41 protein-coding genes and 2 tRNA genes are annotated in these 46463 nt (G+C 48.2%); 17 read left to right on the top strand and 26 right to left on the bottom strand.

Annotated elements, in window-relative coordinates:
• Nucleotides 1-291: 291 nt before the first annotated feature.
• The gene (locus AC5JLB_RS26130; RefSeq protein WP_495876759.1) at nucleotides 292-1029 is read right to left on the bottom strand and encodes a hypothetical protein; all 738 of its coding nucleotides are present in this window, start codon (nucleotides 1027-1029) and stop codon (nucleotides 292-294) included.
• A gap of 143 nt (nucleotides 1030-1172) precedes the next feature.
• Here AC5JLB_RS26130 and AC5JLB_RS26135 point away from each other — a divergent pair, with 143 nt between their 5' ends.
• The gene (locus AC5JLB_RS26135) at nucleotides 1173-1622 is read left to right on the top strand and encodes a hypothetical protein (RefSeq protein ID WP_495876760.1); all 450 of its coding nucleotides are present in this window, start codon (nucleotides 1173-1175) and stop codon (nucleotides 1620-1622) included.
• A gap of 78 nt (nucleotides 1623-1700) precedes the next feature.
• Here AC5JLB_RS26135 and AC5JLB_RS26140 read toward each other — a convergent pair whose 3' ends face one another.
• The 15 genes from AC5JLB_RS26140 to patD all read right to left on the bottom strand — a co-directional run bounded on the left by AC5JLB_RS26140 (nucleotide 1701) and on the right by patD (nucleotide 16067).
• On the bottom strand, nucleotides 1701-2156 hold the full coding sequence (locus tag AC5JLB_RS26140; protein ID WP_495876761.1) for a hypothetical protein: 456 nt from the start codon (nucleotides 2154-2156) through the stop codon (nucleotides 1701-1703).
• Between the two features lie 184 nt (nucleotides 2157-2340).
• Nucleotides 2341-2411 (bottom strand) — tRNA-Cys (locus AC5JLB_RS26145).
• 22 nt (nucleotides 2412-2433) lie between these two features.
• Nucleotides 2434-3069, bottom strand: a complete 636-nt coding sequence (gene upp, locus AC5JLB_RS26150) for a uracil phosphoribosyltransferase (protein WP_495876762.1) — start codon at nucleotides 3067-3069, stop codon at nucleotides 2434-2436.
• 64 nt (nucleotides 3070-3133) lie between these two features.
• The gene (locus AC5JLB_RS26155) at nucleotides 3134-4390 is read right to left on the bottom strand and encodes a URC4/urg3 family protein (RefSeq protein WP_495876763.1); all 1257 of its coding nucleotides are present in this window, start codon (nucleotides 4388-4390) and stop codon (nucleotides 3134-3136) included.
• An 8-nt stretch (nucleotides 4391-4398) separates the two neighbouring features.
• On the bottom strand, nucleotides 4399-5658 hold the full coding sequence (locus tag AC5JLB_RS26160) for a GTP cyclohydrolase II (protein ID WP_495876764.1): 1260 nt from the start codon (nucleotides 5656-5658) through the stop codon (nucleotides 4399-4401).
• A gap of 70 nt (nucleotides 5659-5728) precedes the next feature.
• Nucleotides 5729-6898 carry an A/G-specific adenine glycosylase gene (gene mutY, locus AC5JLB_RS26165; protein ID WP_495876765.1) on the bottom strand — a complete coding sequence of 390 codons (1170 nt, stop codon included), beginning with the start codon at nucleotides 6896-6898 and terminating at the stop codon, nucleotides 5729-5731.
• Between the two features lie 51 nt (nucleotides 6899-6949).
• Nucleotides 6950-7276 carry a DUF760 domain-containing protein gene (locus tag AC5JLB_RS26170; protein WP_495876766.1) on the bottom strand — a complete coding sequence of 109 codons (327 nt, stop codon included), beginning with the start codon at nucleotides 7274-7276 and terminating at the stop codon, nucleotides 6950-6952.
• A 134-nt stretch (nucleotides 7277-7410) separates the two neighbouring features.
• Nucleotides 7411-8364, bottom strand: a complete 954-nt coding sequence (locus tag AC5JLB_RS26175) for an RNA polymerase sigma factor, RpoD/SigA family (protein ID WP_495876767.1) — start codon at nucleotides 8362-8364, stop codon at nucleotides 7411-7413.
• A gap of 877 nt (nucleotides 8365-9241) precedes the next feature.
• A complete protein-coding gene (locus tag AC5JLB_RS26180) occupies nucleotides 9242-9958 on the bottom strand; it encodes a biliverdin-producing heme oxygenase (RefSeq protein WP_495876768.1) in 717 nt (238 codons plus the stop codon).
• 157 nt (nucleotides 9959-10115) lie between these two features.
• On the bottom strand, nucleotides 10116-10844 hold the full coding sequence (locus tag AC5JLB_RS26185) for a VanW family protein (protein WP_495876769.1): 729 nt from the start codon (nucleotides 10842-10844) through the stop codon (nucleotides 10116-10118).
• A gap of 104 nt (nucleotides 10845-10948) precedes the next feature.
• Nucleotides 10949-12259 carry a glutamate-5-semialdehyde dehydrogenase gene (locus tag AC5JLB_RS26190; RefSeq protein ID WP_495876770.1) on the bottom strand — a complete coding sequence of 437 codons (1311 nt, stop codon included), beginning with the start codon at nucleotides 12257-12259 and terminating at the stop codon, nucleotides 10949-10951.
• Between the two features lie 182 nt (nucleotides 12260-12441).
• Nucleotides 12442-13128 (bottom strand): glycoside hydrolase family 24 protein, encoded by a 687-nt coding sequence (locus AC5JLB_RS26195; RefSeq protein ID WP_495876771.1) that lies wholly within the window; start codon nucleotides 13126-13128, stop codon nucleotides 12442-12444.
• 87 nt (nucleotides 13129-13215) lie between these two features.
• On the bottom strand, nucleotides 13216-14832 hold the full coding sequence (locus AC5JLB_RS26200) for a dipeptide ABC transporter ATP-binding protein (RefSeq protein ID WP_495876772.1): 1617 nt from the start codon (nucleotides 14830-14832) through the stop codon (nucleotides 13216-13218).
• Nucleotides 14833-14981: 149 nt separating this feature from the next.
• The gene (locus AC5JLB_RS26205; protein ID WP_495876773.1) at nucleotides 14982-15617 is read right to left on the bottom strand and encodes a TFIIB-type zinc ribbon-containing protein; all 636 of its coding nucleotides are present in this window, start codon (nucleotides 15615-15617) and stop codon (nucleotides 14982-14984) included.
• Between the two features lie 63 nt (nucleotides 15618-15680).
• Nucleotides 15681-16067, bottom strand: coding sequence for a heterocyst frequency control protein PatD (gene patD, locus AC5JLB_RS26210; RefSeq protein ID WP_495876774.1), 387 nt, complete (start codon nucleotides 16065-16067; stop codon nucleotides 15681-15683).
• Between the two features lie 549 nt (nucleotides 16068-16616).
• Between patD and AC5JLB_RS26215 the strand changes: the two genes are divergently transcribed.
• From AC5JLB_RS26215 to AC5JLB_RS26230, 4 genes are all read left to right on the top strand, one after another.
• Nucleotides 16617-18890, top strand: a complete 2274-nt coding sequence (locus AC5JLB_RS26215; RefSeq protein ID WP_495876775.1) for a RelA/SpoT family protein — start codon at nucleotides 16617-16619, stop codon at nucleotides 18888-18890.
• Nucleotides 18891-19376: 486 nt separating this feature from the next.
• Nucleotides 19377-20627, top strand: coding sequence for a Sll1247 family protein (locus AC5JLB_RS26220; protein ID WP_495876776.1), 1251 nt, complete (start codon nucleotides 19377-19379; stop codon nucleotides 20625-20627).
• A 252-nt stretch (nucleotides 20628-20879) separates the two neighbouring features.
• On the top strand, nucleotides 20880-21449 hold the full coding sequence (locus AC5JLB_RS26225; protein WP_495876777.1) for an adenylate kinase: 570 nt from the start codon (nucleotides 20880-20882) through the stop codon (nucleotides 21447-21449).
• A 310-nt stretch (nucleotides 21450-21759) separates the two neighbouring features.
• Complete coding sequence (locus tag AC5JLB_RS26230; protein ID WP_495876778.1) at nucleotides 21760-22641, top strand: 2OG-Fe(II) oxygenase; 882 nt, start codon at nucleotides 21760-21762, stop codon at nucleotides 22639-22641.
• Nucleotides 22642-23724: 1083 nt separating this feature from the next.
• Here the strand turns inward: AC5JLB_RS26230 and AC5JLB_RS26235 are convergent.
• Nucleotides 23725-24369, bottom strand: coding sequence for a hypothetical protein (locus AC5JLB_RS26235; RefSeq protein ID WP_495876779.1), 645 nt, complete (start codon nucleotides 24367-24369; stop codon nucleotides 23725-23727).
• 384 nt (nucleotides 24370-24753) lie between these two features.
• Between AC5JLB_RS26235 and rph the strand changes: the two genes are divergently transcribed.
• The 5 genes from rph to AC5JLB_RS26260 all read left to right on the top strand — a co-directional run bounded on the left by rph (nucleotide 24754) and on the right by AC5JLB_RS26260 (nucleotide 31858).
• A complete protein-coding gene (rph, locus tag AC5JLB_RS26240; RefSeq protein WP_495876780.1) occupies nucleotides 24754-25476 on the top strand; it encodes a ribonuclease PH in 723 nt (240 codons plus the stop codon).
• Nucleotides 25477-25638: 162 nt separating this feature from the next.
• On the top strand, nucleotides 25639-26106 hold the full coding sequence (locus AC5JLB_RS26245; RefSeq protein WP_495876781.1) for an ATP-binding protein: 468 nt from the start codon (nucleotides 25639-25641) through the stop codon (nucleotides 26104-26106).
• A 132-nt stretch (nucleotides 26107-26238) separates the two neighbouring features.
• Nucleotides 26239-28128, top strand: coding sequence for an ATP-dependent zinc metalloprotease FtsH (gene ftsH / locus AC5JLB_RS26250; RefSeq protein ID WP_495876782.1), 1890 nt, complete (start codon nucleotides 26239-26241; stop codon nucleotides 28126-28128).
• Nucleotides 28129-28315: 187 nt separating this feature from the next.
• The gene (locus tag AC5JLB_RS26255) at nucleotides 28316-30934 is read left to right on the top strand and encodes a chloride channel protein (protein ID WP_495876783.1); all 2619 of its coding nucleotides are present in this window, start codon (nucleotides 28316-28318) and stop codon (nucleotides 30932-30934) included.
• A gap of 96 nt (nucleotides 30935-31030) precedes the next feature.
• Nucleotides 31031-31858: an SDR family NAD(P)-dependent oxidoreductase gene (locus tag AC5JLB_RS26260; protein WP_495876784.1), complete on the top strand. Its 828-nt coding sequence runs from the start codon at nucleotides 31031-31033 to the stop codon at nucleotides 31856-31858.
• A 107-nt stretch (nucleotides 31859-31965) separates the two neighbouring features.
• Here the strand turns inward: AC5JLB_RS26260 and AC5JLB_RS26265 are convergent, their stop codons facing one another.
• Nucleotides 31966-32349 (bottom strand): DUF1499 domain-containing protein, encoded by a 384-nt coding sequence (locus AC5JLB_RS26265; protein WP_495876785.1) that lies wholly within the window; start codon nucleotides 32347-32349, stop codon nucleotides 31966-31968.
• 341 nt (nucleotides 32350-32690) lie between these two features.
• Between AC5JLB_RS26265 and proS the strand changes: the two genes are divergently transcribed.
• The 4 genes from proS (at nucleotide 32691) to AC5JLB_RS26285 (ending at nucleotide 36749) form a co-directional block, all read left to right on the top strand.
• Nucleotides 32691-34493 carry a proline--tRNA ligase gene (proS, locus tag AC5JLB_RS26270; RefSeq protein ID WP_495876786.1) on the top strand — a complete coding sequence of 601 codons (1803 nt, stop codon included), beginning with the start codon at nucleotides 32691-32693 and terminating at the stop codon, nucleotides 34491-34493.
• Entirely contained in the window at nucleotides 34490-35149 is a 660-nt protein-coding gene (locus AC5JLB_RS26275; RefSeq protein ID WP_495876787.1) for a glutathione S-transferase family protein, read from the top strand. The genes proS and AC5JLB_RS26275 overlap by 4 nt, the downstream gene beginning before the upstream one ends.
• A 46-nt stretch (nucleotides 35150-35195) precedes the next feature.
• A complete protein-coding gene (locus tag AC5JLB_RS26280) occupies nucleotides 35196-35939 on the top strand; it encodes an LmeA family phospholipid-binding protein (RefSeq protein ID WP_495876788.1) in 744 nt (247 codons plus the stop codon).
• Nucleotides 35940-36080: 141 nt separating this feature from the next.
• On the top strand, nucleotides 36081-36749 hold the full coding sequence (locus AC5JLB_RS26285) for a GerMN domain-containing protein (RefSeq protein ID WP_495876789.1): 669 nt from the start codon (nucleotides 36081-36083) through the stop codon (nucleotides 36747-36749).
• 21 nt (nucleotides 36750-36770) lie between these two features.
• Here the strand turns inward: AC5JLB_RS26285 and AC5JLB_RS26290 are convergent, their stop codons facing one another.
• Entirely contained in the window at nucleotides 36771-37136 is a 366-nt protein-coding gene (locus tag AC5JLB_RS26290; RefSeq protein ID WP_495694062.1) for an ArsR/SmtB family transcription factor, read from the bottom strand.
• A gap of 536 nt (nucleotides 37137-37672) precedes the next feature.
• Between AC5JLB_RS26290 and AC5JLB_RS26295 the strand changes: the two genes are divergently transcribed.
• Nucleotides 37673-38740, top strand: coding sequence for a Gfo/Idh/MocA family oxidoreductase (locus tag AC5JLB_RS26295; RefSeq protein WP_495876790.1), 1068 nt, complete (start codon nucleotides 37673-37675; stop codon nucleotides 38738-38740).
• 103 nt (nucleotides 38741-38843) lie between these two features.
• On the opposite strand, the gene AC5JLB_RS26300 is transcribed toward AC5JLB_RS26295, so the two are convergent.
• The 6 genes from AC5JLB_RS26300 to AC5JLB_RS26325 all read right to left on the bottom strand — a co-directional run bounded on the left by AC5JLB_RS26300 (nucleotide 38844) and on the right by AC5JLB_RS26325 (nucleotide 43734).
• Nucleotides 38844-39365, bottom strand: coding sequence for a CAP domain-containing protein (locus tag AC5JLB_RS26300; protein WP_495876791.1), 522 nt, complete (start codon nucleotides 39363-39365; stop codon nucleotides 38844-38846).
• Between the two features lie 435 nt (nucleotides 39366-39800).
• On the bottom strand, nucleotides 39801-40460 hold the full coding sequence (locus AC5JLB_RS26305) for a hypothetical protein (RefSeq protein ID WP_495876792.1): 660 nt from the start codon (nucleotides 40458-40460) through the stop codon (nucleotides 39801-39803).
• A 30-nt stretch (nucleotides 40461-40490) separates the two neighbouring features.
• Nucleotides 40491-41201: an HAD family hydrolase gene (locus tag AC5JLB_RS26310; RefSeq protein WP_495876793.1), complete on the bottom strand. Its 711-nt coding sequence runs from the start codon at nucleotides 41199-41201 to the stop codon at nucleotides 40491-40493.
• A gap of 245 nt (nucleotides 41202-41446) precedes the next feature.
• The gene (locus AC5JLB_RS26315) at nucleotides 41447-42304 is read right to left on the bottom strand and encodes a class I SAM-dependent methyltransferase (protein ID WP_495876794.1); all 858 of its coding nucleotides are present in this window, start codon (nucleotides 42302-42304) and stop codon (nucleotides 41447-41449) included.
• A gap of 123 nt (nucleotides 42305-42427) precedes the next feature.
• Entirely contained in the window at nucleotides 42428-43120 is a 693-nt protein-coding gene (locus AC5JLB_RS26320; protein ID WP_495876795.1) for a TIGR04283 family arsenosugar biosynthesis glycosyltransferase, read from the bottom strand.
• 11 nt (nucleotides 43121-43131) lie between these two features.
• A complete protein-coding gene (locus tag AC5JLB_RS26325) occupies nucleotides 43132-43734 on the bottom strand; it encodes a TIGR04282 family arsenosugar biosynthesis glycosyltransferase (RefSeq protein WP_495876796.1) in 603 nt (200 codons plus the stop codon).
• Between the two features lie 246 nt (nucleotides 43735-43980).
• On the opposite strand from AC5JLB_RS26325, the gene AC5JLB_RS26330 reads away from it, so the two are divergent.
• Nucleotides 43981-45639, top strand: a complete 1659-nt coding sequence (locus AC5JLB_RS26330; RefSeq protein WP_495876797.1) for a DUF1565 domain-containing protein — start codon at nucleotides 43981-43983, stop codon at nucleotides 45637-45639.
• A 205-nt stretch (nucleotides 45640-45844) separates the two neighbouring features.
• Here AC5JLB_RS26330 and AC5JLB_RS26335 read toward each other — a convergent pair whose 3' ends face one another.
• Complete coding sequence (locus AC5JLB_RS26335; RefSeq protein WP_495876798.1) at nucleotides 45845-46114, bottom strand: DUF3493 domain-containing protein; 270 nt, start codon at nucleotides 46112-46114, stop codon at nucleotides 45845-45847.
• 122 nt (nucleotides 46115-46236) lie between these two features.
• On the opposite strand from AC5JLB_RS26335, the gene AC5JLB_RS26340 reads away from it, so the two are divergent.
• Nucleotides 46237-46308 (top strand) — tRNA-Thr (locus tag AC5JLB_RS26340).
• Nucleotides 46309-46463 lie beyond the last annotated feature (155 nt).

A 46463-nucleotide genomic window follows, 5' to 3' on the forward strand; every position in this document is an offset into this window, starting at 1 on the left:
TGGGAGGGTTGCCTCCTGTCAAAATAGCGCATCGCCAGGGTGTTATTACGCATAAGCTGAGAAGCGCCGAAAGCACTTGAGAGGTGTCTTCGGCGCTTCTGGGTTTGGGGCAAAACTCGTCCGCTATATCCAACTACATCTAGGTAGTGAGATTGACCTCACTCGTTGCGTTGAAGATAGGATAGTTGCTCTGGAAGTGAATTACAACTGTCCATGTTTTTGCACCAGAAATTCCATCAATTGCATCAACATTCGTGCACGGAATTATTGTCAAATCTGGTGTATTTGGCATTAAGCCGCAGCTTTTTGATCGCGCTGTCGTTGCCCTTGTTCTTGTTGCTGGCGCTCATGTTCCAATTCATGATGCTGAATAAAGATGTCACGCTTACTCAGTTCCAGGGAGTATTGGTAACTCTGATATTGATAGTTCCGTTTTGCATTCTCCAACTTGGCTTCTGCCAGTCGTAATTCTGCCTGTGCCTGCTGCACTTCAATGTCTCGTTGCTTCAGCTTCTCTTGCTCATGAGCCACCACAATCACCGGGACTTCATTCGGTGGCAAGGTGGATAGGGCGTCGATCTTGAGCTGCTGGTTGTCGCGATCGCGCTCTACCTTTTCAAGATGCAGTTTTGCTTGGGCGATCGCAGCTTGTTCCTCATCAAAGGCATCAATGGGTAAGGGTGCAATGTCGGGGATTCGCCGCAAGGATAACGGGGCAGGGATCGGTTGCTTCAAGCGTTGAATCTGAATGTCAAGCTGTTGCTTTTGTGCCTCTAAGGGCTGTCGTTCACGGGTGCGATCTCTCAGGACTTGATTCACCACCACAATGTCGCTCTCTTTCACCTTTAAGTCTTCCAGTGCTGAGAGCGTCAGTCTCAACGTGAACTGCTGCGATGCTCGACCAGACGGAGCCAAGGAAGATTGCGAGATGGGCGCGACCATTGGCAAAGGAGCCGGTTGTGAGTTTTCTGCTTGCGCGGTGCAGCCCGCCATCAGTAGAAGAACAGCAATCAGTTTGAATCGCCTCATAACGGACAGGGGCAATAAGCATCAGGGTTAGTGTGCCCGTACGTAATGGTTTCGATCTGTGAAGCCAATAACATCAGACTCCGGAAACCGGATGAAAGCGAATGGATCTCAACTTACAAAGAGCTTCATTGCCAACTTGAGCTATGAATGAGCACTCCGAAACTGATCATCCTGAAGACCCTCCACAAGACCCTTTCTTCCAGGTTCAGCCTCAGAAGTACACCGTTGACATTCCTGCTTCCCAAAGCTACCCCGTCGTCGAAACACTTCCTTCTGGTCTAGCTCCCATGCAGCGGATTGCGCTCGAAGGTCGAGCTTACCGGTCAATTGGCAGGGGAAGAATGCCGTGGTGGATTATCATCTCTAGCTGGTTGGTGTTTGCAATTCCAGCGGTATCGTGGGCTTCTATCCTCCTGTCCGAGGCACTTCCTCCGATTCTCACCAGCATCAGCCAACCGAACGCAATTGACTGGTCTAAGCTCCTTTCAGCAATGTTGGTTTTACTGCTGCACCTCGCCTTTCCAACGCTGATTCTTTATGTGGTGAGCAAAGGAACAATCGCCAAATTGAGGACGACTCGGCATTACCAATAGCCCACAAATCCATCTCCCGTCCACCCAGGTTTGCCCCAAACTTGCTCTGCTTATTCTCACCCAGTCATTGCCGTACCCTCATTGAGGACGCGGGGCAATGATTTTTGCGGTGAGTGTGCCCGTGCAATATTGCTCAGCCAGGTGTTGCAAGGTCAATTCGAGGGGATGAAAGGTCGGCGTGATTGTTTTATCAGCTAACTTTGCCGTTTGAAATTGGTTTGCAATAATCGGGACCCGAATATTTTTAGGCAGGTCTACCGCTAATGAACCACTGAGGAGAATCAAAGCATTGGGCTGTGTGGCGGCGAGTTCACTCAACTTCGGTGTGATTTCTTCATCGGTGAAGGTAATGGTTGTAAGCTGCGTTGTGGCAGAATTACCGAGACTAGCAGACATCCGCTCGATCAGAATTTGTTGTTCACTCTTGTAGACTCCGCCCTTGTTATCGCTCAGGATGAACGACTTTCCCTCATTGGCAAGGATGAAGTATTTGCCATCAGCGCGAGTGCGATCGCTCGTCCAAATACCCCGCACAGCCGCCCAGAATCATAAAGATCTCAAATGGACTCTATAGGCCGTAAACGCATTCATCAAAATGCTAGGTTCAACGAATTGAGATTTAATCCTTCGGTCGTACTGCGAATTGACACGCAATTCTTCGTTAAGTTGACATTTAATTCTTCGCTACGGACACTTATTCCTTCGCTCTACACCTTAAAGGCGGCACCCAGACTCGAACTGGGGGTGAAGGTTTTGCAGACCCTTGCCTTACCACTTGGCTATGCCGCCATATTGCATCTGATGAATTATATCACTTTGTGCCAAACAAGCGATCGCCCGCATCTCCAAGCCCTGGAATAATATATCCGTGTTCGTCTAAACCCTGATCAATTGCAGCGGCGTAAATTGGAACATCTGCGTGATGGTCTTGCAAGTGATGAATTCCTTCAGGAGCCGCCAGAATGCACAGAAATTTTATTGATTTAGGATTAGCTTGCTTTAAACGCTGAATTGCGGCAACCGCAGAATTTCCAGTTGCCATCATCGGATCAACGACCAGCATATCTCGGTCTTCAATATCATGGGGCACTTTAAAGTAGTATTCGATTGGGATTAAGGAATGAGGATCGCGATAAATTCCAATGTGACCAACGCGTGCCGAGGGAATGAGTTGCAGAATACCGTCTAAGATACCTTGCCCTGCTCGCATAATCGAAACAACGACTAGTTTTTTATCAGGCGCTAAAACTGGAGCCTCCATCTCTGCCATCGGCGTTTGAATAGTTTCGTAGCGCAAGGGCAGATCTCGTGTCACTTCGTAGGCCAGCAGCATACTGATCTCGGTCATCAGCGATCGAAATTTAGCCGTACTTGTTTCTGCGCGCCGCATGAGACTCAGTTTGTGTTGAATTAACGGGTGCTCGATGATGGTGATGTTTTCAGCCATAGATATTGTTTGCGATTGGCTTTCGCCAAACTCTAAAGGATTGCACGCTGAGATGTGTGGGTGATTAAAACACGGTTCCATCGCTGTCAATGTGAAGCGGAGGCGCGCCATCAGGCCGTAGCTGTGACGCAATTTTCCGCCCCGCTGTCCAGGTTCCGCCTTGAAGAATTTTGACCAACGGGAGATCTGCGCTGGTTAGGTCTAAGCGGCGACAAATTGTATCCGCGATTCGATCGAGCAGACTTACCGTGAGCGATCGCCACTCCACGATAATTTCATCACCTGGAGAGTGACGGCATTGTCGCATCCCCGCATCTTTGAGATGCAGGAGACCTAGATCAAGGCAAAGACCGCCGTTGCGGTATTCAGGAAGTCCCGTCATTTGATCGAGATCGGTAAGGGTAAGTCCTAACTCTTCTAACGGTTCGAGCAAAGAGTAGGTGAGCCATTGGGACAGTTTATGAAAGGGAATCAGATCGGCAAAGGGTTGGCTAACCAGCGCAGAATGATGCCAAACGTCTCCTAAGTTGACCCCTGAAATCGCGAGCCGACTTGGCCAAATGGGTGCTAATCCTTCTAAAACAGATTGGAACACGATTGTGACTGATAGCTTACCGTCTTCGGCATGAGCGAGTAGATAATCGACCAACCTACCAATGCGGGGATGAGCTGCGCCAAATAGATCAGGGGAATGGTAGAGAGATTGACCGAGTTTTTGCAGCAGCCGCGATCGCCCCTCTAATCCCACTAACAGATTTTCATCATTGACCTGAAACCCAGCACCTAGCCGTTCAGATGTCACCCTTTGCAGTCCTTCTGCATCAGATTGATATGGATATTCAGAATCGCTAGAAAACATGCCCTGACAGAAACAGTCGAAGCTTGCTACTGCCAGTCCTTCCGAGCGTTGCCAAACCTGATGGGTCTGTGGCTCACGATACCTCCACTGTGCGCCTGCTCCTGCATCGAGTAAAACACTTGGAACAACCAAATCGAATTTGGCTCTAGCGCGTTCAAGAGCAGATAAGCCCTGAAAGGCTCGCTCTAAGTTTTGCAGTCGTGCCAACCCGCCCACCTCAAAATGTCGCCATCGACTGTGAAAAGGGATATTGAGATCTGGATACTGATCGTGAATGACATCAATCACATAATCAGCAACAGAATCGAGTTTCGTCAGATCACACTGAAAATGTTCAAGACGATTTGCTAGAGCTAATGCAAAAAGTTGTTCGCTGCGATCGCGGATAGCTTGAGGCGATCGCAAGTAGGCAATCACTTCACGAGCATCCGTAGGAATCGTATCAGTAGAAGCATTAGACATAGGGAAAATTATTCGAGTTCTCGTCCTTTAATGGCAGCGAGTTCTTCTTCGGTAAGAATATCGGTTTGGCTGTAATAGCCTGCCGCTTTCTTCGCTTCGATTTCAACTCGTGCATCTGCCGGGATTAGAGCGTCAGGGATAGGAACACGCTGAACAATTTCGATTCCAGACTCAGTAATAGCATCGTGTTTCATATCGCTCATGGAGATAAAGCGATCGATGCGGGTAATACCGAGCCAATGCAAGACATCTGGCATCAGTTCTTGAAACCGCATGTCTTGGACACCAGCAACACACTCGGTTCGAGCGAAGTAGGCATCGGCGCGATCGCCACCCGCTTGTCGTTTGCGAGCGTTATAAACTAAAAACTTCGTCACCTCTCCGAGCGCTCGCCCTTCTTTGCGGAAATAGACAATCACACCTGCGCCGCCATTCTGTGCGGTTCGGATGCATTCTTCAATGCCGTGCACAAGATAAGGACGACAGGTACAAATATCTGATCCGAAGACATCAGAACCATTGCATTCGTCATGGACTCGAACCGTCAGCGATTTTTCTGGATCTGCGATCTCATCTGGCTCACCCACGATATAGACCGTCATACCGCCGATTGGAGGTAGAAAAATTTTCAAATCGGGACGGGTAACGAGTTCGGGAAACATGCCGCCCGTCTGCTCAAACAACGTTCGCCGCAAAATACTTTCATCGACGCCAAGCCGGTTAGCGAGTCCAGGAAGATACCAAACTGGCTCGATCGCGGCTTTTGTAACAACGAGATCGCCGCCTTTTTTCATAATCTGCCCGTCTTCTTGCAATCGCCCTTTGGCTACGGCGTCTTGCAGTTCAGGCATGTTGATATGCGCTTTTGTAATTGCGATCGTGGGGCGAATATCGTAGCCTTTTTCATAAAATTCGGTGTAGACTTCTCCAACGATCGCGCCGAACGGATCGAGGGAGACAATCTTGTCAGGATCAGACCACGCGGGGTAAGGACCAATGTGAGCGGCAGGAGAAGTGTTGGTCAAATCAGCACGATGATTGGCGTCTAGCTTTCCGCTCGCAACTGCTAAAGCCCGATAGACCGCGTAAGAGCCAGAATGAGTTCCAATGACGTTTCGGTGAGCGGGCGTCGTGACAGTTCCAATAATGGGGCCTCGTTTCGTCGGGCTTGCAGACCCCCAGTTTAAAGAATTGGGTTTAGGACCAAATCGAGTCGGATGTGATGTGAGAACGATCGGCTGTGATGTTGGCTTAGGCTGACTGACCATGATAAAGGCACTCCCCGTTCACCGAATACGAGCTAGAGGTGAGTTCTTGATCGTAGCAAGAGACATCCCTTCAGGGCAGTGTTCTAGACGGCAGATTTTTCAAGGCTTCAATAATATGAATATTTGCCTTGGGAAAGGGGTAGAGATCTAGCTCATTGACCTTGACCCAGCGAATCTCGTCACACTCAATTGGCTGCGGGTCGCCACTCAGATGTCGACAGTGATGGACGTTTAGAGTAACGCGAAAATGGCTGTAGGTGTGATCAACCACCGTTAAGCGATCGCCCACCTCAATCTCAATACCCAGTTCTTCTGCAATTTCGCGTTCAACACAGGTTTCAATTGTTTCTCCCGGCTCTACTTTGCCGCCTGGAAACTCCCACAGCCCGCCTAACAGCCCTTCTGGTTTGCGGCGATCGATCAGAATTTGGTTTTGATCGTTCCAAATGACGGCAACTCCAATGATTTTATGAGGCAACGGCGCACGAGTTTCTGACATGGGCAATGTTGATTGAATTCCTAAATTGTAAGCCTGACAGTGACGCTGCCACGGACAGAGAAGGCAGGAAGGATTTTTGGGCGTACAAATGGTTGCGCCCAAATCCATGAAAGCCTGATTAAAATCGCGCGAATCGCTTTGCGAAGTTTCGGAGGATGGCGCTGGAGCAAGAATGGCTTCAGACCATTGCCATAAGGTTGCTAACGCTCGATTCGGTGGAACGTTCAATGCCATCAGCCGTGCCAGAACTCGCTTCACGTTGCCATCTAGAATGGCGACGGGTTGATTGAAGGCAGCACTTAAAATGCCGCCTGCGGTCGTTCGCCCAATTCCCGGTAGCGCCAAAACCTGGTCTAATACTTGAGGAAAAACGCTATTGTGCTGAGTGACGATCGCTTGCGCCGCTCGATGCAGATTGCGGGCACGCGCGTAATAGCCCAACCCTTCCCACGCTTTCAAAACGGTCTGTAAATCCGCCGTTGCCAAGGCTTCAACCGTCGGAAATCGCTGCATCCACTGCTCAAAGTAAGGAATCACCGTCTTGACCTGTGTCTGTTGCAGCATAATCTCTGAGATCCAGATCGCATACGGATCGCGAGTGTTTCGCCAGGGCAAATCGCGACCGGACTGGCTATACCACTCTAGTAGGGTAGAACGTAGCTCTAAGATCACAAAAATCGGCAGATGGGGAGCTTTATCTGCCGAGGGGGAAAGACTAGTTTTGGGAGCTTTTGAAGACACAAGGAGTTAAGAGGGGGATGAAGAGGATCAAGCTTTCCGCACCCTCCAGTTTTATTCTGCCTCAACCGCTTGCATCGACTTCTCAAACGCCATCCGTTGCTCAACGTTACGGAGAAAATAGCCGCTCATAATTGCAGAGGCCAATAGGCGACCCAAATTCTCGCGATTTGTTGTAATTGTCACTTCAAAGCCTTCTGGAGATAAGCCACCCAACAGCCCAAGAATGTTGCGCTCCATGACCTGCATCACTTCAGGAGAGGTTGGCTTCGACAGTTGAGCGATCGCTTCTGGACTTAATGATTGAACATACTGCCATAGCTTGCCTGCATCAGCGCTGTCGCTTAAGAACTCAGGAACTTGATTGGATGTATCGTTCACAGTATCTACCTCAATAGGAGGACTTAATCCGTTTTCGTTAACCCTACTTTAACAAGCGATGCTTCTCTCGGAAGTCAGTAGAACCGAACCGAAAAAGTTCGGAATTCGCTGAAGGTAGTCCGAGCCGTACCGATTTAGCTCGCTAAATATTCTCCCATTTCACCTTTACGCTTTCTCAGTTTCGTCAAGGCTTCCCGCTCAATTTGGCGCACGCGCTCTCGGCTAATGTTGAGGCAATCACCAATTTTAGCAAGCGTTAAAGCTTTGCCGTCTTCTAAGCCAAATCGCAAGCTCAAAACCTGCTGTTGCTGCGGCGTAAGGTCTGCCATCAATACTTCTAAGTCCTGACGCAAAGACGTTTGAGCTGCGTAGTCTTCGGGCGTCATGCCTTGGTCTTCGAGCAGTTCGCCTAACTCGGTATCTTGGTTATCGCCAACCCGCAAATCTAAAGATAGCGGAACCCGCGCCCGCTCAAGATATTCGCGCACGAGCTTTGCTGGCAGATCAAGTTCGGACGATAACTCGGCGATCGTGGCAGCGCGTCCGTGCTGCTGCGCCAAACTCCGCTGCGCTTTTTTGATCTTGTTGAGTTTTTCAGTAATGTGAATTGGCAGCCGAATCGTGCGTCCTTTTTCCGCGATCGCGCGAGTAATGGCTTGCCGAATCCACCAGTAGGCGTAAGTTGAAAATCGATAGCCTTTGGTTGGGTCAAATTTTTCAACGCCGCGCTGCATGCCAATCGTGCCCTCTTGGATTAGATCCATCAGATCGACGTTGCGCTTGGTATATTTCTTGGCAACCGAAACCACGAGCCGCAGATTAGCCTCCACCATTCGACGCTTAGCAATTTCGCCTTCTGCGATCGCTTGATGCAATTCTGCGACTGTCAGGCGAGCAGCCTGCGCCCATGTTTCGGGTGCAGGCTGCTCGCCTCGTGCCATTAGCATTTCCTTGGTTTCATTCAGAAGCGCCAACCGTTGAACTTGCTTGCCGTAAAGAATTTCTTGCTCATGGGTGAGTAGAGGAACCCGCCCAATTTCTCGCAAGTAGGCGCGAACTGAATCAGTAGGGGTCAGAACGGTTTTCATAATCGAATGCTCAGCACGAACGATGAACTTGACAGTAAAGATAATGACTTCTGAGTACGAGACTTAAGGCTTATAGAGATGACCTTTTGAGGCTAATAGCGCTGCTAAAACCAAGAAGCGCAGTGAACTGAAGCAGGAAAGACTGACGAAAGAAACATCCTCTTAGATGGCGAGAGAGCAATAGAATTCAAACTTGGTAGAAGTTAATAGAGCAACTGGGACGCTTTCACCCACTGATGCTGAAAGCTCAAGAGACAGAATATTAGACAATAGTTTCCACCACTTGGTTCTATTCTATTAAGATTATCTACTACGAGGTTACGAATTGTAAAGTTTCTGAGAGCCATAGAGCCAATAAAGTATTAATTTGACTAATACGCCTGTAAGATCCGCACTATACCCGGATTCTTTGCTACTAAACTATCTAGAAACGAGCTTCACGAATGCAACCTGTGAGACAAACTAGCGAATTCAATTAGAAAACTAAACCTTAGAACGGAAAAATAAGCGTTTTGTGTAAGTTTGTGAAGCTATAAACTTCTCTATTTAACGAAAAATACTCTATCAGGGTCAAGAGACACATCTATCTAGTGAAGGATAAGTGCTAATTTGTCAAGAGTGACAGATCCCAGTTGAAACAAGAGGGCTTCTGAATAGGAAACAGCCGAGCTTTGTGATTTCTGTCGTCATGTTCCAAATCAAGGCAGTAGTCGCATAGTCTCCGAACCTCAAGACTGCATTTCCTGCGTTAGAAATTAGCAGCACTTTTGAGCCTTTGCTAAACTCCGCTCCTAACTTTGAATCCTGGAGACTTGATGTTAACTCACCAAGCCCCCAGGATTCAGAAGAATATAAAATTGTGAAACGTAGTGGAGAATTACTCAGCCGTTGCGAGTTCGGTGCTGCCGCGCTTGTTCTTGCGGGTCAGAACGTTGAACAACGCCACCCCGATCGCTTTGATCAAGTTGCCTTCAAGTTCTTTGAACATCTTCATGTTCGAGCCGAACGCATCGTTTGCTTCGTCCACAATACGATCGCCCTTGGCATCATCGATCGGCAATGCATCTAAAGTCGCACGGTACTGCTTCTTGAATTCGCGCTCGTCTGAGATCTGCTTGAATTCGTAGAAGTTTGTCCCTTCTCCTTCCGACAAATTCATCCCGTTTTGAGCAATCTTCTTGAGGATTTGGCCTCCCGACAGGTCGCCCAAATACCGAGTGTAGAGATGAGCAACCATTAGCTCAGGATCGGTTTCAGACACTTCATGAATGCGATCGACATACGCCTGAGTAGCCGTTGAAGGAGCAACCTGCTCCCGCCAGTTTGCGCCAAAATAGTATGCCAAATCCCGCTCCAGACTTTCTTTGCGCTCTAGCTCAGGAAAGTACATTTTTGACAGCACAGGGTGATTCTGGTGCTTCCGCATTTCCTCTTCCATAGCGGAATACACGAAATAGAGGTTGGAGACGAGCTTACGGTAGGAGTTTTTCTCTACCGTGCCTTTCAAGAAACACGCGATAAAGCCTGTGTTCTCCGCCATCGAGTGAGATTTCTTGGTGCCTTCGCGAAGTTTTGTTGCTAAATTGTTGCTCATTCTAAACTTTCCAACACTAAATAGTGATTTGCTGGCGTATCGATCCGTTAAGTCTGAAAGGCGCAGCGAAAAAACTGCACTATTTGTTACGTTAGTCCGATTTGATGAGCGTTTTTATTACAAATTCTTACGAGAGATGCGCTAGAGACAATCATTTTTACGGCAATTGATAGATGGATTTCCCTAAACTTTCCTGTGCAAACTCCATTTGGCGCAGCGTTTCTACTTCAACCCGATGGCTACTGTAATTCGATCGAAACTCGATTTGATAGTCATTAATTGGTTCTCTAGCGCAAAGCTGACCCCTAATAGAATCAGGCTGAACCGTGATGTGAAAGCAAATTGCTTGTTCTAGGAGATTGAGAAATCGGAGGTCTTTATAGCCGTAAACCACAGTGGCATCTGAGCCGAGGGGTGTGAAACGAGTCTCATCGGTGTAAATGTCAACGGAGTGAGGATAGCGTTCGAGGATGTGAAGCCCGGCTCTGATCGCTAGGTAGTAGAGCAGTCCTGAAAGTTGGCAAAGACCGCCGCCATATTCTGCTTGCAGCGTTTGATTGACTAATGTTCGTCCAGGCAAATATCCTTTGCGGCGAGTCGGTTGTCCGACCAAGTGCCAAAACGAGAACACTTCGCCCGGTTCAATCAAGATGTGATTGATGCGCTCAGCCGCAAGGGCAAGATTATGTCGTTTATTGTCTGAATAATGACTCGCTTTGATCTCTTGACTAATTTTGATTTGAGGAAGAAATTGCTCAGCCTTCGCGATTTTGGTCGATGACGGATTAGCAAAGCGAGCGACTTCACCCGCTTTAACGTCGGTTAGCGATCGCAAGGCAACACGAGCAGAACGTCGAACAGACGCAGGGATCAATTGCTTCATCATACGAGGTCTTACTTAAGCTGAAGCTATCGTATCCGGTCGCGTCTGTTTTACTACGAACGTTGCATAAACTGCAACATTGGGCGTGTTGTTTCTGGATGTAATGTTTACAGGTCTCGATGGGTAAATGGTTTTGCGTCTGCACCAGAGTAAGTTGCGGCAATATGACCATCACCTACAATTTCGTACTTATAAGTCACTAATCCTTCTAATCCAACGGGGCCACGTGGAGGCATTTTCTGCGTGCTGATTCCTACTTCTGCACCAAAGCCATAGCGGAAACCATCGGCAAAACGAGTCGAGCAGTTGTGATAAACGCCTGCGGCATCGACCTGAGATCGGAAGGTCTGCGCGGAAGATGAGTCTTCTGTCATGATCGCTTCAGTGTGCCGTGAGCCGTAAGTATTGATATGCGCGATCGCAGCTTCTAGCGAATCCACAATTTTGATCGCCAAGATCAGATCGCTATATTCCGTTGACCAGTCGGCTTCTGTAGCAGCGGTGATGTTAAGAATGTCTCTTGTGCGATCGTCGCCGCGCAATTCTACATTTTTGGCTTGCAGTGCAGGCGCAGCTTCTAACAAAAATTCTGATGCGATCGCAGTGTGGACTAGCAGTGTCTCGATCGCATTGCAAGCTGCCGGATATTGGGTTTTAGAATCGATCGCCACCTTAACGGTTTTGGCAATATCCGCTGTGCGATCGACATACAAATGGCAAATCCCATCTGCATGTCCTAATACGGGAATGCGGGTGTTGTCCTGCACAAATCGGACAAAGGAATTTGATCCTCTGGGAATAATTAGATCAACATATTGATCGAGTTTCAATAACGCTAGTGTTTCCTCTCGCGTTGTCAAAAGCTGCACCACAGATGGATCAATTTCTGTTTGTAATAATCCTTGGTGAATCGCTTTAACCAATGCTTCGCAAGAACGAATCGCTTCTTTTCCGCCTTTAAGAATCACGCCATTTCCAGATTTGATCGCCAGACTAGAAATTTGCATCACCGCATCAGGACGCGCCTCAAAAATCACACCCAATACGCCAAGCGGACAGGTGATTCGCTTCATGGTCAGTCCCGCGTCTAATTCGCGATGAATCTGAACTGCCCCGACTGGATCGGCGAGTTGGGCAACGTCACGGACGCCTGCGATCGCGCCCTCTAGTTTCGTCTGATCTAGCTTCAAGCGAGCATAGAGAGCCGATGATGTCCCTTCCGATTTGGCCGCTTCGCAGTCCGCCGCGTTTGCCGCTAAAATTTCATCCGCGTTGGCGGCGAGAGCATCTGCGATCGCTGTTAAGGCTCGATTTTTCACATCAGACGGTTGAACTGCGAGTTGACGGGCGGCAGCGCGCGTTTGTTGAGCCAAGGCAACGAGCGAGAAACCTTCAGTGCGAATGGGCGTGGCAGTCATGAGGGGGAACGGAATACAGTATAGATACTAGAGTAAACCATTAGGAAAACAGCGATCGAAGTGACAGTTAGATCAGTACATTAGAAATTGGTGCATCCGAAAGTAATGCTCGAATACTGTTTTATTCAGCGATTTATCTATTAGTAGTTTTGGTGTTAATGATTGCGTTATTTCAAACCTCTCTACTGAGAGTTGCTCGCCGTTTGCTTTAATTCTTCTCGCAAGACACGTTGATACACGCGAGGCAGTTCAGAACTCATCGAATTATCCTCAATTCCGTATCCCAAACTCGTCCACGTGCCAGACAGCATCTCAAGTACCGTATTGATTCTGCCTTGCTTCAACAACTGGCGTACATCAGCGCCCCATTCGGCGCGGTCGTTCAACCAGCGATACACCACCTCATCTTGATACTCTGGCTCGAAACTGTAGCGCGACCACACCAGAAAACCATAGGGCGATGGGTGATACTGTCTCGCTCTTAAAGTCCAGGTTGTCGTGATGAACTGATAGCGTCCGGCTGCTGTTGTGCAGTCTCCAGTATTAGGACCAGCGCTAATCGTAATACAGCGATCGGGGTGCTGGCTCAAATCGCTAATTCGCTCTCCGCCATACATCACCGAGTAGGGATTACTAACATTAGATTCGCTCGCAGAAATGGTTCGCATCAAGGCACGAATATACGGATCGCCGCCCCGCATTGCCAGGGGTGCATCTGCCCCGCGAGCCGAACTGCTCATCCAAAGAGAAGGACGTTTGCCTTGAAAGTACAAGACCAAAAATAAGACGCCGAGAACAATCAGACTCCGAACGAGTAACGTCTCAACGAATTTAGTGAGCGAATCAGGCTCTGACTCTGTTTTTGACATCCGCTATGGCTACGCAACGTTAGAGATCACTGCACTGTTCTGCATTCTAGCTTCTATCGACGAAACGATGGGCGATCTGGTAGTCCGTTAGATGGTTTGGTTTAGTAAAGGAGCGGCTCCTAGAAGAGCCTGAGTATAAGGGTGTTGAGGATGGCTGAAGACTTCTTTTGCAGCTCCGAGTTCAACAATTTTTCCGCCGTTCATCACCGCGATGCGATCGCAGAAGTACCGCGCCACCCACAGGTCATGCGTAATAAATAAGTACGTCAGATCAAATTCGTCTTTCAAATCCTGCATCAAGTCTAGAACTTGAGTCCGTACTGTGGCATCGAGCATACTGACTGGCTCATCGCAAATTACCAGCTTTGGACGCGTGACTAGGGCACGCGCGATCGCTACCCTTTGCTGCTGCCCGCCCGATAGTTCCCCTGGATAGCGTCCAGAAAATTCTTTCGGATTTAGTCCCACTCGCTCTAGCACAAACTCTACGTCTTGCTTGGCCTTCTCAGGCGTTGCCAACCCGTGAATGATCAGCGGATCAGCAATAATCTGCGCGATCGTCATTCTCGGATTAAGGCAAGCGTGAGGGTCTTGGAAAATCATCTGCATTTGACGCCGTTGCTGCTGAAGTTCATGCCGTCCCAAACCTGTTAATTCCTGCCCTTGGAATTGCACGCTGCCACTAGTCGGACGCAGTAATTGAAGAATCGTTCGAGAAAGCGTACTCTTGCCGCATCCCGATTCCCCGACTAAGCCCAAGGTTTCTCCCGCAAAAAGTTCTAAATCAATCCCGTCAACTGCGCGAATTGTACGGTCCCTCTTGTCAAAAAATTGCGAAAAGAAATTCTGCTCGATCGTGTAGTGTTGCTTGAGCGCTTCTAAACGCAGAATCGGGTCAGTTTTTAGAATTCTGGCGTCTTGTTCTGCTTGTAGCAGCAAGGCTGAATTTAGTAAGGTTTGAGTATAAGCGTGTTGTGGATTTTGGAAAACAGAAGTGGTGCTGCCCGTTTCGACGATTTTTCCGTCGTACATCACGGCAATGCGATCGCAGTATTGGCCAATCATCGCTAAATCGTGAGAAATCACAATGAGCGCCATGTTGCGTTCGCTGCATAGCCGTGTCAGCTCTTGAAGAATTTGGGCGGAAACGGTGACATCTAAACTCGTTGTCGGTTCGTCGGCCACAATTAGTTTGGGATTGAGCAGTAGCGCCAGCGCGATCGCGACGCGTTGCCGCATTCCGCCACTGAACTCGTGGGGAAACTGTGACCATCGATTTTCGGGAATGTTGACGGCTTTGAGCGTTGCGATCGCTCGTTCCTTTGCTGCCCGGGTTGATAGGTTCGGCTCATGTGCTTTTAGCGTCTCCAGACAGTGATCTCCGATCGTCATCAGTGGATCGAGCCGCGTCATCGGGTCTTGAAATACGATCGCTACCGCTTCTCCTCGAAAGCGTCTCAAACTCGCTGCATCCAAATTAAAAACAGATTGACCTTGAAATGTAACGGTTCCGCCAATTTGAGCCGCATCGGAGAGAAGCCGCATCACGGCACGTCCCAAGGTCGATTTGCCGCAGCCAGATTCACCCACTAGGCCAAGTCGCTCCCCCGGCTTTAGCGCAAAAGACACGTCATCAACGACGTTCGGCTGTCCTTTCCGATAAGCAACTTGTAGATTCTTGACACTTAATAGCGGCTCGTTCATAGTTTGCGGCGATCGACTCTTGTTCAGCTACTTTATCAAACGACTTCAAGATTAGACTTTTCGCAGCGAATTGAAACAGATTTCTGAACCAGTCAGCGCTTCCTCCGCTACACCTGCTACCCAATCTGCTGCCACGGATGTCAAATTGCTCAAGCCCGATTTACTTGATCCCGAATCTCTTGATTTCTAGCATCGGCCTCCCTTGTGTCAACCTCTTGAGCAAAATTCTCGAATCGGCGCATGAGATAGGCCACGCCAAAATCGCCATTGGGATGCTTCTCTAGCAACTCCGATAATTCAAACACCTGCTGCGCCAGCTCTTCGCCCAGACGGTCAATCGTGAGTTGACGTTCCTGAGCTAAATGCTCACGTTCTCGTGCTAGAGACTGCCATTCTTGAGACGAGAGCTGCTCGATCGCAACATGCAATCCCATCGCTTCAAGGGCATTCCACTCGCCGCGATCGCACCAAATGCCTCCACAACTGAGACATCGCTCTACATAAAAGGGCGTCTTCATCCCTAACTTAATTCGCGTCAAGTAAATGCCGCACTCCGGGCAAAATGCAGCTTTTGCATCGTAGAGCGACGTCTCAAAGCCATCAGCGTCTATAACCTTGGGAACAAGTTCTGCGATCGTCTTTGGCCGAATCTGCTGAGTCTGCCACCGCTGATAGTCTTCTGGAGAAATCCAGCTTCCCTGACATTCAGAACAACATTTCGCTGCCAAATTGCCTACTAATGTTCCAGCTTCCAACGTAATCTTTCTATCTTTAGGACATTGCAATGCTCAGCCCTCCCAATTCAATGCTTCTCTATTTAATCAGGCAAAGCAAGCAGTTCAAAAAAATCATCTCTCCTCACTCAGCAATGCTCCACAGTAAACTATCAGCATCTCAAGCCGTCCCTTCACTTGCTCCACTCGTTGCTGTAAGGTTTCGGGTTGCTTTGCCGCTCGCACATAAGCAACATCCATTCCGAGCAATCGCAGTTGCTTGTCGATTTCCACCCAAATCGAGCGGACACGATGGGCTTCTGTGTTTGTAAGCGCGTCAATATTCAAGCTACGAATGTCTTCTTGAAAGATTTTTTGCAGCGAGATCAGTTCAGGGCGTAAATCTATAGATTCATTCTCCTGATCATCGCGCTTCTGTCCAAGCTGCGAAATCTTCATTTGAAGCTGCTCCACAACTCCTCTAAAAGATTGATAGATCGATTGGTGAAATTCAGGTATCATTCGCATCATCTCTTTAAGAGAATAACTGAGATGGTGATTTGTGGGGATCAAGTAACCAAAGCTATTCTTACAAAATTGCTTCGGTAATCGAGTGATCCTGTTTGAGTATGATTTCGTTCTAGCACTGTATTTTTATCAGAGTGTATTCCCATCAATTTTAGAAGCGAAGCGTCTCCTTTTTTATAACCCCTTTCTGACCATTCAGACGCTTCTAATTCGCTCAAAAAATGCGATGAAGGAAGGTGTTCTCATGGGTAGAATAAAGATACGTGGAGTCTTAGCAAGTTTAAGACAACCCATCAAATTTAGATTGTTTGGATCTCCTTCCAGCAAAATTTTAAGCACTGCGAATCACGCTGCCAGGTTCCCAACGATCGCAAGATCGTCCAAGGAATATCAATCAACAAATTTCTCTCTATGTCTAGTAGTCGTAGGCTTTACTCTGCTAGACTCATTTTCTATTAATTCATGTTTTGTATCTCGCACTACATCACCAATTTCTAGTCATCTACCCCTTCCGAACCTCCGAATCCTCTAAAGTCTAATAGCATGAATGTAGCGGCATCTATTTCCACCAAGGATTTTGTTCTCCCAAATTGGTTACGAGAGTGCTTGATCAAGCCTTTGTCTGCCAATCCTGTTGACTTGCCTGTTGATGATAGTGACCTGATTTGCAGAGCGTTTAACTTTGCCTACCAACTGCACGAAGGTCAATATCGCGCCTCCGGCGAACCGTACATTGCTCATCCTGTCGCTGTTGCCGGAATTCTGCGCGATTTAGGAGGCAGCGGCACGATGATTGCGGCTGGCTTTTTGCATGATGTCGTAGAAGACACCGACATTACCCCTGAAGAAATTGAGATGCACTTTGGATCGGAGGTGCGATGTTTAGTTGAGGGGGTCACTAAACTCTCAAAATTTAACTTCTCTAGCAAAACTGAGCGTCAAGCTGAAAACTTTCGCCGCATGTTTTTGGCAATGGCGCAAGACATCCGAGTGATCGTCGTGAAGTTAGCAGATCGGCTGCACAACATGCGAACACTAGAACATTTGTCCGATGAGAAACGCCGCCGCATTGCCCTAGAAACACGAGAAATCTTTGCACCGTTAGCCAACCGCCTTGGAATCGGTAACATCAAGTGGGAATTAGAAGATCTCGCATTCAAATATCTTGAGACTAACTCTTACCAAGAAATTCGCCAGCTTGTTGCCGAAAAGCGCGGCGATCGCGAAGCTCGCCTCAGCACCGTTACCGAAACGTTTAAACAACGCCTCACCCAAACTGGCATTCGCTGGGTTGAAGTCAGCGGTCGTCCAAAGCATCTCTACGGCATCTATGAAAAGATGCAGCGTCAGCAGAAGGGCTACGAGCAAATCTATGATGTGGCTGCTATTCGGATCATTGTTGAAAGCAATGACGAGTGTTACCGTGCGCTAGCGATCGTGCATGATATGTTCCGACCGATCCCCGGACGTTTCAAAGACTATATCGGCTTGCCCAAACCCAATCGCTACCAGTCGCTTCACACGGTTGTGATTGGCGCTAGCGGACGTCCGCTGGAAGTCCAGATCCGCACGCTCGAAATGCACCATATCGCAGAATATGGAATTGCAGCGCACTGGAAATACAAAGAGACGGGTGGCTCTAGCACGGAACAGCAGACCACGACCGACGAAAAATTCACTTGGTTGCGGCAACTGATCGATTGGCAAAACGATATGAAAGATGCCCAGGAATACCTGGAGAGCATCAAAGACAATTTATTTGATGGCGATATCTTTGTCTTCACGCCCAAAGGCGAAGTCGTGGCGCTGAATCCAGACTCGACCACTGTTGATTTTGCCTATCGGATTCATACGGAAGTTGGCAACCACTGTGCCGGAGCAAAAGTCAACGGTCGCATGGTGACGCTCGACACTTGCCTCCAAAACGGCGACATTGTTGAGATCATTCGGCAGAAGAATGCTCATCCTAGTCTCGATTGGCTCAATTTTGTTGTAACGCCCAGCGCCCGAAATCGCATTCGTCAATGGTATAAGCGATCGCACCGAGATGAAAACATCGCCCGTGGTCGCGAGATGCTAGAGAAACACTTGGGTAAGAGCGGCTTTGAAGCGCTGCTTAAATCCGATCCCATGCTCGCAGCAGCAGAACGATGTAACTATCACAGCGTCGAAGACTTTTTAGCGGCTGTCGGCTATGGCGAAGTTACCCTTAATCTGGCTATCAATCGCATTCGAGATGCCGTGAAAGAACAACAGGAGGTTCTGAATCCTCCGGTTGAGGGCGGTGTTTTAGCAGATTCGCAAGTTCTCTCCCTCTCGCCCAGCGTCCCCCGTGCTGTCCCAAGTCCTTCTAAGTCGCCTATTGTCGGTGTCGAAGGCTTGCTCCATTACATTGCTGGATGCTGTAACTCGGTTCCGGGCGAGCCGATCATTGGCGTTGTAACTCGCAACTGTCGCGGCATTTCGATTCACCGTCAAGGCTGTCCAAACCTCGACTCCATTCCTGGAAATCGCTTAGTGCCCGTGAGTTGGAATCAGACCGAGCCTCACAACGGACGCCCGCAGGTTTACCCCGTTGAAATTCAAATAGAAGTGATCGATCGCGTTGGGGTTCTCAAAGATTTGCTCTCTCGCTTGACAGACAACAATATTAACGTCCGTAATGCCCAAGTCAAGACTTTCTCCGATCAAACGGCAGTGATTGACTTGGGCATCGATATTTGTGACCACGATCAGCTAGAGCGAACCTTTGCTCAAATTAGAAAAATGACAGACGTACTGAACTTGCGGCGCGTTAGTCAAGTTGAAGAAGCGTAATTGAGCCGCTCACGAAGTTGAATGAACCTTTTTTATGAAGGGTAGTTCAGCGAAATACACGTTTTACGTGAAGAATCCTGATTTGCTATGCGATCGCGGAATGAGGATAGTGTTGCTTTGCACTATGGTGAGACTCAAACTTAGATTCAGAGCCAGAAAGTTTTTCTTTTCAGAAGCTATCGGGAACACTTCATTCTCTTTACTTTAAAAGGAGGCTATAAAGTTCTAGTTAAGTAGATTCCGCAATTTGTGTTTAGGTGATGTGAAGTGACTTAAATTACACCTAGTCCTTCATCGTTTCGTTACACTCATCTTCTAACAGTGTCGTTGTCCCCCGGTACGTCATCTCTATAAAGTCGTGTGTTTATTAGCTCGACTTCATCCCCACTTCTTCAATCCCCCATTTTCAACCTACAGAAAGCTTTTACTTACTTTTTAACTTACAGAGAATTTCGCCCATCTTTGGCGAACAGGAGTGCAAATTAGGTGAGTACCTGGACAACGTATCCCACTCGGGACATTACGCAAGAAGAACAGCGGCTTTATGAACACTTATTGAGGTTGGTGCAAACCGAGTCGCCCCAGCAATTGGTCGAACGCTTTCGGCTACTGTTTATTGAGGGGATGAGTTACCCAGATGCTGCGATCGTGCGATCGCTAGACCAGATTGTAGCTGCCACCACCTCTGACCAAGACTTCCGGTTTATCCTCAATCGGTGCTGTCATATCTTGATCAATCGCTGGCAAATGCGCCCGCCGTTTTATCCTGCGATCGCTGCCCTAATTGCGTCTCTGTCCGCCCCTCCAACTCGCCCCATCACCGACTACACGCGATCGCGCTCTATCCGTCGGCTGCGCGAACTGAGCAAGCAATTCATCGACACCGAGCAATTTCTAACCTTGAGGCGTTTAGGGCAACTGGTCAGTCAGCCTCGCGAGCAGTGTCATACGCAGCCGCTCGTGACCTTGATTCATCGCTACCCGTATCTCTACGAACACTGCCTCGTCACTGAAGGAACGCCCACTGAGCATCAGGCATCGATTCGTCAATTGCAATCCCGAGTGCAACGTCAGTTTGAGCTTGACCTGTCTAAATATGTCACTCATCAAGCGCGGCAAACTCAATCGACGCAGTTCATACAAAATCCAACTCTACTCAGCGATCGCGATCTTGCGCGTGCGCTCCAACTCTTTGTGGGCAAAGTTGAAGGCTCCGCAACGTGTCGGGATATCGCCCAGCGATTCATCACCCACAGCCGTCAGATTCGTTCTTACCGGGAGTTTAAGAGCGATCTTTATCACTACATTACCGCCTCGGTCGATTCGGAATACGGAAAGCGGCAGTTCAACACTCAACTGTGCAACCATCTAAAAAACACGCTGCCAGACGTTGATTCGCTACCCTTAACCGACTTTCTGATTATCAGAACGTGTAGCCAACTTCTAAACTTCTTAGTCGTAGACAGTCCAAAACAGCCGCAGCATTTTGTCTTTGTTGACTTGCTCTCCAATCTGGGAGCAACCTCAACGACTCGTCTTCTGCTAAAAATTGTGCTGCTTTGCAGTCGAGTCAAACCTTATCTCGAAAAGCGATTCTCTATCCTGTTCAATCACTACGAATCGCATACTCGCGAGCAAGTCCAATGGCTGATCGCGGCGATGGAAAATCTTCACCTAGCGTTGAGTACAAATTTTAGCACCATCGATCTCTGTTTTGTGAATCAACTCGTTCGGTAATTTGCCCCGCATTAAAAATTACAGAAGGTCGATAGTGCCACCATACGACAGGCGCGGAGTGTTGACCCGGAACAGGCCGTTTCAAACCGCCCGCACCCCATCCCTTGCTGCTGATGAGCTAAATCAACATCTACGTCTTTAAAGCGTGGCGTTTCATAAATTCAAGCGTTTGAGTCGGCTGATTATTCTAAAAATTGATGCATTTTTGACTCAGTGTAATACTCTAAATCAGAGACCCAATGGAAATATTTGATGAGACTCATTCTTCTTGGCGCACCCGGAGCCGGAAAAGGAACCCAATCCCAGCAAATCTGTCAAACGCTAGGGCTGTGTTCAATCTCGACGGGTGATCTTTTACGATCGCAGATCAAACAAAAAACCGACCTCGGCAAACAAATCAGAATCTTTGTCGACCAAGACGAACTGGTTCCCGATGAAATCGTGATCGAACTCATTCGGCAACGGTTGCTAAAGCAAGACTTGGCGAACGGGTGGCTGCTTGAAGGTTATCCGAGAACGCCTGTTCAGGCAGAAGAATTTGATGCTCTGCTGGCTCAACTGAATCAAGCCTTAGACTACGTGGTTCTATTGGACGTTCCTGATGAAGTGTTGATCGGTCGCTCCCTCAATCCAGCTAGACAGGACGATCAGCCAGAAGCATTGCAGAAACGGATTGAGATATTCCGCGATCGCACGTCGCCGCTGTTGGAGTATTACAACCGACAGAATCGCTTGGTCACGGTTGATGGTAATCAAGCGATTGGAGAAGTGAGAGAGGAGATTTTAAAAAAAATTGGAATAACTGAGGGAAATGAGGGATAAATACCCATAAATCGCTTTACGTTAGTTGTAAAGCACAATCGTCATTGCATCAAAGCGTCGCTGTGAGCTGATTGCTCTGAATCTTTAATGGCGAATGTGACAGTAGCGCTATAGTTCTGATTACTCTTTTTGTGGGAACTCTCTACAAGACATGCTCAGAGCTTCTCCAACAATTCTAAATTGCATTCCGCGTTCGTGTTGTCGTGATATCTCACAGAAAAACAGACATAGAATGAGAATCGTGGATGGGTTCTTAAGAGCAACAAGAAACAAGTTAGTCCCTTTTTTGCCATCCAGCTAAGAAGTAAATATGACTCTAGCTTCTGAACGAACTGAATCTCAAACTGTCTCAGTTAAACTGCTCTTAGCCGGCGGACACGAATGTGCTTTAAAGCTGAAATCAGATGCACCGCTGTTGCATGAGCTTCTAACGACGTTGGTAGACCGTTCCCACTCTCAAAAAAGCAGTCTTTCTGGTTTATTTCAAATTCCTGTTGATGAAGGCCGTTCAGTCATTTGCTTTCCGAGCGAACATCTGCTTGGTTTAGTGACAGAACCTCCAATCTTTTTGGAATCAATTGAAGAGATTCAGCTAGAGCCTCAAGATACCCTAGTCTCTAAATATATACAAATTGATAATTTCTTGACTGATGAAGAAAGAGATCAACTACTGAACTACGTGTTCCAGCAGGAGAAAGCTTTTGTTTCTACAAATACTTCAACAGATGATTTAGATTATCGGCGATCGCAGGTTCTATATTCATTCCCTAATTTTTCTGAGTTAATAGTCAATCGAATTCAAGCAATTCTTCCAGACATAATCAGTAAATTAGAATTGCCGCCGTTTCCCATCTCTCAAATAGAAACTCAACTAACGTCTCACAACGACGGAAACTACTACAAAATTCACAACGACAACGGCAGCCAAGACACTGCTACCCGAGAGCTTACCTATGTTTATTACTTTTATCAAGAGCCAAAACCTTTTGCTGGTGGAGAGCTGCTAATTTACGACAGCAAGATTGAGAATAACTATTACGTGAAGGCAGACTCTTTTAATACAGTTGAGCCTCGTAACAATAGCATTGTCTTCTTTTTAAGTCGCTACATGCATGAAGTGCTACCTGTACGATGCCCATCGCGAGCTTTTCGAGACAGCCGCTTTACAATTAACGGCTGGCTTCGTCGTTAACCAAAGCCTTTAATTCTGATGTAGAAAATCGGAAGCCAGGAGAAATCCTGGCTTCTGAACGTTTTAAACCCTATCTATCGTTTTCAAATTTAACTATATGTCCAATCTGCTCTAAGCAAGATCAGAGCCTCAAATAGAATTGTCGTGATTTTAATGCGTATATGCACGTAGGTACTACACCTGCACTGAACACCTCTATACCTTGAGCTGAATTCGCAGAATAAAATTTAAGAATAAATACGTGAAATTCCAAATTTATTGCAATAAATGATACGAGCAACTACTTAATTGTTTCTTCAATTATTTAGCAATCTCAAATTTAGATAGTTGTAGGTGAAGAAGCGATTAAAGGTTCAAGCTTTGCACGTGTTACAGGCTCTTTGTGTGTAAACCTTTATACATACACCCAGGAATTAATTTTAGAAAAATGTCAAAGTTTTCATTCAAGGTAGCCTTTGGACTTCCCACACTGACGTTGATTGGTATGTGTCTTTTGGTAGCTACACCTCAACAAGCTTCAGCAAAAAACCCCACTACGTCCACCCCTGCGCCCGCACCTGCACCTGCACCTGCGCCCGCTCCTACTCCTGCACCTGCGCCCGCTCCTACTCCTACACCAGCGCCATCATCTACAGTGCGCTTTGGATTTCAAAATATCACTGGGAACAGTGCTACTAATGCTGCAACAGGTGAAAGTCAACTATTTTTAGATGTGACTAAGGGCAGTAACTCAAATCAGGTTCTATTTTCGTTCAACAACATTGGGCAACAAGCCTCTTCCATAACCCAAATTTATTTTGACCAAACTACAAGCCTGTTAAAAAGTATCGCATCAATCACTGATAGCGGTAGTGGCGTAGATTTTGTAATACCTAAGAGCATAGGTAATCTACCAGGAAGCAATAACGCTCCTGGAGGTCGGTTTAACTCAGATTTTTCAGTTGAGGCTAATCAACCAGTCTCACAGATGGGTGTAAATCCTGGCGAATTTGTGAATGTACTGTTCAATTTAAGCTCCAACGTCACATTTGACGACATCATTAAAAGCCTGACAAACAGTGTCTTGCGTGTTGGATTCCACGTTCAAGCCTTTGGTGATGGTGGAAGTGAAGCTTTTGTCAATAAACCAGTAGCAGTAACACCGACTCCAGCCCCGGCTCCGACACCCGCACCGGCTCCAGCACCCGCACCGGCTCCAGCACCCGCACCGGCTCCAGCTCCAACACCCGCACCGGCTCCAGCACCTGCTCCAGTACCCGCACCTGCTCCGGCTCCAGCACCCGCACCGGCTCCAGCACCCGCACCTGCTCCAGCCCCGGCTCCGACACCCGCACCGGCTCCAGCACCCGCACCTGCTCCAGCACCCGCACCGGCTCCAGCTCCAACACCCGCACCGGCTCCAGCACCTGCTCCAGTACCCGCACCTGCTCCGGCTCCAGCACCCGCACCGGCTCCAGCACCCGCACCTGCTCCAGCCCCGGCTCCGACACCCGCACCGGCTCCAGCACCCGCACCTGCTCCAGCACCCGCACCTGCTCCAGCTCCAACACCCGCACCGGCTCCAGCACCCGCACCTGCTCCCGCACCGACTCCAGCTCCAGCTCCGGCTCCAGCACCCGCACCTGCTCCAGCCCCGGCTCCAGCACCCGCACCGACTCCAACACCCACCCCAGACCCAATTTTTATTCCAGAGATCAAGACTGAGCCATCTCCATCTCCCGCTGTCAACCCTCCTAAAAAGGTTCCTGAACCCGGTACGGTTGGTGCTATCTTACTTACTGGCTTGGCAAGCTTGCGTTATGGCAGAAAACGGAAACAGAGTGAGCCATAGATTTGTGTTCTGTTAGGTGGCTTAGAACATCAACTTGGATCAGGGGTTGAACATCTAGAACAGCGCAGTCAAGCTACGAAGGTCGATTTTATGCAAGGAGCAGAGGAGTTTTTTACGATTCCATCTGCTCCTTTGCTGTATGTACCCTGCCTAGTTCTAGCGAATGCAATATTTCTGATTGGGGTTCTTCTTTGCAAAGCGTTGCGTCCCTGATTCTTTCCTTAGCCGACCAGATCTAAGGTGATAGAGTACTACTCTTTGCACTCTTTGAGGTTTCTCTCATGACATGGTATCGCCCTGATGGTCGGCAGCCGAACCAACTGCGCCCTACTCGCTTTGAGCGTCGGTTTACCAAATTCTCAGCAGGCTCAGTCTTGGCAATTTGCGGCGATACTCAAGTTCTCTGTACGGTTAGCATTCAGCCCAAAGTTCCCCGGTTTCTTGAAGGGAAAGGGCAAGGATGGCTGACCGCAGAATATCGAATGCTGCCCGGAGCAACGCCAGAGCGCCACGAGCGTGAGTCGTTTAAGCTTTCTGGACGGACTCAAGAAATTCAGCGCCTGATTGGGCGAAGTTTGAGATCGACGCTTGATATGCACGCCTTGGGAGAGCGCACGATTACGATCGATGCCGATGTGCTGCAAGCCGACGCAGGCACTCGAACGACTTCGATCACAGGTGCATTTGTTGCTTTGCAAGACGCGATCGCTCATTTGGTTTCAACCGGAGAATTAGAGCGATCGCCCATCATTCATCGTGTAGCCGCTATTTCAGTTGGCTTAATCGAAAATGAAGCGTTCTTGGATTTGAACTACGCAGAAGACGTTGCTGCCGACACTGACTGTAACGTTGTGATGAACGAAGCGCTGAATATGATAGAGATTCAAGGAACAGCAGAAGCGGGTAGCTTCTCTCGTTTGCAGTTAGAGCAAATTTTAGATTTGGCAGAACAAGGAATCCAAGAATTGTTAGAATTACAAGAGCAGGCGCTTCAACCCACGTGATCAGTCGGTATTTTTCACTGGCCAGGATGGTGACGTTGAGTAACATTTTTAGCGCTTGTCGAAAGAAATCTGCCCGCTTTCGGATATTCTTAGAGCAATTATTGTTACATCGACTATGATAATCGCGCTCTTTCGATTGGCTATGCCAATTCGTGAGATTGTGTGACCCAGCGACCCCTCCGAACGACCCTGAGCATGTTCTACCAAGACCATCTGACGGTTAACAGCAAACTCACAGTACTCAACTCTGTGCAGAAATGGTTTGAGACATTTTGGCTTCAGCACGATCCGCTGGTTGCCCGTCAAAACCACCAGCTACATCGCCTCAACTTAGCGTTAGCGGAAGGCTTTACCAATGCCGTTCGCCATGCCCACTCCGGATTGTCGGTAGAAACGTCTATCGACATCGAAGTTGCCTTGCACGACGATCATATGGAGATTCAGATTTGGGATTGGGGTCAGCCTTTTGATCCAACTGCCCTGACAGAACCTAAGCCAGGAACGCTTCAGGAAGGGGGCTACGGTTGGTTTCTCTTGCGCCGATTAGCCGATGAAGTCAGCTACGATCGCCAGGGACAACGCAACTGTTTGCGGATTGTGAAGTACACGGTTGGGGCAGCCGTAGGTTAAGGCTAACCTCCATAGCCCTTCCTCCCATGCCATCGCTTATTGGGAAAGTTAGACTAGAATGCAAACATAGCAACATCTCGCACTCAACAGCAGTCTAAGATGTTGTCGCACTGAGGTGAAAAGGCGCGGGATATGAAGAATGAATCGCAGAGTACGGCATTGACAAGACAGCGTTCCACCGCCGTGCGGGGAACGGTGGTGAAAGGAGTCATGGTGGGCTGGATGCTGATACAAAGCATTCTTATGAGTACGCCTGCGATCGCACAAACCCGTGATTCGCTCAGCTATAGTGAACTGCTGAAAAAGATTGATGCTGGGGAAGTCTCAAAAGTCGAAATTGACGAGGCTCAACGAGTAGCGAAAGTGAGACTAGAAGGCAAAACTAAGGACGCCCCGATCGATGTGCAGATTCTGGATCGCAATCCAGAATTAATTGAGCGGCTGCGATCGCGCAATGTCGATTTCGATTCTCAACCGACCAGCGATAATAGCCTCGTCCTCGGCTTAGTCGCCAACTTGCTGTTAGTCATGCTGCTGATTGGCGGACTATTAATGATTTTGCGGCGCTCCAGTAGCTCTTCGAGCGGTCCTGGACAAGCCATGAATTTTGGTAAATCCCGCGCTCGATTCCAAATGGAGGCGAAGACCGGAGTTCTGTTCGACGATGTTGCCGGGATTGAAGAAGCCAAGGAAGAACTGCAAGAAGTCGTGACGTTTTTGAAGAAGCCTGAGCGCTTTACGGCGGTTGGCGCGCGGATTCCGAAAGGCGTGCTGCTCGTTGGCGCTCCGGGAACGGGTAAAACGCTGTTGGCAAAAGCGATCGCAGGTGAAGCAGGCGTTCCCTTCTTTAGTATCTCTGGGTCCGAATTTGTCGAGATGTTTGTCGGAGTCGGCGCGTCTCGCGTGCGGGACTTGTTTAAGAAAGCCAAAGAAAACGCCCCTTGTATTATTTTTATTGATGAAATTGATGCGGTTGGGCGGCAGCGCGGAACCGGAATTGGTGGTGGCAATGATGAGCGAGAACAAACGCTAAACCAACTGCTCACTGAGATGGATGGCTTTGAAGGCAATGCAGGCATCATCATTATCGCTGCAACGAACCGCCCTGATGTGCTAGATTCTGCCCTTCTGCGTCCGGGTCGCTTCGATCGGCAGATTATTGTAGACCTACCAACGTACAAGGGACGTCTCAAGATTTTAGAAGTCCACGCTCGCAATAAGAAGCTTTCTGACGAGATTTCCCTTGATGCCGTTGCCCGTCGTACCCCTGGTTTTTCTGGAGCAGAACTGGCTAACCTCCTGAATGAAGCCGCGATTCTGACAGCGCGGCGGCGCAAAGATGCGATCACGCCCTTAGAAATTGACGATGCGATCGATCGGGTGATTGCGGGCATGGAACGAGCGCCCCTGATGGATAGCAAGCGGAAACGGCTGATTGCATACCATGAAGTGGGTCACGCGATCGTCGCGACCTTGATGAAGAATCACGATCCGGTACAGAAAGTTACCCTAGTTCCGAGAGGCCAAGCGCTTGGGATTACGTGGTTTACCCCCGATGAAGAGCAAGGCTTAACATCGCGATCGCAGATTTTAGCTCAAGTGACCAGTGCACTCGGCGGACGGGCAGCAGAAGAAATCATCTTTGGTGATGATGAAATCACGACGGGAGCCAGCGGCGATATTCAGCAAGTGACGAGCATGGTGCGTCAGATGGTCACCCGCTTTGGCATGTCGGATCTGGGTAACTTGGCGCTAGAGACCTCAAATGATGAAGTCTTTCTGGGACGAAGTTTGATGCCACGATCGGAATATTCTGAAGAACTTGCAGGCAAGATTGATCAGCAGGTGCAAGCGATCGCACAACACTGCTATACCGATGCCTGTCGATTAGTGAGAGAAAACCGAGTCCTCATCGATCGCTTAGTCGATACCCTGTTAGACCAAGAAACGATCGAAGGAGACCAATTCCGCAAAATGGTTGAGGAGCATCGCCAAAGCCAATCTGTGACAGTTGGCAGCTAATAAAACAGGTCATCAGATAATAGATCATGGCTTGTAAGGTGGGCAATTGCCCACCTTATTTTTTGAAATCTCTATTTTTTGAAATCTTTACTCATTCTCCACAGTCCAAGAGGCTGGCTCCTTTCATTGCAATCAAAGTTGACCGCTAAGATAAGGCAGTGTACGGCGACCAAGGCAAATTATCCTCATGCGCTTTGACTTTTTGAAGCCAATTCCTCGTGTTTTTCAGCCAAAGCAACTCGCTGTTCTAGAAGCTTGCGTAATTGGATTGGTCTCTGGATTGGCGGCGGTGCTGTTGAAGCAAGGAGCAGGATTTCTGAGCGGCTGGCGGTTGCACACAGCGCAAGTGTATCCGGCCTGGATTGTTTTGCCCTTGATTGGAATCGTAGGCGGCTTTTTAGCAGGCATTTTGATCGAACGGATTGCTCCTGAAGCGTCTGGAAGCGGTATTCCTCAAGTCAAAGCTGCCTTGGGCGGTGTCTCGATCGCATTGAATCTCAGGGTAGCGATCGTAAAGTTGCTTAGCACGTTACTCTCGCTCGGGTCAGGCTTAACCTTAGGTCGGCAAGGTCCAACGGTGCAAATTGGAGCCGCGATCGCGGCCCAACTGAGCGCTTGGGTTCCTACCTCGCCTGATCACCGACGTCAATTGATTGCAGCAGGTGCGGCGGCAGGATTGGCAGCAGGATTCAACGCGCCGATCGCAGGCGTTCTGTTTGTGGTGGAAGAACTGCTGCAAGACGTGTCAGGACTGACGCTAGGAACGGCAATTCTGGCATCTTTTGTGGGTGCAGTGGTGTCGCGGCTCTTGGGCGGGCAAGGACTCAACGCCAGCAGAAATTTGCTCCAGTTCTCCACCAATTTCACCGCCCAAGACATCCCTTTGTTTTTGGTGTTAGGAATTCTGGCGGGATTACTAGGAGCCTTGTTTGGGCGCGGCATTTTGCTCAGTTTGCGGATCAACCGTCGCGTCTTTCAGTGGGGGTTGCCTTGGAGAATAGCTTGTGCTGGATTAATTTCAGGCTTAGCGATCGCGCTGCTGCCCGATGTGCTACGCGATCGCGACAGTCTGCAGGAAGTCTGGATCACCAGTGGATTTAGCTGGCAGATCATCACAATTATTTTCGTCACAAAGTTTATTCTTACTCTAGTCGCATTTGGCGCTGGTGCGCCTGGTGGATTATTTGCGCCATCGCTGATTCTTGGCTCAACGTTGGGACATTTAGTGGCGACTGCGGCGCAACAGTTGCAACTGATTGGCCTTCCATTGGGCCTAGATGGAAGTGAAAATTTGGTGACGACCGCCGCGTTCACAGGAATGGGAGCGTTTTTTAGTGCGGTGACTCGTGGCCCAATTACTGCGATCATCATTGTCTTCGAGATGACGACGGACTTTAATTTAGTTCTGCCACTCATGATTGGCTCTGTGACAGCTTATCTCGTGGCTGAAACTATGCATAGTGGTTCGATCTACAAGCATTTACTGGCATCCAAGGGCATTCAACTCGACCAGAAGGCTGGAATTGAGGTGAGGTTAGGCGGGTTGACTGCCGTCGATATTATGCAGCCACGGGTCGAAACCTTAGCAAGCCAAATCAGTGTCGAAGAAGCGATGCAAGCCTTCTCGCGATCGCACCATCGCGGTTTTCCCGTTGTCGAAGATGGCAGACTCGTTGGCATTGTGACCCAGACAGATCTTTCCCACGTTCAAGAGCGCAACCTCGCGAACGATTCGCCGTTAGAGACGATCATGACGCCGCAACCCGTCACAGTGAGTCCTAGCGCTCCATTAACGCGCGTTTTATATTTGCTCAATCGCTACAAAATCAGCCGCTTGCCTGTGGTCGAGCATCGTAAACTGCTTGGCATCATTACTCGCGCTGATATCATTCGAGCTGAATCAGACAAGCTAGGCGACGATGCAGCTCAGCTTGGACCTCGACCAGAACCCTCTTACGTGGTCTATCAAACTCAAGCCCCCTCGACGGGGCGAGGACGATTGCTCGTGCCGATCGCGAATCCTCAAACGGCTGACGGGCTGTTGCAAATGGCTGCCGCGATCGCCCGCGATCGTCGATACGAACTTGAGTGTCTCCAGGTGATTCTAGTGCCCCGCCATCAAGTTCCAGCCGAAACAAAGGTGTCTACCAGTGTGAGTCGTCAACTGTTGAAGCGGGCATCCCGGTTGGGTAAAACTTGGCAAATTCCGGTGCATACCCAGGTGCGCGTCACGCATGACGTGTCTCACGCCATTCTAGAAACCCTTAAAGAACGTCATGTAGACTTAATCGTGATGGGCTGGAAAGGCGGAACCACAACACCTGGACGCATTTTCGGCAGCGTTGTCGATACGATCATTCGGCAGGCGAGTTGTGATGTGGTGTTGGTGAAGATGGGGGATGGGAAGCCTCACCTCGATCGTTGGCTTGTGCCGATCGCGGGTGGCCCGAATTCTCGCCAAGCGATCCGGCTCTTACCTGCCTTAGCGCAACTGTCTCAACAGCCGAACATCTGCCTCTGTCAAGTGCATCATCCCGATCGCTCGTTGCCTAGTGCTTCTGCCCTAGAAGATGCCATGACCTTTTTGAGACATCGGTTAAAGTGCCCCGTTACCCTGATGCCGGTGAAGGATAGTTCGGTATCTGGGGCGATTATTTCGTTAGCGCAGAAAGACCAGTGTGATGTGATTGTGTTGGGCGCAACTCGTGAAAGTTTGTTGCAACAGGTGGTTCAAGGCAACATTCCAGAGGAGATTGCCAGACGCTGTGACTGCACGGTTATTTTGGTGCGAGAAGCGATGAAATAGCCGACAAACGTTTGATTTACCTATCTTGACAGAAGTACTCTCTAGGCATTTCCGCGATCGTAGAGGGAATATCAAACCGTTCTTTAAATTAGATCTATGGCTTCGACAGTTTTAATTACAGGGGCGTCTCAAGGCATCGGTCGTGAGACTGCCCTGTTGTTTGCCCGCAATGGGTATAACGTGGTTTTGGCGGCTCGTAATGCCGAACCTTTAGAAGCGTTGGCTCAGGAATTACAAACCTATGCCCATCGCGCGATCTCAGTGCCAACGGATGTCCGCGATCCGCAACAGGTGAAGCACTTAGTTGAACGCGTGATCGCGGAATATGGCTCGGTTGATGTGCTGATTAACAATGCAGGTATCTACACATCAGGACCCGCTGAAGAGTATTCGTTAGAAGATTGGCACTTGATTCTAGACACCAATTTATGGGGCTACATTCACACGATTCACGAATTGTTGCCCCACTTCGTGAGCCGAGGGTCGGGAACGATCGTCAATCTTAGCTCGATCGGCGGACAGGTTCCGACTCCGTATCTTGTTCCCTATGCGACGAGTAAATTTGCCGTCACTGGGCTGACAAAATCTTTAGCATCAGAGCTTGCCCCAAAAGGCATTACGGTTTGCGGCATCTATCCGAGTCTAATTAAGAGCGATTTCATGGAACGAGCGCTGTTTAAAGGCAAGGATGAGGAGGACCAGCAAGCTCGTCGTCAGCAGCTTGAACAGGTTTTAAGTGCCCCTGTGATTGAGAAACCGACCGATGTTGCTCAAGCGATTTGGGATGCCGTCCAGCACAAGCGGACAGAGGTGCTTGTGGGGTCAGCCAATCTTTCGCTTCTGTCCAATCGGCTTTTTCCTGATTTCGTTCAATGGGTCATGCGAAGAACGTTCAAAAATAAAGACCGAGCGGCAACATCGTAAATTAGGATGCTTCTTTAGAGTTGCGCCAAACGCTAGTCGTTAAATCCTGTTGCGCCTTCTTGGCAGAGCCAATTTCTTTGAAGTTGCGCTCTGCGCTAATTGAGGTATTACGCAAGCTGGGTGCGAATCAGTTCAATCCGCTTGCGGTTCACGCCTAGATCACTCTTGCCGAGCCGGGATGCAGACCGAACGTGAATCACATTAGCGGCGCGATCGACATAAAATTCCACGTCATCCACATAGCCCATTAATTTACTCGTGAATTGCGCGTATAAATAATCGTTGCTCTCTTCGACAATTTTTGTCTTAGGCAGAGCTTCAATGGTGCGTTTGAGGTCAGCGATCGCGGTTTCAGGAGAACTCAATTTCAACGGCTCGATATGGTGAGCTGAATCAGAATCTTGGCTACAGACACAGTTGGGCGTCGCAGGACAAGGAGACAATCGACCATTGCGAACGCCTAGAGTTGTGGGCTGCTTACCTGCAAACATAATCTCTCCTAATCTTTCTTCACTAAAGTAACTTTAAGCGATGCTTTGGTCCTGCTCGAACCTGCTGCTTAAATCAAACCGCCCTGCTAAGGTACCAAACTGTTGCCTCAGATTCAAACGCGATTCGTGCAAAGCGCAACTTTAAAGAAATCGGCTTTGCCAAGCTCCAAAGGATCGCCTAATCTAAATTCACACAAATCTTCTAAACACAGTTTTCTATAGGTGTGCTCAGCGCGAATTGTCACCAAAAGGTAGAATGAATGCTCCCTGCCATCCTCTGTCCTTTAGACTGAAGGATGGTTTGTTCAACTTAGGTTTATAAGCGCAAAGGGGCACGATCGATGCGGCTTTCTCAAATGTTGTTGGTGACACTGCGCGAAGATCCAGCAGAAGCGGAGATTCCAAGTCATAAGCTGTTGGTGCGAGCGGGGTATATTCGGCGAATCGGCAGTGGTGTATATGCGTATCTGCCGCTCATGTGGCGCGTGTTGCAGAAGGTGTCGCAAATTGTGCGCGAAGAAATGAACGCAGCAGGCGCACAAGAATGTTTACTGCCGCAGTTGCAGCCCTCTGATCTGTGGAAAGAATCAGGACGGTGGGATACTTACACCAAAGCCGAAGGGATTATGTTTTCCCTGATCGACCGTCAAGAGCGCGAGCTGGGGTTAGGTCCAACTCATGAGGAAGTGATTACTGCGATCGCGCGGGAGATGATCCGTTCGTATCGCCAGTTGCCTCAAAATTTATATCAAATTCAAACCAAATTCCGTGACGAAATCCGTCCCCGGTTTGGCTTGATGCGCGGTCGCGAATTCATTATGAAAGACGCCTATTCGTTCGATGCGGACGAAGCAGCGATGAAGGCGACGTACCAAAAAATGAATCAGGCGTATCACAACATTTTGCGTCGTTGCGGGTTGAAATTTCGAGCCGTTGACGCCGACTCAGGTGCGATCGGCGGTTCAGGCTCTCAAGAATTCATGGTTTTAGCCGATGCCGGAGAGGACGAAATTCTCTATACGGATGACGGCAAGTACGCGGCAAACGTCGAGAAAGCGGCTTCGATTCCGTCTGACGTTGTTCCTTCTCCGTTTGGCAGTTACGAAAAACGGGAAACACCGGGAACCGAAACCATTGAAAAGGTTTGCAAATTCCTCAACTGTTCGCCGACAAATCTTGTCAAAAACGTTCTCTATCAAGCTGTGTTTGACAGTGGCACAACCGCTTTAGTCCTGGTTCAGATACGCGGCGATCAAGATGTCAACGAAGTCAAACTTCAGAATGAATTAGTCAAGTTAGCGGGTCAATACGGTGGAAAAACGATCGTTGGTCTCACAGTTCCCGATGCCGATGCTCAACAAAAATGGGTAGCGAAACCCCTACCGCTCGGCTACATCTCTCCTGGTTTAAGTGACGACTACATTCAATCGAGCAAGAACATTGCTCCGAAATTCATTCGATTAGCCGATCAAACAGTTGCCGAGTTGCAAAACTTCGTTACGGGCGCAGATGAAGCAGGCTATCACGTGGTTGGCGCAAATTGGGGAGCGCAGTTTCCAAAGCCCAATCTTGTCGATGTCCGAAAAGCCACCGTTGGCGATCTCGCCCTCCACGATCCTACCCAAACCCTAAAAACCGCTAGAGGAATTGAGATTGGGCATATCTTCCAACTCGGCACAAAATACTCCAAGCCGCTCGGCGCAACCTACACCAACGAGCAGGGGGAAGAAATTCCCTTAGCAATGGGCTGTTATGGGGTCGGCGTGTCTCGGTTAGCGCAGTCCGCTGTCGAGCAATCTTACGACAAAGACGGCATCATTTGGTCGGTCGCGATCGCGCCCTATCACGCCGTCGTTGTAATCCCCAATGTGAACGATGCCGATCAAGTCGCAGCGGCTGAAAAACTTTATGCTGAACTCAATCAAGCAGGCATCGAAACCCTGCTCGACGATCGTAACGAGCGGGCAGGCGTCAAATTCAAAGATTCTGAGCTAATCGGCATTCCCTACCGCGTGGTCACTGGAAAATCGCTGAAAGACGGCAACGTCGAGGTGGTTAAACGGGCAACCAAAGACACGCAGAACGTCGCGATCACAGATGTTGTCTCAACCCTAAAGCAGTGGATTACTGAAGCAACGATATGACTTCCCTTACCTTAGTGATTGGCAACAAAAACTATTCATCTTGGTCGCTGCGCCCGTGGCTGGCGATGAAGCAGTTCGACTTGCCCTTTACCGAAATTCGCATCCCGCTCTACAGTCCAGAGGCAACTGATCAGATTCGTCAACTCTGCCCTCAAGGAAATGGCAAAGTTCCGATTTTGATTCACGAATCCCGCATCGTGTGGGATTCCCTCGCCATCTTTGAGTATTTAACAGAGATGTTTCCAGAGCGATCGTGGTGGTCTGGTACATATACTGCTCGTGCTGTTGCGAGGTCAATTTGTGCAGAAATGCATTCTGGGTTTCTTGCCTTGCGTCATCACCTGCCCATGAATTGCCGCGCTCACCTGCCGGGTCGAGACTTCGGCTCAGAGGTGCAAAACGACATCGATCGAATCACTACAATTTGGCGAGACTGCCGACAAGCGTATGGTGGAAAGGAACCGTTTTTATTTGGGCGGTTTACGATCGCAGACGCGATGTTTGCTCCCGTTGTGCTGCGCTTCCGAACCTATGGCGTTGCGCTTGATGAAATCTGCCAAGCTTATGCGGATGCGCTCTTAGCGCTGCCTGCCATGCAAGAATGGCTTCAATCTGCCACCGCAGAAACAGAGACAATACCTCCCTTTGAGCAGTGATATTTGTAAAGCGGTGCATTGATCTCTTGGCAGTCGGGACTAACTCATGGAATTTTTCACCCTTCTTTTATCAAGCTTGATTGGATTAGTTTCTCCCCTCGGAATCGTGAGCGATCGCGTTGCCGAATCAACGCTTCGTAAACAATTCGTTTCTGTCGAAGACTTGCAGGTTCGTATCGACAATGCCCCAACCTACCAACTCGTACAAGGCCGAATCGATCGCCTCAGATTGGTAGGGCGGGGCTTGGTTCCTCAGAAAGACATCCGCATTGACACTTTAGAACTTGAAACCGATCCCGTTGCCCTACAAGGATTGCGCCTTAAGCTTGCGAAACCTCTGCAAGCAGGAGTACGGATGATTCTCAAGGAGGAAGACATCAATAAGGCGCTGGAATCACCCAAAATCACTACTCAACTTCAAAACTTAGTGCGGCGTAACCAGCGATACACGTTTCTAAGTCCGCGCATCACTCTAAAGCGCGATCGCGTCCGTGTTCAAGCGACGTTACAAGAACAGGGTTATCCTGACCAACTCGCGATCGTAGCTGAAGCAAAACCTGAAGTGATCGCAGGGCGAACCCTACAGCTTCAAAACTTACAGGTTACTGCCAACGGGCAAGCTGCTCCCGCTCCAGTCGTTCAAGCTCTAACCGAAACCATCGCCAATCGCTTTGATCTGCGATCGCTAGAAAAATCAGGTATTACGGCTCGCGTTCTAGCATTCAACGTACAGCCCAGCCATCTGGAAATTTCGACCTTCGTTCAGCTTCGCCCAACCTCACGAAAGTAAAATTTGTTCGCATTCTTTCCGAAATTCGCGCTAAACATAGTGTAGTTACTTAAGCATCTCCTAAGGTTCACCTCAGTAATTCCTGGGGCAGGTTCCCGACGACAAATTACACATCATGAATTAGTTCTGGGAGGTTTCTCCATGCAAGAGCAGAAGCGTAGAATTCCGGTTGGAATTGTGGTTGGGTTATCGGCAGCAATGGTAGCGGCGGGCAGTGCTACCGCTTATTTCACCTGGCAGCAATCTCAACAACGTAAGCCCGTTCCCAATGCTGCGATCGAGCAAACTCAGCCCACTCCATCTGCATCTCCGCTCCCTCCGCCCGCCAATACCATTCCCAATAAAAACACTTCCCAGCCAGAAGTAGTGTCTCAGAAAACGCCTCAAGCGTATTGGCTGCAAGATCGAGGGGCTGAAATTCAACTCACTTCCTCTCCGATTAACGTCAAAGAAACTGAGAAACCTGAAGTCGCTCTAACGGCAGCTATGAAGGCAGTTCTTAGCGAGCCACCCGCCAAAAACGTATCATCTGCCATTCCAGAAGGCACTCAATTGCGGAGTCTCAAAGTTCAGCCCAAGGGAATTTACGTCGATTTGTCAAAAACCTTTACAACAGGTGGCGGTAGTCTTTCTATGTCTACTCGCCTTGCTCAAGTGCTTTATACGGCCACAAGCCTTGATCCAAAAGCGCCAGTATTTCTGTCTGTCGAAGGTAACGCCTTGAAGACGCTGGGTGGAGAAGGGCTAATCGTTGATCAGCCGTTGACGCGGACTGTATTTGAGCAGGGTTTTGGGCAGAAAGGTGAGTAGGGAGGGCCATTAAGGGATGCTTTATGCCATCCCCCCTTCTTCACTCGCTAAACTAAATGCTCGAAAGTGTTTGGCCTGTTGCTCAATCCGACTGGCAAGGCGATCGCAGACTAGATTGCAAAGCTCAAACACCAAGTCATCTTCAACGCTGTAATAGGCCAACGTGCCTTTTGTGCGGCGCGTTAAAATTCCTGCTTGCAACATCACCTTTAAGTGTTTGGATACATTCGCCTGGCTGGTTTCTGTTGCCTCGACTAAATCTTGAACACATTTTTCCCCATCCCGAAGCAAATTAAGAATCCGCAAGCGCATCGGTTCACCCAACACACTGAAATAGTCAGCGACTTGTTGCACAACTTCTTGCGGCACGGGCTGTGTTGGTCTCATGTCCACGTAAGAACCCCATCAATGATCCCAAGATCATATCCAGCCAAATTCTGCATAGCAATAGAGCTATCAAGCCCTGGTCTATATTTGGTGAAATCTTCATGGAGACTTACCAGAAGTTTACGGAGATGCAATCTAGGAAATTCACACACCTTCATTTAAACCTTGACTTCTGTTTCGGCGTCCAATTAAGTGTAAGAGCTGGTTTAACCCAACTGCTCTTTGCTGTAAATCCGATTTCATCACCTCCAGAGATCCCTGCTATTCCGTATTCTATGCTCCATTTTTTCACTAAAAACGACTCAAATTTTGCTCCTAATTTAGAAACTCCCTCTTTTGACGTAAAGCATAAGAAATCAAAAATCTTATCGTTTAAGGGAACTTAGACTAATCTTTGAAATTCTTCATATTTAATGTTGCTGTGTTAGTATCTGGATGTTTGAGGAGAATTTACAGCTGTTTATCAGCACAATCTCGGTGGTGGAGGAGTAATAAGAGTGCAAGGTGATATCCCAATTGGGTACTCCAATTTTGGTATGCAACGACCCCATCTCGATCCGATTCGTGTGGGTGTCATCGGGGTCGGTAATATGGGACAACACCATACTAGGGTCTTGAGTCTGCTCAAAGATGTAGAACTAGTGGGTGTTTCTGATATTAATGTAGAACGAGGATTGGACACGGCAAGCAAATATCGTGTCCGATTTTTTGAGGACTACCACGACCTGCTAAAATGCGTCGATGCGGTTTGTATCGCGGTTCCGACTCGGCTGCACCATGCAGTTGGCTCAGCAGCGCTAAAGTCTGGAGTTCATGTTCTGATTGAGAAGCCGATCGCGGCAAGTATTGCAGAGGCAGAATCGCTCGTCAATTTAGCAGCGGAGTGCCAATGCATTCTTCAGGTTGGACATATCGAGCGATTTAACCCAGCGTTTCAGGAGCTAAGCAAAGTTCTCAAAACTGAGGAACTGCTGGCCTTAGAGGCTCATCGGATGAGTCCTTATTCCGATCGCGCGAACGATGTTTCGGTCGTTTTAGACCTAATGATTCACGACATCGATTTGCTGTTGGAGTTAGCTGCATCCCCTGTGAGCAAACTAACGGCGAGTGGAAGCCGTGCGTCTGATTCTGGCTATCTTGATTATGTAACCGCAACGTTAGGCTTTGCCAATGGCATTGTCGCAACGCTGACCGCTAGCAAAGTGACACATCGAAAAATTCGTCGCATTGCGGCTCACTGCAAGAGTTCTTTAACGGAAGCTGATTTTCTCAAAAACGAAATTTTGATTCACCGTCAGACGACGGCGAACTATCGAACCGATTACGGACAGGTGCTGTATCGTCAGGATGGTCTGATTGAAAAAGTTCAGACGAGCAATATTGAGCCTCTCCATGCGGAGTTAGAACATTTTGTTCAATGCGTTCGGGGAGGACATCAGCCATCAGTGGGGGGTGTGCAAGCGCTCAAGGCGTTGCGTCTCGCGAGTCTAATTGAGCAAATGGCACTTGATGGCAAAGTATGGCATTCGCATGATTCTGCTAAGGTTGTTGAACTCGACGCTCCCACACTTCCGTCAGGGTTTGCGAATCAGATCGCCGTTTAATTAGATAATGCGCAACACTTAAACTGAGTGTTTTGAAAAGGGTAGACATCGGGATGTCTACCCTTTTTTCAGGTCAATTTTGGTGAACTAATTATGCGACTGGTTAGGCCATCGCAGTTCCAAAATTCTGTGTCCAGTACCCATTGTAATAACCGACACCAATTTCTTTGAGATTGGGATCAAGAATATTTTTTTGGTGTCCTGGGCTATTCATCCAGTCGGTGACAACTTGCTGCGCTGTTGTTTGCCCAAATGCAATGTTTTCAGCCGCACGCGAGTAGGCATAGCCCTGTGCCTGCATTCGATTCCAAGGAAGGGAGCCATCTTTGCCTTGATGACTAAAGTAATTCTGCACTGTCATGTCCTGACTGTGTTGTTCAGCGACATTATTGAGCGTTGGATTAATCGCTAACGGGGATAGTCCTCGACTAATACGCTCTTGATTTGTCAGGTCTACAACTTGCTGTTCAAACTCGCTAAAGCCAGTGTTGGGATCGCTACTCAGACTTCTTTGATTTGTCTGTTCAAATTGGTTTGCGTCTAGTGTTGTAGGTTGTGTTGATAAATTGATTGCTTTATGCGCCTGCAATAGTTGTTCATACGTATTGGAGAAGCGAAACATCATAGTGAAACTCCTAAAAGGTGTTCGAGGGGTAGAAAGACGAGCGATAACGCTACGACAATCAAAATCTGCCTTTTCGTAACGGAACATCAGTTAAACCCGTTGATTGGAAAAAGGCTAGACAGCGGTAGACCACCCGAACAACGTGAGCCGATCTATAGAGGCTCACTGAACTGCATTTGTAATAAATAGGTGTTAGATGCAGGGGTTACTGTATGGGAAAAGCAGAACTTCGCTTGCGTAGGCTTATGCCACTTCTGCTTTTGTAATAGCCGAATTTACTTTAGAAGTTTGATCTTCAGGCAATTCACAAAGCATAGATTCAGGTTCTGTATGTGCCACTTTAGAGACCGAACATCTACGAATTCAATTTATACTTACCTTATGCAACCGTATTCTTCCAAGCATTCGTTATAGATCATTGGGGTTCTAGCAAATTTACTGAAAGGTTATTCCTGCGAAAGAGGTAACAACTTTTCCCACCCATAAATTACCAACTTGTGTCCTTCCAGTCGTGATAAGCAACATTTCCCGCCTTGGCTGGAGATTTTCATACTCAAATCTAATTTGATACTGACCAGAATGGAGATTATAAAACTCCACAATACTTCCGTATAAAGCATAGCCTACTAAGCTAATGCGCTTTTCACGCCATAACAATTTTGCATTCATTAAAAACTCTGTACTTTCTCCAGGTTTAAGAAGCGGAATATCCGATTCCTCAATTTCAGTGCTACTATTGCGCCCACCACCAACAACTAGCATCTGACCTTGGGAATTCGACATCTCAGGTAAAAATCGTTGTAAGTTAAAGCGATACGGTGTGGATGTTTGATTCGTAATCCGAACTCTGAATTGAACATTCACTTCCTCCCCCCGCTTTGGTAAGCGAACGATGTTCTGAGGCACTAACGTTTCAAACCGAATGCCATCGATTTCAATTGCGTTGTTAGCACTTGATGATATAGACACAATGGGTTGGCTCTTCAGAAAATTCAAATTGTCTGATGCTACGAACGGTGCAGGAACGCTTCCTAGAAACGTTGCTCCAAAAACTACTAATGCAGTAAAAAAGCTGATCCAAAACAACTGACGCATACTATCGCAAGATTCACTAAATTTACGATCCTACGCGATCGCAACCTTCTCGTAAATCTGCTGTACTCGGTCTAACTCTAAATCAGAGAGGTAATCAACTGTCCAATTGGCGCGGCGTTGCAACATGTGAAATGGATATGTGTTGGCAACACCCAGAACAGGAATGCCAGCGCGTTTAGCGGCGTCGATGCCAGCAAAGGTATCTTCGATCGCTAGACACTGAGATGGCTGCAATTGGAGGTCAGGAAATTCAGTATTGAGCCGCGCGATCGCGGACAAATATCCATCTAGTTCAGGCTTGCTCGTGGCAATGTCATCGCCTGAAATAATGACTGAAAAATAGTGTCGCAACTGGGCACGGTCTAGTACGAGTTCAACTTCAGCCCGAACGGCTCCACTCACAATTGCCAGTTTGCAGGCTGTCCCTTTTAACTTAAACAGCAGATCCTCTAATCCCACATAGAGCGGTAGCTTTTCTATCGCTCCTAGCTGCTCAACATAGGCACGAGATTTTCGAGCGATTAGCGTTTCTAAATAGTCATCGGTCACGACTCGTCCTCGATGGGTGAGCAAATCTCGCAGACAGGCGCGATCGCTCCGTCCTAAGCAGAATTCTCGAAACTCTCCTGCTTTAGGGCGCAAGTTTTCTTCAATTAAAAGCTGCTCAACTAGTCGCTCATGAAGCGGCTCATCGTTAATGATGACTCCATTGAAATCGAAGAGAATAGCTTTAAGGGACATAGATACAATTCTGCCGTGCAAATGATAATGGCTAATAGGGTATAGGATTTTGAAAGATACAAGAGCGATCCGCTCAAGACGCGCCTCTGAAAACGTTCTTATAACTTACAGCGTTTCCATAACTTACAGCGTTTCCATAACTTACAGCGTTTCGCTCCTCTAAACCTCAGACTTGGCATGGAAATCCTAAGTTCTCCAGACTTGAAGAACTCGGGACGTACCCAAAAATCTTGCCCGCCTATTCCCTATCCAACGGCCCACTGTCGCATCTCATCATCACGTCCAAAATCTGCAACGAAATCTACGTGAGGAAGAGGCTTTACAGCACGCGTGACTTGATGCATCCACCAAAATTCTTCCGTCTGAATTGCTCCAAATCCGGCGGCTCCCATCCAAGCATCAACACTTCCGTTAGCATACGCTTGAATGTAAGGTTCTTCAAAAACTTGAGTGAGCCATTCGGTCTGCCGTAACGTTTTCTGATTGCCATCGAGGATAAGCACTTCGCCGCCTGTTTTGAGTAGCCGGAAGCACTCTCTTAGAACCGCTTGAGAGCGATCGGGCGGTAGTTCGTGAAACAATAGAGCAGCCGTAATTAAATCGAAAGATCCAGGAGCAAGACGGGTTTCTTCCGCATTGTTGTGCTGCCACTGGATTTCTAAATTTGCTTTTTTTGCCTTATGTTCTGCAACAATCAGCATGTAAGGTGACAAATCGAGTCCAATCACTTCAGCGTTGGGAAAGGCTTGTTTAAGCATTAGCGTTGTCGATCCGGTTCCGCATCCTAAGTCGAGAATACGAAGAGGTTTAACTCGAATCGCATCGATCAAACTTTGGCGCACCCAGGTTTCGTTGGGAGGCAAAACGTACTGTGTGATTGGGTCATAGGTGACAGCCGCGCTAAGGTTGAGATAACCGCCTTCGATGCTATGAAAATGCTGAGAGTAGTAGGCAGGATACGTCAGCTTCGGATTGCGGATGCGATCGCTTTCCACTTGCCAATCGATACTGTCTGCAAATTGGCGCAATTCGTCTTCGTTAATTAAGAAGCGAACGATCGGAGCGAGATATTGCTCAAAAATAGTATCTTTACGAACAGGCATAGAAAGCAGCTAAGTGAGGAGCATCTTTATATAAAGTGTACTGAAATTCGTCGAAAAGCGTCCCTCATTCTCCATCCCTTTCCGAACCATTAATCTAAGTTTGAGCTATTAGGTTTCTAGCCGTTATACTTTGCGCCTTCTCATGCCACTGCGATACCACTGTCTGAGGCGTTCGGGTGATACGCCCAGAAGGTATGCCCCAATAATGAATTGATTAATTAAGGTTGTCCGTACAACGCCTAGCGTTTGCCATCGTCGTCCAGAGGTTAGGACAGAAGCACGAACGATTTGAATGTTGCCGTGGTGTTTAAGGCGCTGCACAAATTCAAAATCTTCCATGATCGGTAACGCTGAAAATCCGCCGACTGCTTGAAAAACGGATTTTTTTAAGAAAATCGCCTGATCTCCGTAAGGAAGTTGCAGATAGCGCGATCGCAGATTTGTCCCCCACTCTACTAACCGTACTCCAACCGAAGGAATATTAATTTTCAGTTCAAACGCTCCTGCAATAGAGTAGGCGAGCGTTTCTCGAATCATCGTGTCGAATTTGGGCGGTAGCCTAGTGTCAGCATGGAGAAAAAGCAGAATATCGCCCGATGCGATCGCTGCTCCTAAATTCATCTGAACGGCGCGACCAGGAGTTGAAGAAATCACTTGAGCGTCAGCCGTTTGAGCAACCAAGATCGTCGCGTCTTGACTACCTCCGTCCACCACAATTAGTTCTACGTTCGCCGCCATGCTCAGAAGTGCCAATGTTTTAGAAAGGTATTCTGCTTCGTTGAGAACCGGAATAATGACTGAAATTTTTGGCAGCATTTTAGGGAGCGTTACATCTTCAGATGCTTTAGGTCTTCTGGACGATCAATATCATCTAATACAGGAAGCAATGCCATTGTCAATTTTAGCTGACTTGCGATCGCCAACGTTTGTTGAAATACAATATCAGTACTCCAGGAAATATTCTTAAATAGTTCAGGAATCAGTTTTTGTAAACCAACAAGATAGTAACCACCATCAGTTGCCTCACCCAGAACTAAATCGGTTGTGGTTAAGAGTTCAAACGCGGCAGATAGAATGTCTTCCCCTAAACTCGGACAATCTGTTCCAATCACCACAACAGCCGTAGCATTCTGCCCAAAAGCTGCTTGAAATGCTTGTATCAACCGCTCTCCCAAATCTCCCGCACTCTGCGATTGATACTGCATATCCTCGCCTAGCCAGGTTTGCATCTGCGCCAAGTCACCTCCTGTAAACTGCACCTTGACCAAAACGGCCTGCTTTTTTTGAAGCTTGCGAGCTTGTGTCACCGTATGTTCAGCCATCTGACGATGTAAATCGGCGGCTCCTGCATCGCCAAGGGCAGGAATAAGGCGAGTCTTCGCTTTTCCAGGTTCGGGATAGCGAGTGAAAATAATCAGATGGTTAGACATAGCAGTTACCGCCGTGAAAAGTCAACTTCTTCGTAACCCGCTCTCAACAAATACGATTAGGAAGATTCTAAAGATTTCCTTCCCTCACTACACCAATTCCAATTAACTTGTGTATATTTCTAACCGACGTGAGGGAACCCAGCGTGCGCTGCGCTTGTCATTTCCCCAATAGGTGCAAGACTCAGGTACAAGACTTCAGGTGCAAACCTCACTGATTCCAAATCATTATCTACGTGTAACAAAGTTATGGCATATCAGGGCAACAGCAAGAATATCCCTTCGCGGTTCGGGCGTCTTCTAGAAGCGGCTTCCATCTCATCTGGAATTGGACTGGCTGCCCTAATTGGATTTGCAGGACATAGCGTTGTACTAGCGCAATCACTCAATCCGCCCGACCAAACAACTCCACAACAGCCGACAGTAGCAACCTCTGTTATTTACGTCAATCCCACCAGTGGCAACGATCAGCCGAGTGCTGGCAAAACTGAAGCGGCTCCCTATCGCACCATTTCCTTTGCACTTGAGCAGGCTGCTGCTGGAACCGTCATTCAACTAGCTCCCGGTAATTATGTTCAAGAGAACGGCGAGAAATTTCCGCTCAATCTCAAACCTGGCGTGATTCTGCGCGGTGACGAGAACAGTAAAGGACAAGGCATTCTGATTCAGGGTAGCGGAAAAACTCTCAGTAAAACGTTTGCTGAGCAAAACGTAAGTATGCGTGCTGGGCAAGGCAGCGAGATTCGCGGTGTAACCGTTACCAATACTGTGACGCGAGGGACGGGTATTTGGGTTGAAGATGTAGATTCCACCATCTCGAACAATACCTTTATCAATAGCAACCGCGAAGGTGTTTTCGTAACTGGAAACTCAAACCCAACCATTACCGACAACCTATTTACGAAGAATTCGGGCAATGGGATGTCGATCGCGAGTGGAGCGCGGGGTCAAATTAGAAACAATGTGTTCCTCAACACTGGATTTGGACTTGCGATCGGCGGAACCTCAATCCCAAGACTTGAAGGCAATCAAATTACGCAAAACCAGTCTGGCATCTACATTAGCGGTTCGGCTCGTCCGATTCTGCGTAACAACTCGATTACCGATAGTCAAGGCGATGGCATCGTGGCTAGAGACAGTGCCTTTCCCGATCTAGGAACTGCTGATAGCCTTGGAAACAACACGATTCGCAATAATGGCAAAGATCCTGCAACCAAGGGAGTCGATCTTCGCAACGTCTCCGGTAATACCTTTCAAGCGATCGGCAACAACATTGATCCCAAAAAAATCATTGGTCAGGTCAATTTCACACCAGGCGGTACTAATACTGCGTTTGCTGATGTTCAAGGACATTGGGCACAGCAATACATTCAAGCATTAGCCTCGAAAGCGATCATCACTGGCTTCCCAGACGGCACGTTCAAACCAAACGACCCAGTCACTCGCGCTCAGTTTGCTGCGATCGTTCTTAAAGCCTTTGCACCCGCCGCTAAAAAACCTGCAATTAATTTTTCTGATGTGACTCAGAAAAACTGGGCATATGAGGCCATTCAGACGGCTGCAAAAGGTGGATTTGTGTCAGGCTACCCTGGTGGAACATTTAGGCCTGAGCAAAAAATTCCTAGAGTACAAGTTCTCGTAGCATTGGCAAATGGCTTAGAGTACGGCGCAGGAGATGTCTCAATCTTGTCGAAGTACCAAGATGCAACGACAATTCCTACTTACGCTAATGGACTCGTTGCCTCTGCAACTCAAAAGCAAGTTGTCGTAAATTATCCTACCGTTGGACAACTCAATCCAAATCGTGAGGCCACTCGTGCTGAGGTTGCTGCCTTCATCTACCAATCACTTGTGAATTCAGGTAAAGCACAAGCAATTCCATCCCCTTATATTGTTAGCGGCAGGTAAGTAACGGATCGCTGAGCGGTAAGCCCTTCACGACTCGAAAGGGATTCTTGAGCAGATGTAACAGATGAAAGTAGAATACTTTCATCTGTTACATCTGCTATCAAACCTACTTCTGATAGCTCTTGCAAATAACTTATAATTCAGTGTCCGATAGACTCAGTTAGGGCACTACCGACTCTGCAACTTGATCGTTATGCTGAATACTCTATTTTCTAAGCGTGCGGTCTTCCCAGCGAAATAACCAAATCATGACTGCAACTAGTCCGACTTGAAGTGCAAGATTAGGTAGGGCAGCAGCTACGTCTCGACCCGCTAAAATTTGCGTCAGAAAGACAACCGCTCCGATCGCACCCGAAGCTCCCACCCCGCCATAGATAAACTTTCTCAGTCCTCGGTAAGGAGCTTTTGATTCTGCAACAAGGCGTGCATATCGCTCTGGGTCTTGTCTGCGTAATCGTTCAGAACGTTCCGTCATAAGGTTGTTTAGAGAATCAGGGTACTTTAAATCGTGCCATGAATTTGTGCAATTTGCAGTATGACCAAAATCTATGTCGTGGGGTTCGTGAAACCTGCTATACTTACTGATTGTTAATATATGCCGATGTGGCTCAGTGGTAGAGCACTCGATTCGTAATCGAGCGGTCGCGGGTTCAAATCCCGCCATCGGCTTTGTAAGTATGTTGTAGAGCGACACTTTATTTGTCCGTGGCGACACTTTATTTGTCAAAATGAAGTTTAGACATTTAATTTGTCGTCTTGATTCAAGCATTTGGTCGTGTTCTAGACGTGTGGATTTTGCGATACTGGAGGAGTGTGGTTTCAGC

The organism is Myxacorys chilensis, assembly GCF_059505265.1.

Bases quoted from the DNA above. Each gene is read 5' to 3' on its own strand.
- AC5JLB_RS26310 (WP_495876793.1), bottom strand. From the start codon at position 41,201: ATGTCCCTTAAAGCTATTCTCTTCGATTTCAATGGAGTCATCATTAAC.
- AC5JLB_RS26260 (WP_495876784.1), top strand. From the start codon at position 31,031: ATGGCTTCGACAGTTTTAATTACAGGGGCGTCTCAAGGCATCGGTCGT.
- AC5JLB_RS26200 (WP_495876772.1), bottom strand. From the start codon at position 14,832: ATGAACGAGCCGCTATTAAGTGTCAAGAATCTACAAGTTGCTTATCGG.
- AC5JLB_RS26275 (WP_495876787.1), top strand. From the start codon at position 34,490: ATGACTTCCCTTACCTTAGTGATTGGCAACAAAAACTATTCATCTTGG.
- rph (WP_495876780.1), top strand. From the start codon at position 24,754: ATGACATGGTATCGCCCTGATGGTCGGCAGCCGAACCAACTGCGCCCT.
- AC5JLB_RS26160 (WP_495876764.1), bottom strand. From the start codon at position 5,658: ATGGTCAGTCAGCCTAAGCCAACATCACAGCCGATCGTTCTCACATCA.
- AC5JLB_RS26130 (WP_495876759.1), bottom strand. From the start codon at position 1,029: ATGAGGCGATTCAAACTGATTGCTGTTCTTCTACTGATGGCGGGCTGC.
- AC5JLB_RS26215 (WP_495876775.1), top strand. From the start codon at position 16,617: ATGAATGTAGCGGCATCTATTTCCACCAAGGATTTTGTTCTCCCAAAT.
- AC5JLB_RS26335 (WP_495876798.1), bottom strand. From the start codon at position 46,114: ATGACGGAACGTTCTGAACGATTACGCAGACAAGACCCAGAGCGATAT.
- AC5JLB_RS26315 (WP_495876794.1), bottom strand. From the start codon at position 42,304: ATGCCTGTTCGTAAAGATACTATTTTTGAGCAATATCTCGCTCCGATC.
- AC5JLB_RS26265 (WP_495876785.1), bottom strand. From the start codon at position 32,349: ATGTTTGCAGGTAAGCAGCCCACAACTCTAGGCGTTCGCAATGGTCGA.
- AC5JLB_RS26225 (WP_495876777.1), top strand. From the start codon at position 20,880: ATGAGACTCATTCTTCTTGGCGCACCCGGAGCCGGAAAAGGAACCCAA.
- AC5JLB_RS26320 (WP_495876795.1), bottom strand. From the start codon at position 43,120: ATGCTGCCAAAAATTTCAGTCATTATTCCGGTTCTCAACGAAGCAGAA.
- AC5JLB_RS26330 (WP_495876797.1), top strand. From the start codon at position 43,981: ATGGCATATCAGGGCAACAGCAAGAATATCCCTTCGCGGTTCGGGCGT.
- AC5JLB_RS26190 (WP_495876770.1), bottom strand. From the start codon at position 12,259: ATGACTGCCACGCCCATTCGCACTGAAGGTTTCTCGCTCGTTGCCTTG.
- AC5JLB_RS26325 (WP_495876796.1), bottom strand. From the start codon at position 43,734: ATGTCTAACCATCTGATTATTTTCACTCGCTATCCCGAACCTGGAAAA.
- AC5JLB_RS26180 (WP_495876768.1), bottom strand. From the start codon at position 9,958: ATGAGCAACAATTTAGCAACAAAACTTCGCGAAGGCACCAAGAAATCT.
- ftsH (WP_495876782.1), top strand. From the start codon at position 26,239: ATGAAGAATGAATCGCAGAGTACGGCATTGACAAGACAGCGTTCCACC.
- AC5JLB_RS26155 (WP_495876763.1), bottom strand. From the start codon at position 4,390: ATGTCTAATGCTTCTACTGATACGATTCCTACGGATGCTCGTGAAGTG.
- patD (WP_495876774.1), bottom strand. From the start codon at position 16,067: ATGATACCTGAATTTCACCAATCGATCTATCAATCTTTTAGAGGAGTT.
- AC5JLB_RS26295 (WP_495876790.1), top strand. From the start codon at position 37,673: ATGCAACGACCCCATCTCGATCCGATTCGTGTGGGTGTCATCGGGGTC.
- proS (WP_495876786.1), top strand. From the start codon at position 32,691: ATGCGGCTTTCTCAAATGTTGTTGGTGACACTGCGCGAAGATCCAGCA.
- AC5JLB_RS26185 (WP_495876769.1), bottom strand. From the start codon at position 10,844: ATGATGAAGCAATTGATCCCTGCGTCTGTTCGACGTTCTGCTCGTGTT.
- AC5JLB_RS26300 (WP_495876791.1), bottom strand. From the start codon at position 39,365: ATGATGTTTCGCTTCTCCAATACGTATGAACAACTATTGCAGGCGCAT.
- AC5JLB_RS26290 (WP_495694062.1), bottom strand. From the start codon at position 37,136: ATGAGACCAACACAGCCCGTGCCGCAAGAAGTTGTGCAACAAGTCGCT.
- upp (WP_495876762.1), bottom strand. From the start codon at position 3,069: ATGGCTGAAAACATCACCATCATCGAGCACCCGTTAATTCAACACAAA.
- AC5JLB_RS26195 (WP_495876771.1), bottom strand. From the start codon at position 13,128: ATGTCAAAAACAGAGTCAGAGCCTGATTCGCTCACTAAATTCGTTGAG.
- AC5JLB_RS26230 (WP_495876778.1), top strand. From the start codon at position 21,760: ATGACTCTAGCTTCTGAACGAACTGAATCTCAAACTGTCTCAGTTAAA.
- AC5JLB_RS26135 (WP_495876760.1), top strand. From the start codon at position 1,173: ATGAATGAGCACTCCGAAACTGATCATCCTGAAGACCCTCCACAAGAC.
- AC5JLB_RS26255 (WP_495876783.1), top strand. From the start codon at position 28,316: ATGCGCTTTGACTTTTTGAAGCCAATTCCTCGTGTTTTTCAGCCAAAG.
- AC5JLB_RS26175 (WP_495876767.1), bottom strand. From the start codon at position 8,364: ATGAAAACCGTTCTGACCCCTACTGATTCAGTTCGCGCCTACTTGCGA.
- AC5JLB_RS26285 (WP_495876789.1), top strand. From the start codon at position 36,081: ATGCAAGAGCAGAAGCGTAGAATTCCGGTTGGAATTGTGGTTGGGTTA.
- AC5JLB_RS26280 (WP_495876788.1), top strand. From the start codon at position 35,196: ATGGAATTTTTCACCCTTCTTTTATCAAGCTTGATTGGATTAGTTTCT.
- AC5JLB_RS26305 (WP_495876792.1), bottom strand. From the start codon at position 40,460: ATGCGTCAGTTGTTTTGGATCAGCTTTTTTACTGCATTAGTAGTTTTT.